At 45.9% G+C, this 55,240-nt stretch carries 66 protein-coding genes (2 of these 66 only partly in view); 38 read left to right on the top strand and 28 right to left on the bottom strand.

Features of this window, described 5'->3' with window-relative positions; all coding sequences use genetic code 11:
• A protein-coding gene (locus BN6628_RS26490; protein ID WP_068621530.1) for a hypothetical protein crosses the window boundary here: on the bottom strand, nt 1-218 show its start. The gene continues 448 nt to the left of window position 1, outside the view; only the first 218 of its 666 coding nucleotides appear in the window; it begins with the start codon at nt 216-218; its stop codon lies beyond the left edge, outside the window.
• A gap of 286 nt (nt 219-504) precedes the next feature.
• Nucleotides 505-918, bottom strand: a complete 414-nt coding sequence (locus BN6628_RS24660; protein ID WP_068621528.1) for a MerR family transcriptional regulator — start codon at nt 916-918, stop codon at nt 505-507.
• A 186-nt stretch (nt 919-1,104) separates the two neighbouring features.
• Here BN6628_RS24660 and BN6628_RS24655 point away from each other — a divergent pair, with 186 nt between their 5' ends.
• Complete coding sequence (locus BN6628_RS24655) at nt 1,105-2,049, top strand: MBL fold metallo-hydrolase (RefSeq protein ID WP_068621527.1); 945 nt, start codon at nt 1,105-1,107, stop codon at nt 2,047-2,049.
• Between the two features lie 92 nt (nt 2,050-2,141).
• Here the strand turns inward: BN6628_RS24655 and BN6628_RS24650 are convergent, their stop codons facing one another.
• Nucleotides 2,142-2,606 (bottom strand): VOC family protein, encoded by a 465-nt coding sequence (locus BN6628_RS24650; RefSeq protein WP_068621525.1) that lies wholly within the window; start codon nt 2,604-2,606, stop codon nt 2,142-2,144.
• A gap of 169 nt (nt 2,607-2,775) precedes the next feature.
• Between BN6628_RS24650 and BN6628_RS24645 the strand changes: the two genes are divergently transcribed.
• From BN6628_RS24645 to BN6628_RS24625, 4 genes are all read left to right on the top strand, one after another.
• Nucleotides 2,776-3,210 (top strand): Lrp/AsnC family transcriptional regulator, encoded by a 435-nt coding sequence (locus tag BN6628_RS24645; RefSeq protein ID WP_082927162.1) that lies wholly within the window; start codon nt 2,776-2,778, stop codon nt 3,208-3,210.
• Between the two features lie 451 nt (nt 3,211-3,661).
• Nucleotides 3,662-4,336, top strand: coding sequence for a Crp/Fnr family transcriptional regulator (locus tag BN6628_RS24635; protein WP_068621521.1), 675 nt, complete (start codon nt 3,662-3,664; stop codon nt 4,334-4,336).
• A gap of 73 nt (nt 4,337-4,409) precedes the next feature.
• Nucleotides 4,410-4,619 (top strand): YgaP family membrane protein, encoded by a 210-nt coding sequence (locus BN6628_RS24630; protein ID WP_068621519.1) that lies wholly within the window; start codon nt 4,410-4,412, stop codon nt 4,617-4,619.
• Nucleotides 4,616-5,005, top strand: coding sequence for a carboxymuconolactone decarboxylase family protein (locus BN6628_RS24625; RefSeq protein ID WP_010499740.1), 390 nt, complete (start codon nt 4,616-4,618; stop codon nt 5,003-5,005). Before BN6628_RS24630 ends, BN6628_RS24625 begins: the two co-directional genes overlap by 4 nt.
• Nucleotides 5,006-5,285: 280 nt before the next feature.
• Here the strand turns inward: BN6628_RS24625 and BN6628_RS27010 are convergent, their stop codons facing one another.
• Nucleotides 5,286-5,435 carry a recombinase family protein gene (locus BN6628_RS27010; protein WP_392397653.1) on the bottom strand — a complete coding sequence of 50 codons (150 nt, stop codon included), beginning with the start codon at nt 5,433-5,435 and terminating at the stop codon, nt 5,286-5,288.
• Nucleotides 5,436-5,625: 190 nt separating this feature from the next.
• On the opposite strand from BN6628_RS27010, the gene BN6628_RS24620 reads away from it, so the two are divergent.
• From BN6628_RS24620 to BN6628_RS24605, 4 genes are all read left to right on the top strand, one after another.
• Complete coding sequence (locus BN6628_RS24620; RefSeq protein WP_068621518.1) at nt 5,626-6,867, top strand: sensor histidine kinase; 1,242 nt, start codon at nt 5,626-5,628, stop codon at nt 6,865-6,867.
• Nucleotides 6,839-7,429, top strand: a complete 591-nt coding sequence (locus tag BN6628_RS24615) for a response regulator transcription factor (RefSeq protein WP_068621516.1) — start codon at nt 6,839-6,841, stop codon at nt 7,427-7,429. The genes BN6628_RS24620 and BN6628_RS24615 overlap by 29 nt, the downstream gene beginning before the upstream one ends.
• Before the next feature lie 103 nt (nt 7,430-7,532).
• Entirely contained in the window at nt 7,533-11,378 is a 3,846-nt protein-coding gene (locus tag BN6628_RS24610) for an InlB B-repeat-containing protein (RefSeq protein ID WP_068621514.1), read from the top strand.
• Nucleotides 11,379-11,381: 3 nt separating this feature from the next.
• A complete protein-coding gene (locus BN6628_RS24605) occupies nt 11,382-11,855 on the top strand; it encodes an SRPBCC family protein (RefSeq protein ID WP_068621513.1) in 474 nt (157 codons plus the stop codon).
• Nucleotides 11,856-12,058: 203 nt separating this feature from the next.
• On the opposite strand, the gene BN6628_RS24600 is transcribed toward BN6628_RS24605, so the two are convergent.
• Nucleotides 12,059-12,361 carry a hypothetical protein gene (locus BN6628_RS24600; protein ID WP_068621511.1) on the bottom strand — a complete coding sequence of 101 codons (303 nt, stop codon included), beginning with the start codon at nt 12,359-12,361 and terminating at the stop codon, nt 12,059-12,061.
• Nucleotides 12,362-12,631: 270 nt separating this feature from the next.
• Here BN6628_RS24600 and pyrH point away from each other — a divergent pair, with 270 nt between their 5' ends.
• Nucleotides 12,632-13,369: a UMP kinase gene (pyrH, locus tag BN6628_RS24595; RefSeq protein ID WP_068621509.1), complete on the top strand. Its 738-nt coding sequence runs from the start codon at nt 12,632-12,634 to the stop codon at nt 13,367-13,369.
• A gap of 197 nt (nt 13,370-13,566) precedes the next feature.
• Here pyrH and BN6628_RS24590 read toward each other — a convergent pair whose 3' ends face one another.
• Together BN6628_RS24590 and BN6628_RS24585 are read right to left on the bottom strand one after the other, a co-directional pair.
• Nucleotides 13,567-14,439 carry an SDR family oxidoreductase gene (locus BN6628_RS24590; RefSeq protein WP_068621507.1) on the bottom strand — a complete coding sequence of 291 codons (873 nt, stop codon included), beginning with the start codon at nt 14,437-14,439 and terminating at the stop codon, nt 13,567-13,569.
• A 96-nt stretch (nt 14,440-14,535) separates the two neighbouring features.
• A complete protein-coding gene (locus tag BN6628_RS24585; RefSeq protein WP_235847699.1) occupies nt 14,536-15,399 on the bottom strand; it encodes a helix-turn-helix transcriptional regulator in 864 nt (287 codons plus the stop codon).
• Nucleotides 15,400-15,746: 347 nt separating this feature from the next.
• Between BN6628_RS24585 and BN6628_RS24580 the strand changes: the two genes are divergently transcribed.
• A complete protein-coding gene (locus tag BN6628_RS24580; protein WP_068621503.1) occupies nt 15,747-16,901 on the top strand; it encodes a phosphodiester glycosidase family protein in 1,155 nt (384 codons plus the stop codon).
• A gap of 305 nt (nt 16,902-17,206) precedes the next feature.
• Here the strand turns inward: BN6628_RS24580 and BN6628_RS24575 are convergent, their stop codons facing one another.
• From BN6628_RS24575 to BN6628_RS24565, 3 genes are all read right to left on the bottom strand, one after another.
• Entirely contained in the window at nt 17,207-17,749 is a 543-nt protein-coding gene (locus BN6628_RS24575) for a hypothetical protein (protein WP_068621502.1), read from the bottom strand.
• Nucleotides 17,750-17,850: 101 nt separating this feature from the next.
• Nucleotides 17,851-18,273: a DUF4259 domain-containing protein gene (locus BN6628_RS24570; RefSeq protein ID WP_068621500.1), complete on the bottom strand. Its 423-nt coding sequence runs from the start codon at nt 18,271-18,273 to the stop codon at nt 17,851-17,853.
• 114 nt (nt 18,274-18,387) lie between these two features.
• Nucleotides 18,388-19,071 carry a DUF4386 domain-containing protein gene (locus BN6628_RS24565; RefSeq protein WP_068621498.1) on the bottom strand — a complete coding sequence of 228 codons (684 nt, stop codon included), beginning with the start codon at nt 19,069-19,071 and terminating at the stop codon, nt 18,388-18,390.
• A 330-nt stretch (nt 19,072-19,401) separates the two neighbouring features.
• Here BN6628_RS24565 and BN6628_RS24560 point away from each other — a divergent pair, with 330 nt between their 5' ends.
• The 3 genes from BN6628_RS24560 to BN6628_RS24550 all read left to right on the top strand — a co-directional run bounded on the left by BN6628_RS24560 (nt 19,402) and on the right by BN6628_RS24550 (nt 21,689).
• Nucleotides 19,402-19,752 (top strand): hypothetical protein, encoded by a 351-nt coding sequence (locus tag BN6628_RS24560; RefSeq protein WP_068621497.1) that lies wholly within the window; start codon nt 19,402-19,404, stop codon nt 19,750-19,752.
• 75 nt (nt 19,753-19,827) lie between these two features.
• A complete protein-coding gene (locus BN6628_RS24555) occupies nt 19,828-20,403 on the top strand; it encodes a TetR/AcrR family transcriptional regulator (protein ID WP_068621495.1) in 576 nt (191 codons plus the stop codon).
• 68 nt (nt 20,404-20,471) lie between these two features.
• Complete coding sequence (locus tag BN6628_RS24550) at nt 20,472-21,689, top strand: MFS transporter (protein ID WP_068621493.1); 1,218 nt, start codon at nt 20,472-20,474, stop codon at nt 21,687-21,689.
• A 70-nt stretch (nt 21,690-21,759) separates the two neighbouring features.
• On the opposite strand, the gene BN6628_RS24545 is transcribed toward BN6628_RS24550, so the two are convergent.
• Nucleotides 21,760-22,653, bottom strand: coding sequence for a LysR family transcriptional regulator (locus BN6628_RS24545; RefSeq protein ID WP_068621492.1), 894 nt, complete (start codon nt 22,651-22,653; stop codon nt 21,760-21,762).
• Nucleotides 22,654-22,797: 144 nt separating this feature from the next.
• On the opposite strand from BN6628_RS24545, the gene BN6628_RS24540 reads away from it, so the two are divergent.
• The gene (locus BN6628_RS24540) at nt 22,798-23,817 is read left to right on the top strand and encodes an alpha/beta fold hydrolase (protein WP_068621490.1); all 1,020 of its coding nucleotides are present in this window, start codon (nt 22,798-22,800) and stop codon (nt 23,815-23,817) included.
• Between the two features lie 80 nt (nt 23,818-23,897).
• Here the strand turns inward: BN6628_RS24540 and BN6628_RS24535 are convergent, their stop codons facing one another.
• Complete coding sequence (locus tag BN6628_RS24535; RefSeq protein WP_068621488.1) at nt 23,898-24,557, bottom strand: SDR family NAD(P)-dependent oxidoreductase; 660 nt, start codon at nt 24,555-24,557, stop codon at nt 23,898-23,900.
• Between the two features lie 154 nt (nt 24,558-24,711).
• On the opposite strand from BN6628_RS24535, the gene BN6628_RS24530 reads away from it, so the two are divergent.
• Together BN6628_RS24530 and BN6628_RS24525 are read left to right on the top strand one after the other, a co-directional pair.
• Nucleotides 24,712-25,611, top strand: coding sequence for an AraC family transcriptional regulator (locus BN6628_RS24530; RefSeq protein WP_068621486.1), 900 nt, complete (start codon nt 24,712-24,714; stop codon nt 25,609-25,611).
• A gap of 141 nt (nt 25,612-25,752) precedes the next feature.
• Entirely contained in the window at nt 25,753-26,319 is a 567-nt protein-coding gene (locus BN6628_RS24525) for a hypothetical protein (RefSeq protein WP_068621484.1), read from the top strand.
• Between the two features lie 87 nt (nt 26,320-26,406).
• On the opposite strand, the gene BN6628_RS25820 is transcribed toward BN6628_RS24525, so the two are convergent.
• Nucleotides 26,407-26,574, bottom strand: a complete 168-nt coding sequence (locus BN6628_RS25820; RefSeq protein WP_454188895.1) for an FAD-dependent thymidylate synthase — start codon at nt 26,572-26,574, stop codon at nt 26,407-26,409.
• Between the two features lie 253 nt (nt 26,575-26,827).
• On the opposite strand from BN6628_RS25820, the gene BN6628_RS24520 reads away from it, so the two are divergent.
• Together BN6628_RS24520 and BN6628_RS24515 are read left to right on the top strand one after the other, a co-directional pair.
• Nucleotides 26,828-27,031, top strand: coding sequence for a helix-turn-helix transcriptional regulator (locus BN6628_RS24520; protein WP_068621482.1), 204 nt, complete (start codon nt 26,828-26,830; stop codon nt 27,029-27,031).
• On the top strand, nt 27,028-27,444 hold the full coding sequence (locus BN6628_RS24515) for a DUF2178 domain-containing protein (RefSeq protein WP_068621480.1): 417 nt from the start codon (nt 27,028-27,030) through the stop codon (nt 27,442-27,444). The genes BN6628_RS24520 and BN6628_RS24515 overlap by 4 nt, the downstream gene beginning before the upstream one ends.
• 378 nt (nt 27,445-27,822) lie before the next feature.
• On the opposite strand, the gene BN6628_RS24510 is transcribed toward BN6628_RS24515, so the two are convergent.
• From BN6628_RS24510 to BN6628_RS24490, 5 genes are read right to left on the bottom strand one after another with little or no spacing between them, the layout of a single operon-like run.
• A complete protein-coding gene (locus BN6628_RS24510; protein WP_068621478.1) occupies nt 27,823-28,119 on the bottom strand; it encodes a spore coat protein in 297 nt (98 codons plus the stop codon).
• Between the two features lie 14 nt (nt 28,120-28,133).
• The gene (locus BN6628_RS24505; protein WP_068621476.1) at nt 28,134-28,334 is read right to left on the bottom strand and encodes a hypothetical protein; all 201 of its coding nucleotides are present in this window, start codon (nt 28,332-28,334) and stop codon (nt 28,134-28,136) included.
• Nucleotides 28,335-28,358: 24 nt separating this feature from the next.
• Entirely contained in the window at nt 28,359-29,495 is a 1,137-nt protein-coding gene (locus BN6628_RS24500) for a zinc-dependent alcohol dehydrogenase (protein ID WP_068621474.1), read from the bottom strand.
• Nucleotides 29,492-29,878, bottom strand: coding sequence for a spore coat protein (locus BN6628_RS24495; RefSeq protein WP_068621471.1), 387 nt, complete (start codon nt 29,876-29,878; stop codon nt 29,492-29,494). Before BN6628_RS24495 ends, BN6628_RS24500 begins: the two co-directional genes overlap by 4 nt.
• A gap of 12 nt (nt 29,879-29,890) precedes the next feature.
• Nucleotides 29,891-30,133, bottom strand: a complete 243-nt coding sequence (locus tag BN6628_RS24490; protein ID WP_068621469.1) for a spore gernimation protein GerQ — start codon at nt 30,131-30,133, stop codon at nt 29,891-29,893.
• Nucleotides 30,134-30,245: 112 nt separating this feature from the next.
• On the opposite strand from BN6628_RS24490, the gene BN6628_RS24485 reads away from it, so the two are divergent.
• Nucleotides 30,246-30,458 carry a hypothetical protein gene (locus BN6628_RS24485; RefSeq protein ID WP_148449317.1) on the top strand — a complete coding sequence of 71 codons (213 nt, stop codon included), beginning with the start codon at nt 30,246-30,248 and terminating at the stop codon, nt 30,456-30,458.
• A 277-nt stretch (nt 30,459-30,735) separates the two neighbouring features.
• On the opposite strand, the gene BN6628_RS24480 is transcribed toward BN6628_RS24485, so the two are convergent.
• Nucleotides 30,736-31,386: a nitroreductase family protein gene (locus tag BN6628_RS24480; RefSeq protein ID WP_068621465.1), complete on the bottom strand. Its 651-nt coding sequence runs from the start codon at nt 31,384-31,386 to the stop codon at nt 30,736-30,738.
• Between the two features lie 115 nt (nt 31,387-31,501).
• Between BN6628_RS24480 and BN6628_RS24475 the strand changes: the two genes are divergently transcribed.
• Entirely contained in the window at nt 31,502-31,867 is a 366-nt protein-coding gene (locus tag BN6628_RS24475) for a helix-turn-helix domain-containing protein (protein WP_068622642.1), read from the top strand.
• Between the two features lie 26 nt (nt 31,868-31,893).
• Nucleotides 31,894-32,793, top strand: coding sequence for a DUF4261 domain-containing protein (locus BN6628_RS24470; RefSeq protein ID WP_235847698.1), 900 nt, complete (start codon nt 31,894-31,896; stop codon nt 32,791-32,793).
• Between the two features lie 226 nt (nt 32,794-33,019).
• Here BN6628_RS24470 and BN6628_RS24465 read toward each other — a convergent pair whose 3' ends face one another.
• Together BN6628_RS24465 and BN6628_RS24460 are read right to left on the bottom strand one after the other, a co-directional pair.
• Nucleotides 33,020-33,631, bottom strand: a complete 612-nt coding sequence (locus tag BN6628_RS24465; RefSeq protein ID WP_068622638.1) for a YczE/YyaS/YitT family protein — start codon at nt 33,629-33,631, stop codon at nt 33,020-33,022.
• Nucleotides 33,627-34,076, bottom strand: coding sequence for a GNAT family N-acetyltransferase (locus BN6628_RS24460; protein WP_068622636.1), 450 nt, complete (start codon nt 34,074-34,076; stop codon nt 33,627-33,629). Before BN6628_RS24460 ends, BN6628_RS24465 begins: the two co-directional genes overlap by 5 nt.
• Nucleotides 34,077-34,263: 187 nt before the next feature.
• Between BN6628_RS24460 and BN6628_RS24455 the strand changes: the two genes are divergently transcribed.
• Together BN6628_RS24455 and BN6628_RS24450 are read left to right on the top strand one after the other, a co-directional pair.
• A complete protein-coding gene (locus BN6628_RS24455; protein ID WP_068621463.1) occupies nt 34,264-34,716 on the top strand; it encodes a MarR family winged helix-turn-helix transcriptional regulator in 453 nt (150 codons plus the stop codon).
• Between the two features lie 143 nt (nt 34,717-34,859).
• On the top strand, nt 34,860-35,594 hold the full coding sequence (locus BN6628_RS24450; RefSeq protein ID WP_068621461.1) for a DUF4241 domain-containing protein: 735 nt from the start codon (nt 34,860-34,862) through the stop codon (nt 35,592-35,594).
• Between the two features lie 156 nt (nt 35,595-35,750).
• Here BN6628_RS24450 and BN6628_RS24445 read toward each other — a convergent pair whose 3' ends face one another.
• From BN6628_RS24445 to BN6628_RS24435, 3 genes are all read right to left on the bottom strand, one after another.
• Nucleotides 35,751-36,647 (bottom strand): CPBP family intramembrane glutamic endopeptidase, encoded by an 897-nt coding sequence (locus BN6628_RS24445; protein ID WP_082927049.1) that lies wholly within the window; start codon nt 36,645-36,647, stop codon nt 35,751-35,753.
• A 150-nt stretch (nt 36,648-36,797) separates the two neighbouring features.
• Nucleotides 36,798-37,442, bottom strand: coding sequence for a response regulator (locus tag BN6628_RS24440; protein ID WP_068621458.1), 645 nt, complete (start codon nt 37,440-37,442; stop codon nt 36,798-36,800).
• Nucleotides 37,429-38,604: a sensor histidine kinase gene (locus BN6628_RS24435; protein ID WP_068622632.1), complete on the bottom strand. Its 1,176-nt coding sequence runs from the start codon at nt 38,602-38,604 to the stop codon at nt 37,429-37,431. Before BN6628_RS24435 ends, BN6628_RS24440 begins: the two co-directional genes overlap by 14 nt.
• 131 nt (nt 38,605-38,735) lie before the next feature.
• On the opposite strand from BN6628_RS24435, the gene BN6628_RS24430 reads away from it, so the two are divergent.
• The 4 genes from BN6628_RS24430 (at nt 38,736) to BN6628_RS26255 (ending at nt 41,075) form a co-directional block, all read left to right on the top strand.
• Nucleotides 38,736-39,203, top strand: a complete 468-nt coding sequence (locus BN6628_RS24430; protein ID WP_068621456.1) for a DinB family protein — start codon at nt 38,736-38,738, stop codon at nt 39,201-39,203.
• A 28-nt stretch (nt 39,204-39,231) separates the two neighbouring features.
• On the top strand, nt 39,232-40,419 hold the full coding sequence (locus BN6628_RS24425; RefSeq protein ID WP_068621453.1) for a winged helix-turn-helix domain-containing protein: 1,188 nt from the start codon (nt 39,232-39,234) through the stop codon (nt 40,417-40,419).
• 87 nt (nt 40,420-40,506) lie between these two features.
• Nucleotides 40,507-40,938: an immunity 26/phosphotriesterase HocA family protein gene (locus BN6628_RS24420; protein WP_068621451.1), complete on the top strand. Its 432-nt coding sequence runs from the start codon at nt 40,507-40,509 to the stop codon at nt 40,936-40,938.
• Nucleotides 40,935-41,075, top strand: a complete 141-nt coding sequence (locus tag BN6628_RS26255) for a hypothetical protein (protein ID WP_157692514.1) — start codon at nt 40,935-40,937, stop codon at nt 41,073-41,075. Before BN6628_RS24420 ends, BN6628_RS26255 begins: the two co-directional genes overlap by 4 nt.
• Nucleotides 41,076-41,277: 202 nt before the next feature.
• Here the strand turns inward: BN6628_RS26255 and BN6628_RS24415 are convergent, their stop codons facing one another.
• Nucleotides 41,278-42,129, bottom strand: coding sequence for an aldo/keto reductase (locus BN6628_RS24415; protein WP_068621449.1), 852 nt, complete (start codon nt 42,127-42,129; stop codon nt 41,278-41,280).
• A 177-nt stretch (nt 42,130-42,306) separates the two neighbouring features.
• Between BN6628_RS24415 and BN6628_RS24410 the strand changes: the two genes are divergently transcribed.
• Nucleotides 42,307-42,762 carry a MerR family transcriptional regulator gene (locus BN6628_RS24410; RefSeq protein WP_068621446.1) on the top strand — a complete coding sequence of 152 codons (456 nt, stop codon included), beginning with the start codon at nt 42,307-42,309 and terminating at the stop codon, nt 42,760-42,762.
• A 96-nt stretch (nt 42,763-42,858) separates the two neighbouring features.
• Nucleotides 42,859-43,476, top strand: coding sequence for a TetR/AcrR family transcriptional regulator (locus BN6628_RS24405; RefSeq protein WP_082927048.1), 618 nt, complete (start codon nt 42,859-42,861; stop codon nt 43,474-43,476).
• A gap of 64 nt (nt 43,477-43,540) precedes the next feature.
• Here BN6628_RS24405 and BN6628_RS24400 read toward each other — a convergent pair whose 3' ends face one another.
• Nucleotides 43,541-44,431: an NmrA family NAD(P)-binding protein gene (locus BN6628_RS24400; RefSeq protein ID WP_068621440.1), complete on the bottom strand. Its 891-nt coding sequence runs from the start codon at nt 44,429-44,431 to the stop codon at nt 43,541-43,543.
• A gap of 45 nt (nt 44,432-44,476) precedes the next feature.
• Nucleotides 44,477-44,869 carry a nuclear transport factor 2 family protein gene (locus tag BN6628_RS24395; RefSeq protein WP_068621437.1) on the bottom strand — a complete coding sequence of 131 codons (393 nt, stop codon included), beginning with the start codon at nt 44,867-44,869 and terminating at the stop codon, nt 44,477-44,479.
• Nucleotides 44,870-45,252: 383 nt separating this feature from the next.
• Between BN6628_RS24395 and BN6628_RS24390 the strand changes: the two genes are divergently transcribed.
• From BN6628_RS24390 to BN6628_RS24355, 8 genes are all read left to right on the top strand, one after another.
• A complete protein-coding gene (locus tag BN6628_RS24390; RefSeq protein ID WP_068621434.1) occupies nt 45,253-45,909 on the top strand; it encodes a response regulator transcription factor in 657 nt (218 codons plus the stop codon).
• Nucleotides 45,910-45,913: 4 nt separating this feature from the next.
• Complete coding sequence (locus BN6628_RS24385) at nt 45,914-47,353, top strand: sensor histidine kinase (protein ID WP_068621432.1); 1,440 nt, start codon at nt 45,914-45,916, stop codon at nt 47,351-47,353.
• Nucleotides 47,350-48,108 carry a hypothetical protein gene (locus BN6628_RS24380; protein WP_068621431.1) on the top strand — a complete coding sequence of 253 codons (759 nt, stop codon included), beginning with the start codon at nt 47,350-47,352 and terminating at the stop codon, nt 48,106-48,108. Before BN6628_RS24385 ends, BN6628_RS24380 begins: the two co-directional genes overlap by 4 nt.
• 225 nt (nt 48,109-48,333) lie before the next feature.
• A complete protein-coding gene (locus tag BN6628_RS24375; RefSeq protein WP_082927047.1) occupies nt 48,334-49,704 on the top strand; it encodes an ABC transporter substrate-binding protein in 1,371 nt (456 codons plus the stop codon).
• 129 nt (nt 49,705-49,833) lie between these two features.
• Nucleotides 49,834-50,727: a carbohydrate ABC transporter permease gene (locus BN6628_RS24370; RefSeq protein WP_068621429.1), complete on the top strand. Its 894-nt coding sequence runs from the start codon at nt 49,834-49,836 to the stop codon at nt 50,725-50,727.
• 54 nt (nt 50,728-50,781) lie between these two features.
• Nucleotides 50,782-51,615, top strand: a complete 834-nt coding sequence (locus BN6628_RS24365) for a carbohydrate ABC transporter permease (protein WP_392397672.1) — start codon at nt 50,782-50,784, stop codon at nt 51,613-51,615.
• Between the two features lie 20 nt (nt 51,616-51,635).
• Nucleotides 51,636-52,775, top strand: coding sequence for an efflux RND transporter periplasmic adaptor subunit (locus BN6628_RS24360; RefSeq protein WP_068621426.1), 1,140 nt, complete (start codon nt 51,636-51,638; stop codon nt 52,773-52,775).
• A gap of 244 nt (nt 52,776-53,019) precedes the next feature.
• The gene (locus tag BN6628_RS24355) at nt 53,020-55,071 is read left to right on the top strand and encodes a serine hydrolase domain-containing protein (protein WP_068621424.1); all 2,052 of its coding nucleotides are present in this window, start codon (nt 53,020-53,022) and stop codon (nt 55,069-55,071) included.
• A 156-nt stretch (nt 55,072-55,227) separates the two neighbouring features.
• Here the strand turns inward: BN6628_RS24355 and BN6628_RS24350 are convergent, their stop codons facing one another.
• A protein-coding gene (locus BN6628_RS24350; RefSeq protein WP_068621422.1) for a serine hydrolase domain-containing protein crosses the window boundary here: on the bottom strand, nt 55,228-55,240 show its final stretch. The gene runs 2,024 nt beyond the window's last position; 13 of the gene's 2,037 nt are visible here — the last part of the coding sequence; its start codon lies beyond the right edge, outside the window; its stop codon occupies nt 55,228-55,230.

Genomic DNA, 55,240 nt, shown 5'->3' with positions numbered 1-55,240 from the left:
TGCGTATTTATGATTTGGCAATTGGTATTAAACTCCAAGTAAATGCCGGCTATATTGGAAGAGTGACTTAAAAAGCGTATCTCAGCTGTAAAGGGACCGAGTGGTTTAATCATCTTTCTTCTGGATTTATTGTATTTGAAACCGCATGGCGCGCAGGCGGCGGCAATCCTGGAACAACATTCCCGAAAAATATCCTTGCCAGTTGGATAATCTGTCATATCGCTTCATCTCCATATTTCTTATTTAGTTTAATCTAAAAAGGTATAACTGCACGACCATGTTCATTTGTCTCCAAGCCTTACAAGATTTTGATAAAAATACACATAAGGTAAGGTATAATCTTAAGGTCATATGTATTTAAATTACCGTATTCCAAAAAAGCTGGAGACAAATCATTTGAAATGCTCCATGTGTACGGCATTGATTTTATTTTCACCACAAATGATTTGTTGTCTGATTTTCTACAATAGGCCCCTACAGTGTTCACGTCGGATCAAGACGTTATTATCTAGTATCTACTGTGACATCTTTCGTAAGTTCTCGGTATAGGGCAAGTTTCTCTTCGGTGAGAGAAATAGTATCATCAATTTCTTGCCGTCTAGACTCCAATTCCATCAGATGCATCTCAAGGATTTCTATCCGTCTTTCTAAGGTAGGGGTATAATTAGAAAGATCCTCTCCTTGTTGAATTTTATCCACCACACAGCCCTCATAAGTAAATTCTGTAATCTGCTCAAGCGATAAGCCCAATTTTTTTAGTTTATTTAGACATTGAATGTATAGAACCTCGCTTTCTTTGTAAACACGTGCCCCTCCATTTCTACGCTGGGGTTCATGAAGCACCCCAATTTTCTCATAATAACGTATAGTATAAGGAGTTAATCCCGTTTTTTCTGACACTTGACTGATTGTAAGCATCCGATTTCTGCCCCTCTTTTTTATATTCTCATATTGAAAACTATTATACAGCTTGCAGTTAACTCAAAGTCAATGTTTACAAGCGTCCCTAATTGCTCCTTATAAAACCCCTTGACTTCTAGTTGGCTCTAACTTGTAAGTTAAAGTTACTAACGGAAATACAGGAAACACTAAAGGGGTATTAAAATGGACAACGAATATTTCACAATACAACAAGCGTCGGAAGGGATCTGGGGTGCTATTTCGGTTCCGGGCAGCGGTTCTCTAGGGAATGCAGCTATTATTGATCTGGGAGATAAAACAGTTGTAGTGGATACAACCAACCTGCCGCAATCCGGTGCTTTGTTACGTCATACTGCTGAACAATTAACAAACAAACCGGTTAAATATGTCGTGAATACACATTTTCATGGAGATCATGTCAACGGCAATCAGGAATTTATGAGTAGCGAATTTATATCTACCGTTTGGACAAGAGAGTTGCTATCTGATATGGGCGAAGTGAATATTGGTCATATGCAACAAAACATTCAAAAGTTAATAACCAGCCTAGATCATTTACGTTCACAACAAAGAGACAATCATATGCTAACCGAAATCGATTATGATCTTTCCGTACAGCGGACCCTGTATGATGCCATCCCTTTTCTCAGCAGAGTGATACCCACAATAACTTTTGAAGATAAGCTCGTTATTCAAGGATCAAAGCGAACAATAGAAGTTTTATCTTACGGAGGCGGTCATTCTTTAAGTGATGCTGTAGTATACGTTCCGGAAGAGCAAACTTTGATCGCCGGTGATTTAATAACGACGAAGACGATTCCAGTGATGCTATATGGCAATCCATACGCTTGGATACGCATTCTTAAACGCATTCAAAAAGACCTTAAGATCAATACGATCGTTCCGGGACATGGCGATGTGTCTAACTCGGATCGAATCATGGATGTCTTAAACTTTTTGGAGAAAATGATTGCTTATGTAACTAAAGCTGTAACAAGCGGGAAATCAGAGTCTTACTGGTTGGAACAAGGGGTATTACAAGGCTATGAGGATTGGCATTTGCCACAGTATTTCAGATGGAATTTACGCTGGCTCTTTAACAGTATGCTTGTTCAAAATAACAGATAAGACAACAAGTCAGAATATATCCTTATGTCCATTTCGCTCTATAAATAAAACGGTGAACCGTACCACAAGTAACGAAGTTTTCGTTATAAAGCTTAATTTGCAGGGGTCTTGGTAGACATATCAAAATCAACCTCTTCAATAAATTCGATAACTTCTCCGTTGGGGCTGTGAATGACAGCATTCTTGACTACAAGTGGGGGTTCGCCAAGTGAAAGGTAATCCGGTTCTATAAAAGCCTTTGCTCCATGAGCAAGGGCTTTTTGATACATTTCATCCACATTATTCACGTAGAAGGCTAAATGTAATAACGCTCCGTAAGTTATATCTTCTTCAGACGATGCTTTCTTCCCTTGAGCAGGGATGACAGCGTCGTTATCAAAGATCTCAATGCAGGTTCTTTGGTCAGGTGAAACTAGCATGGAGGCTTCTTTGATTTGAAAGGATGGCAGAGACCAATGATGACCAACCTTGAACCCTAGAACTTCAATATAAAATGTAATGGTAGCTTTATAGTTTTTGGCTTGGATCGCCACATGTGAAAGGCCGTTTATGCTCATTCTTGATTTCTCCTTGTGTATATTTTGAATGTTGTTTATAGTATACAGCTACTAACTTGTTGGATTACATATGTTATATGAGGATATAATGATAGGATGGTTATTAAATATAAGATATTTTAACGGATATGGCTTAATTTTTAAAATTCAATTCAAGGGACTGATGGGTATGGATCATCTAATCGATGATATGGATAAAAAGATCTTGCAGCTGCTTCAACACAATGCACGAATATCTATCTCTCAAATCAGTAAAGAAGTCAGTATGTCCCAACCTTCAGTCAAAGAGAGGATTTTGAAGCTTGAAGACAAGAAGATAATTTCCGGGTATTCCACAGAATTAAATTTAAGGAATCTGAATCGGGGCATGACTACGTTTATACTAGTCAAAACAGAACATTGCCAGATGATCGTTGATTTTTGTGAAATGGCTAGGGAAGTAACGGATTTATATCGAATAAGCGGAGAATACAATTATCTTATCAAGGTACAAACGGCATCGATTGAGGAACTTGCCGAATTTCAAGATTCCCTTTTAAAGCTGGGTCCCTCAAAGTCTCATATCAGTTTGAAAAATATATTGGAACACAGAGTTTTACTCTAAATCTTCCAAATTTATTCTGGAATGATAGCTTATCAAGTTGAGGGAGTTTACAGAAGTTCCGTATTTCCATGCAACTTTTGGTTTCGGCTGAGAAACTTTAACGGAGGGGAGATCATATCACGTTATTGGGGGTATATCGCGCAACGGTTAAGGATCATCATTGAGATTTTTATCATCCATGAGGATCCAAACCCGTCTTGTCCGGTTGGAAGTAAAATGCCGCACTTATTGAAAGAGGTTTACACGAAGGTCCAAACCCTTATGGAAAATGAATTCTCGGGCATTTCGATTGGGCTTCTTGTCAAGGGTGGAATAATTGAAGCGTAAGCCAGAACTGAACGACCCTTTTGACAGTGTACGCCCAGCATCGGCATATTCTCTAGGGTAGAGTTCTGAACGAGGGTAGCGGCCACCTGCTGTTAGTCACCTTGAAAATACGGAGGTATCTGTTATGCATCCTACCATTAAAAGTAAAGCATCCATAATGTTCCCCTGCTTGGCCTCTATTCCTGACTCGTATTGGATGCAGTGCGAAATTAGAACCGTCTCGCCAAGTATGTCCCCTTCCATCCGCGAGGGTCATATGTTTCAGCATGCAGTTTTTGTTCTGTGCGGCACGGTTCGCATCTTTAAGGTTAATGAACAGGGCAGAGAAATTACCCTTTATCGCGTGCAGGATGGCCAAAACTGTGTCCTCATGATGGCTAGTATTTTAGGGGATACCCCTTATGAAGCATCAATGGAGATCGAGGTGGAAACGGAGCTTTTACTCGTACCGATCCCGCTTTTCAAGAAGTGGATTGAAATCTGCCAACCGCTGAAGCAATTTATTTTTGGCCAAATGGTTGAGCGAATTACGTCCGTCATGACCCTGCTCGACAATGTTGCATTCCGGCCGATAACGTATCGAATTGCTCAGTTCCTGCTAGGATGCACCGAGGAGAATCACGCGACACTCCGCATTACGCACGAACAAGTTGCGATTGAGCTCGGTACCGCCAGGGAAGTCGTCAGCCGCGCTCTGAAAGTATTAACGGATAACCGTCTAATTTCCCAGGGTAGAGGATACATAGAAGTCTTGGACCGGGACGGGCTGTCCCAAGTTCTTCAGGACGGGGTCTTGTGACTTAGTCACGGAACACGCTGCAGAATGCTGCTAAGATGGGTTCAAATCCAAACTTCTATTGAGGTGATATGAGATGAGAAATCTTGGTGGTTTAGATCGATCCTTGCGGGTCTTGCTCGGTATCGGTATGCTTGTTGTTTTCTTTCAAGTTGATTCCAGCTGGCGGTATGTCGGTTTGCTGGGCGTGTTCCTCTTACTGACAGCTGCTTTAGGGACTTGCATTGTCTACAGGTGGCTGGGCATCAGCACTTACCGCGGCAGCAAGGGGGCGCAGCACAAATGAACTACTATGATAGCAATAACTTGAAAAAGATTCCTGACCTTATTCGTCTTGCGCCGGAAGCCACCCAATCGTACTTAAACTTTGAGCATCAAGTGTATGAGGAGCTTAAGGCAATACCCTTACGGACGAAAGAACTTATTGCGTTGGCCGTCGCTCATATAACGGGCTGTCCTTACTGCATTGACACGCACGTCAAAAAGTTTCAGTCCCTTGGCGGAACACGTGAGGAGATATTCGAAGCGGTTCTTGTCGCAACTTGCACACGTGCGGGTGCCGTGCTGAGTCATGCGACCCATTCCTTGGTTGCCTATGAAGAAGGCATGTCTCAGGAGCAGCAAACGTCAACAGAGGTGCAGCCGAAGCACACACCGAAGTGCTTCTGCTAAGGAAGAGGGCATCCCCACAAGGATGTCCTCTTTTTTTGCCGGTAACTGTGTTACGGTGAACCGTATCACAAGTAGGGCGAAATTTTCATAGGAAATTTTAATTCAATTTTACGATCCAATTAATATCCGTACCTTCAGTATTTTTTGCCCATCAGCCTGCGGATCAAAACTTCGTCATACAGATAATTTCTGTGGGTTAAATATCGCCATATCTTTCTCCCCTAATTTAGGGCCAGAGCAATTCTGGACCTCTTCTCAAAAATAAATATGATTTAACGGCTTAAGCATCCCAGCGTGAATTTGCCCATCGGTGTGTTCGTTGGAAGTCCTCCGTGAGGCTGCGTAGAGCGATACCCTGTTTGTCGAACACCTCGGCGTTATGAAGCAGGTCGCTGGGCTTCCGGGAGAGCCGATTCAGCCGCAGGCACACGACTTACTGGAAGCCTCCGTTCTTAGCGTTTCCAGCAGTTCGCAATGCGTCGGCGATCCTCAGTGGACTTGGCCGCTGAACCTTATCAATTGCTCCTTCGTAATCGAGACGGTCCCCCAATAGACAAAAGAGCCAGAAATTATTTACAATGGTCCTAATAGAATGGTAGGAAGGACATGGGTCTGTTATCATGAATATCCTTGAAGACTTATTGTTGCAAGTAGCGTTCGTCGTTACGTTGATTTTTGCCTTCCAGCTCATTTATTTGATCGGCTTCGGGAGATTTAAGTATTTCAGGCTGATGCAGGCTGTTTTATTCGGAGTAGCGCTTGTGTTGTGTATGAGCTTTCCCGTCCAAATTACCGACCAATTAACCATCGACATCCGTATCGTTCCGCTGCTTCTGGGGACGTTCTACGGCGGGTTCGAGACGACGATGTTTCTATCCTTGCTTATTCTGATTTATCGCTCCTACCTTGGGATAGATGACGGTTTCTATGCGACGACGCTGGCGGTATTCATGTGCATCCCCATATTCATATTCTTCCAGTCCCGATTCCTGCAAGGCAATAAGAGCCGGAGGCTGTGGATAGCGACAGGTCTTACGGTTAGCTATTGCGTTTGCAGCTTTCTGTCTATGGCTATCTTCATCGGCTTATCCGAAACATTCTTAGGCGCTATGCTTCTGTATACCTTGGTTATGATAGCCGTAGTGCTGATCTTCGTTGCAATGAATGAGGTCATTAAGGAGACGCTAGTGAAAAATCAGCAGCGAGTGGCCGAAGCCAAAGATGCAGAGATCGCTTTTTTACGTTCGCAGATTCAGCCGCATTTTCTATACAATGCCTTGAATTCGATAGCCGCCCTCTGCGTGGAGGACGCTAGGCAGGCGGAGAAGCTTACGCTAGACTTAGCTCAATATTTCAGAATCGGGCTCAACTTCAAGCAAATGGACACTTTCACGACATTGGAGAGCGAATTAGAATTGACCAAGGCTTACCTTAATATCGAAAAGGTACGCTTCGGCGACAGATTAGCCATCGAGTACAACATCGATGCCAATCCGAATCACCTCATTCCTCCGCTTGTCTTGCAGCCGTTGGTCGAGAATGCGATCAAGCACGGTCTGATGTCTAACGAAAGAGGCGGTACCGTCACAATCTCGATTCTGGAGCACGACGATAAGCTTCAGTTCGCTGTCGAGGATAACGGGTGCGGAATGAGCGTGGCGAAGCGGCAAAAAGTCCTTGATTCGGGAGCGGGGCCTAGTGGGATAGGGCTCAGGAATATATCGCGGCGAATCAAGCTGCTGTACGATGCAAGCTTGCAAGTCAACAGCACGATCGGGATCGGAACGAAAGTGTCTTTCGAGCTTCCCTATCTGCCAGACAGGAGGAAGATGGATGATCAGGTCCATAATCGTAGACGATGAATCTTTGTCGGTGCGACGGCTGAAGTATATGCTTGCCGAATTCAAGGAACTCGAGATATGCGGCGCATTCCTAACCCCACGCGAGGCGTATGAGTATGCGCGGACCAACCCCTTTCAGGTGGCGTTCCTCGATATCTCCATGCCGGATGTTGACGGGATGTCTTTGTCCCGTTTATTGCTAGAGCGCGATCCCTTCCTATCCGTCATATTCGTTACGGGCTATGACGATTATGCGGTACAAGCCTTTGAAGTGAATGCATTAGATTACTTAATGAAGCCAGTAACGGAACAACGGCTTGCCCGAACGTGGGAGAAGATCAAGGAAAAGTATCGCGATTATGCTTCCGGGGTGGAGCCGGATGCAACCGGTCTGCTGACCGGACAGGAGACACGAATCGTTCAATACATGGCCGAAGGATTATCCAATAAGCAAATTGCGGAGATTTTGCACATCACTCCGGAGACGGTTAAGTCTCACTTGAAGAACGTCTTCCGGAAGTTGGACGTCAATAACCGCGTAAGAGCGCTGCAGCGCGCCAAGGAATTGAAGATCATTCCATAGTCGATAAGCTCTCAACAATCCCCCCAATCGGGGGATTTTTTAGTATATCCGGATATTTTACAATAATGAACAATGAATCACTCACTATTGGAGGAGAAGAATTATGCGCCGGATATTATCCTTGTTGGTGTTGTGCGCTCTGCTTGGCGGCAGCTTGCCTATGCCGGCTGCACATGCGGAGGCCACCCAGGACAGCGATTTTACTTATTTATTGCTATCAGACAACACGTTCATGATTACAGATTACTCGGGAACGAGCACGGACGTCATGATTCCGAGCGAGTTCGACGGCAAGCCGGTCACTGCCATCGGGTCGAGTGCATTTGATCCATTTAATAATCCTGGTCAACCTAAACTAACAAGCGTAACGCTTCCGCCTAGCGTTACGATGATTGCTAGTTTTGCATTCGCCCGCAATGAATTAACCGCAATCGAGATTCCAAGCGTCACGCACATCGGAAGAGGGGCTTTTCAATACAACCGGCTGCAAAGCATTGCGTTCGGAAAAGTTACCTTTCTTGATGAGTATGCGTTCGCGGACAATCAACTCGAAAGCGTGACGATTCCGGACAGCCTGGCTACTATCGGAAGGTATGCTTTCCAGAATAATCGCTTGTCAAGTGTGTCCCTTCCGGAAGGGCTAGAGATCATTGATTCTTACGCGTTCAACGGCAATCAATTAAAGACGCTTCAGATTCCGAAGTCGGTAACCGCCATTTACCCCGGGGCGTTCATGAACAATTCATTGGGAGATGTCGCGATTCCGCCGGAAGTCACTCTGGGTGGAGGGGAATCGAGTCCTGTATTTGATTCGAAAGCAACCCTTTATTTCCCGAAGACCAGTGTAAAGGTTTTTGACCACGCTGCGAAATACAGAATTCAGATTATACCCTGCAATTATATGATTACCTATGACGGAAATGGCAGCACAGGGGGGACCCCTCCATCGAATACTCCATATGTTTGCTATAATCGGGTATTTAAGGTGCCGATACCGGATCCGAATCAGGATCCAAGCGCGTTAACGAAGACGGGATACACCTTTAAAGGATGGAACACAAAGCCAGATGGAAGCGGGACGAATTATTCGGACGGAAACTATCCGATTATTTATGGCATTCGGGACGTAGGCTTTACCTTATATGCCAACTGGGAGGCGAATTCCTATCAAGTGTCTTTCGATACGAGAGGGGGAACGCAAATCCCGGCCCAATCCGTTGCCTACGGAGGACAAGTTCCCAAGCCTGAGGAGCCTGTGAGGGGAGAATATACCCTTGTCGGATGGTATACGGATCCGGAATATACCGACATGTGGGATTATGACAATGACAAGGTCTCCGAAGATATGACGTTGTATGCAAAATGGAAGTGGAATGGAGCTGCAACAATCGCGTCCGTAGCGTTCGAGAAGGGTGGCGATCATGTAACTGGTGGCGATAGCCTTACGGTCACCGGCGTAGTGAGGGACGATGCCGGCTTACCTGTTGAGAATGCCGTCGTGAATTTGCGTAGCGCCCTGGGTAAATGGAAGCTTACCGATAACAGCGACGTGTCAGCGACAACGGATGCAAGCGGCCGGTTTGCATTGGAATGGATGGCTCCTTTGGTAGCGAACCCAGAATCAGTAACGATTTATGCAAGCGTAGACGGTACAATCGGAATAGCGGACAGCCGGACGTTTCAGGTCGTTCCGCCAGATGAGTCCAATGCCGAGTTAAGCGATTTATCGCTAGGGTCCATCGCTCTCGTTCCGGAATTCTCGGGCGACACGTACAGCTATACCGCGGCAGACGTCAGCAATGTCGTAACAAGTATCGACGTAACGGCAACGACCGCCAGCCGTAAGTCCACTCTGGTGATCAATTATTTGTTTGCCGACACCAGTGTTACCGGCAGCTTACCTGCAGTCAGCGGTTCACCCGTCAGCGTACCGCTGCATACCGGAATGAATATAATTAGAATCGATGTAACTGCGGGGGATGGGATCAATGCTCGAACGTTCTTGATATTCGTGCGCAGAGCTGCGCAATTTTCCGTTTCGTATGAGACGAACGGGGGAACGGCGATTCCTGCAGTGACCGCCAATGCGGGGGCTCATCTCGACGAGCCGACGCCGGCACCGAACAAAGACGGGTACCGATTTGCCGGGTGGTACAAGGACCCGGGCTATGCGACTCAATGGAATTTCGAACAGAACACCGTTACCGGAGACATGACCTTGTATGCCAAGTGGGAGCGCAAGCAGCGTGGGATCAATCTAGTCGCGAGTAGCACTGCGGCGTTAAGCGGACATGAAATCTTGGTTACCGGTACGGTATATGATGAAGGCGCTGCGCCTCAAGCCAATATCTCCATTCACCTGAGCTCGAACTTAGGCAAGTGGAGCCAAACGGAGAGCGACAAGGCAACGGTGACGACCGATAAGAATGGAACTTTCCATGTCTATTGGAAGGCACCTTATGTCTTCGAGCCTACATCGGTCGAGCTGTCGGCAACCCTCGATGGATCGAGTGCGGAGCCTGCAAAAGTATCGATTCAGGTAAGTCCGCTGCCTGGCCCGAATCCGAGTTCGGATGCCGACTTAGCCGGTTTGACGTTAAGCGTAGGCGATTTGACGCCTCGGTTCCAAGCCGGGATTACCCGCTATACCGCCGATGTCGGATATGCGACAAGCAGCATCGCGATCGTACCTAAAGTATCCGATCAGGCGGCAACTGTTACCGTCAATGGAAATGTAGTGGAGTCAGGTCATCCTGTACAGGTCAATCTGAATGTTGGCCCCAACCCCGTAGCGATAATGGCAACGGCGGAGGATGGTACAACCAAAACTTATCATGTTACGATCACGAGGGCCTCGGCACCGGGCAACACGATCCCGGTTGCCAGCATCAAGGTGACAAGCGCCACATCCTCTGTTTATGAAGGCGGCACGCTGCAAATGACCGTCAGCGTGAGTCCGGACAATGCCACCAACAAGCAGGTGTCTTGGTCAATAAAAAGGGGTACCGGCAAAGCCGTCATTGATGAGTCGGGATTGTTGAAAGCAGAGCATGCCGGCCTCGTAACGGTTCAGGCTACGGCCCAGGATGGTTCCGGGAGCGTCGGAAGCCAGGAGATCACGATCTACGAGCGTCAACTAGGCGGTGGTGATACCCCAACAATGCCGTCAAATCCAACAACGCCGTCACATCCGACGGTACCGTTGGACCCTAAGGCACCGTCGGACCCTAAGGCACCGACAGTCCCAACAACGCAGCCGTCCGAGAAGCCTCCAATACTCAACTCCGTTCCCGGCCGACCGCCAATCAACGTGAATGACGCGGGAGCGATTCATACGATACTGGACGCACTTACCGTCAAATTGGGCGATCCCCGAAGTGTGAACGTTCCTGTCTTTGCGGATGTGGAAGATCACTGGGCGGCTCATAGCATCCGCTTGTTCGCAAGACTCGGGATCGTTCAAGGATACGGCGACGGGACGTTCAAGCCAGATGCAAGCATCACGCGAGGAGAATTCGCTTCGATGCTGGCGAAGCTGTTCCCGCTTGCCAAAGGCACCGCGGTAACGCCTAGTTTCACCGATCTTGAGGATAGTTGGGCAAGGGACGCAGTCCTTACGTTGGCTAGCAACGGCATCATTAGAGGCTATGAGGACGGTACTTTCCGGGCCGATCAAAATATTACGCGTGCCGAGATGATTGCGATTCTCGCAAGAATCGTTAATCTGACGGCGGTGAAGCAAGTGAGGACGGTGAATTTTCAGGATATCGATCGTTCGTGGGCTAAGGATCAGATTCAGCAAGCCGCGAATGCCGGCATTATCAGTGGAAGAAGCAAGAATATTTTTGACCCGGATAAGAGCGCTACCCGAGCCGAAGCTTTGACCGTCCTCTTGCGAGTGATCTCCTTAAGTTCCGAAATCGAACAGTTGTTAGAGAGGATGAACTAAGCCATGGCTGCGAACGAATACTACATGCCGACCCATTGGCGGGTGAAGGGAAACATCTGGGTGATCTATGAGATCTGCTCCGACTTCTTGGACTATCAACGTTGGTGGCCCGAAGTATACTTGAAGATTCAAAAGGCAGGCATGGACAAGGAGACGGGCAACGAGGTCTATAACATTCTCTCGAGGGGTAAGCTGCCGTACAAGCTCCGCTGGAGATCATGCAAGACGGCCGAACAAGCACCGCATTCCATCTCCTTGAAGTCTTCAGGAGATTTGGTCGGTCATGGAACGTGGCAGTTCGAGCAGGACGGGGAATATGTGAATGTACAGTTCGATTGGTATGTGAATGCCGAGAAGCCCTTGCTCAAACTGTTCTCGCCGATATTTAAACCGTTCTTCACCTCGAACCACTACTGGGCGATGGCGAGAGGGAGAGAGAGCCTTGAGAAGGAACTGATGCGAAGGCGCGAGTCTTAGGGTAGGGGGCGCAGCTTGCGTTCGAGTCGACAGGCTTGAAACAGGTGACAAGTCAGACAACGACACTTCCTTGACCCGTGGTAACTGCACCCATATGGAGGCTGCGACGACCAGACACTGTCGTAGCGTCTCGTCAAATTCTAGTTCAATGCCTCGAAGCTTTTGGCCTTGCTGAACGTCTATCTGCTTCACAATGGTTTGAATTAGGGTCTTTTGTGTTTCGACCGGAGAGATCTGTAGAAGCCCGTTGAAGTCGCTGAGCGCTTTGCGTACAAGTTGAAGCGGGATGGGTTCCGTCCTATTTTGTCAAGCTGGCGTTCAGCTTCGGACTTTCGGTTTGCAAGTACGTTGTACTTCGACTTCAACTCGTTGATGCGCTCGACCAGCATGTCGTTGTCGCCCCTTAGTTGGTTGAAGTAATCTTGGACAGGACCGAGGAGCGGCAGTTGAATTGCTTTGGCGTGGCGAAACACTTCTAAATCCTGATACGTAACGATGATACGCATAACAAATACCTCCTCAAGACACAGAAATAGCCCCGTAGATCAGGAGCTCATGGAAATAATATATGGTTGAAATTCTGTCACTTTCGGTGTTGCATTTTACCCTCACACAGTATAGAATGAGTTGATGAAAAATTACTGGAAGGGGTGGGAATATGAGGAGGAAACGGAAGGCTTATGATAAGTCGATTGTTACAATTTCATATTCTCGTTCCATTAAGACACTAAAGCATTCGTTGCTTTAGTGTTTTTTATTTGCGCGGAGGTGCTAATTTGACAAGGTACAAAAGAGTTCTTATTAAACTAAGTGGTGGAGCAGTGGCCGGAAACACGGAATTTGGTTTTGAGCCCGAAAGGTTAGACCATATTGCTAATGAAATTATGTCAGTTGTGAATCTAGGTGTTGAGGTATCATTAGTTATAGGTGGAGGGAATATTTTTCGCGGTAATATGGCGGAAAGCTGGGGAATAGAAAGAGCAGAAGCTGACAACATCGGGACGCTTGCTACTGTTATTAATAGCTTGATGCTTCGAGGAGTTCTTAAAGCCAAAACAGACAAAGAAGTTCGTGTGATGACAGCAATACCTATTACATCAGTTGCAGAACCATACATCAGACTAAGAGCAGTTCACCATCTGGAAAAGGGCTACATAGTAATTTTTGCAGGAGGAAACGGGCAACCCTACGTTACAACGGATTACCCTTCCGTTCAAAGGGCAATCGAAGTTAATTGTGAAGCATTGTTAGTAGCAAAACAAGGCGTAGACGGTGTTCTTAATGCAGACCCTAAGTTCGACAAAGAGGCAAGGAAGTTCAGGTCACTTCACTACAACGATGTTTTAAAATATAACTTGAAGGTAATGGATCAATCAGCTTTCATCTTAGCTAGAGACTACAATCTGCCAATGCATGTATTTAATTTTGACAAGCCGGGCTCAATGAAAGAAATTTGTGAGGGGAAAGTTAATGGAACAATAATTAGTGGTGAGTCAATTTTGGAATTGGAATGAGTTGAAGATTATGAGGGAGCATAACAGCGCTCCCTCTTTTTCGTCATACTTGCCGTTACAGATAGCGCGGTGAACCGTATCATAAATAAGGGCAAGTTTTAAATATGCTCCCCTTTAAGTAGACAGGATTAATAAATAAACCGGCTACTTCAGAGGAGCATATCAGTTGCCGTGGATGTCGAATTCTATGGTATCCTTTAAAATTGTTTTACCACATCATCTGAATCAGTGGAGAAAGCCAGCTCTTTCTGTGCCTCCAGAGCGGCCAGTCTGTCCAGCAGGGCTGCCCGGATTTGCTCATAGGCGTCACTGCCCAACGCCATACGTATCGGACCCTCGCCCTGGTCGACACGACGGATAATCTGCTGCGCCATTTTATCCGGGTCGCCGACAACCATTTGATTGAACATGCTCATATCTATACCAGGCAGTTCTCCCTTCATCAGGCTAACGAATTGGCCCGCCTCCGTATCCCGGTATTCGTCCATCCGTTCACCGAATACGGCGTTGCTTGTAAGGAAATTCGTTCGGATTCCGCCGGGCTCCACCATAGTGATCTTAATATTGAACGGAGCCACTTCCTTAGCTAGCGCTTCAAAGGCTCCTTCGACCGCCCATTTCGAAGAGCAATACAGTCCCATACCCGGAATAGAATAATGACCCGCCATACTCGAAATCTGTACTATGTGACCGCCACCCTGCTTACGGAAAAAGGGCAGGACTGCACGCGCTGCACGTAGGGAGCCAAGCACATTGGTCATAAACTGATGCTCAATTTGCGTGTCGCTTGCTTCTTCTACTGCCCCATACAAGCCATAGGCTGCATTATTGACAAACACATCGATCGTGCCCAGTTCTAAAAATGCACGTTCCACCACTTCAGCAATTTGCTGAGAGTTGGTCAGATCTAAATTAGCCTGCCAAAGCCCAGAGCCATACTGTGCCTGCAGATCGTCCAGCACCCCCGGCTTGCGTACCGTTGCGGCTACACGGTCCCCTCTATCAAGCAACTGGCGAGTTATACGTGAAGCCAAGCCTCCTGATGCTCCTGTAATGAACCAAGTTTGCATGCTAAACACCCTCCATTCGTTGTCATGCACTGAATTATACAAACAACTAGAGGGCGCTAGCCACAGCACGCCTATTCTATTAATGGGAGTAACAGTCTAAGGCAGTTGCCTGTCTTGCTCAAGTAAACGTAATAATCTCTCCTCCGTACCTGAACCGGGCACCGGAACAAAGAAACACCAGTGCAGTCCCGGGTCATTATCGATTACAGCCGCCGAATGGAGCTCGAACTCCATCTCCTGTGCGTCAGGAACACGGAATAAAGCGGTGGCTACGCGTTTTTGTTTGATTTCATATAGCTCCCAGAAATGTACGAACTCCACGCTTTCCCGTGTCAAGCGTTCAAACCGTTCCATATATAACGGGTTGTTCTTGTAAAGATCGAAGCCTGCCCGCAGAACGGCTACAGAGTAACGGGCAGCGCCTTCCCAATTCACCAGTCTGTTGCGGTAATCAGGCTTTAAAAACATAATGTCCATCATATTCCGTTCGTTGTCCGGCAGACTGCCGAAATCGGCTACGATCAGTTCTGCCGCCCGATTCCAGACGATAACGTCCGTACCTTCGTCCGTGATAAAAGAAGGATAATGCAGCTGATCGACGATTTGCTGCAAAACTCTCGTATTCGGCCCTTCGTTATTTGGCACTGTGACGACGCTCGCCACATCTACATTGGCCAGATCGAACAGATGCTTCTGCTCATCATCGTCAAGCTGAAGCGCTTTGCCGATACTTAGCAGCACTTCCGGCGAAGGATTAACCTCCTTGCCTTGCTCCAGCCAGGTATAGTAAGTCACGCTTATATTGGCAAGATAAGAGACTTCTTCTCTTCGAAGTACCGGAGTGCGTCTTCGTCCGGGCAGCGGCTGGATCCCTGCCTCTGAAGGCTGCAAGCGTTCTCTGCGCGATTTTAAGAACTCACCCAATGCGGATGAGGAACGATTTGTTTTCAAGCAGCTCACCTCAATTACTTATAAAGAATACGTATCGTAATTCACCAAATGGACTCAAGGCACTTCGTATACGATCATTATAATCTCTGTTAAGGTTTCGTTGCCACAAAAGAGAACCATAACGAGCACCGATGTTACTCCCGTTAATAGGTTCTTTTTGAGGATCTACAGCTTGTAAACGAATTTAGCGGTAAGTGTGCTTTATCCCAAACGTTATTCGCCTGTTGTTTAAGCCGATGGAAACTCTTCGTTATGGTGAGCATAAATAGATATTCTCCAAATGTCGATATAAGTAATATTACCCATTTTATTGATTGTGGGGTATATCGAAAGCATGAGGAGCTGAAGAAACAGAGATGAGAAAGAACTATTGGCTAGTGTTGTTGGGAGTGACGCTGTTACTGGCTGGAGGACTGTGGCTGCAAGTTGCAGAAGCAGGGGGAGCACGAAATTATGGCTATATGGATACAAAGTCCAACCGGACGTATGTACCTATTCGCTATTTGAGTGAGCAATTGAAGTATAGTGTAACTTGGAATAAGCAAGCTCAACAGATTACTGTAAGCCAGGGGCAGAATAAGATTGTTCTCACAGTAGGAAAGAAGAGCGCAATTTGGAATAATAACACGATTCAGGCAGATGCAGCACCATTCGTGCGCGAAGGAGTTACTTATATACCGATTCGCATCATGAAAGATACGATGAACCTGCCTTTGGAATGGGATACATCTGGCTCCACGCTGCTCTTTCAAATCGGTGAACAAATTTCGAAATTGCCTGTTATACCGCTAGAACGCGTGGTGTCGTCACAGCCAATCACGAAGAAACAGCAAACGTTCAGTGTTGGTCAAAAACAGATTAAAGCCATGATCCTTCAAATCGATCTGTTGAGCAAGGATATTCATTTAGGCGTTGCTGTAGCTAACAACAAGATTGGGTCAGTAGATTCTTTAAAGCATATGGCAGCGGTTAATCATGCTGTGGCAGCAATGAATGGAACGTATTTCGATGCGTATTCCAATACAGGGATACAGTATCCTTTCGGGTATATCGTACAAAATGGAGCTGTTGTAAATAAGAATTCCGATGATAATCGATCCGTATTGGTGTTCACGAAAGATAATCAAGTGGAAATAGTGTCAGGGAACGACTTTCAGACACGTATAAAGGAAGAACAAGTATATGGGGCCCTGCAGGCGGGTCCGCGGCTGGTGACAAACGGAAAAGTTACGGTTGATCCAGCAACAGAAGGATTCAGGGATCCAAAGATTCTTATCAACAGCGGTGCTCGCAGTGCAGTGGGGGTAACCAAAGACCATAAACTCATATTAGTCACCGTACCGGGTGCGAAAGTGACGGAACTGGCAAAAGTGATGCTGCAGGCAGGTGCGTATCAAGCGATGGGATTAGATGGCGGGGCATCGAGCGGGTTGATCTATCAAGGTTCTTATCTAACATCTCCTGGTCGTAATTTGAGCAATGCACTACTCATTTATCAAAGCAAATCATAATTTATAAGCATAACAAAACAGCGCCATCGTCATGCCACTACTTCCGGTATTGCGATCGGCGCTGTTTTGCTCTCGGGTTCATAACCACTTTTGGGTTTGAGGCTTACGGCCCCATTGCCGTCTCATAATCTCAGGACTCAACTTATTCTTACGTTCAAGCTTCTGACGAAGACGTTGGCAATAATCAAAAGCGATAATGAGAAGAGTAAGAGAAACTTTTCCTTGCACAGAGAGCTTCGGCAGCTGAACCCGACATTTTCTAAGGTTGTCGATGATTGTAATTCTTAGCCCAACATGCCTGTCTCTTACTTGCTGATACCTTCCGGTTCGATCAGAAGCAGCAGCTCCCGAATAGCCGGAGCAAGCTTATCGTTACCGTTCATTATTGCAGTGTAGATAGGAATTGCGTCCTTAAGAAGCAAATAACTGAAATAATAATAGCTGAAAAATGCCTCTTTCTCATAACCCGGCGGCATCTCTTCCTCCCACAGCAGTTCATCTTCGTCCTCGTCCTCTGGCCATAAGTACTTTTCATCCAGGAGCTCGTTCATCGTTCCAACCGTATCTTGCGAATCCATATGATCCACGGTTAATGCAGAAGCTACAGCCAAGTACAACTGAACTTCCTTCGAAGAGACCTTATCCGGCTTCTGTTTGGCAAGTTCCTGCAGGAGAATAAGCAGAGCCCATGGCGTCGCCTGCCACAAGGTGCTTTGATGCTCGATCAGATTGGCGATTTCCTCATATTGTCCCGTCTCCATAAGCCGCGGAATATCCGTCCCTCTTCCATAGGCGGTAGTCAGCCGCTGCCATGGAACATGGTTTGTCGTTTGGGCCAAAAGGTTCATCTTTATCCCCCTCCTTAAAAGTCATACTATACCAAAAAAGCCGCATTCAGCGGCTTCTTATAGGATGCAATCAGATGCTTTAAGCAGCGGCATCCAGTGATTTATAACCGTTCCGACAAAATACGAACAACTTGTTCCAAATGTTCAATCCAGTCCGGATCTCCATCCCGCAGTTCATAAAGCTCGCGTTCTCCGCCTTTATTATCCAGTACCTGCTGAACCAATTGCCTCAGCTCCAGCAAATCTACGGTTTCCCAGACGATCTCCTTCAGACCGCTCAATTCCTCGTACTGCGTCTTGCCGTATTGGATATAGGCACATACAATTTCAGCGAGAGCAATGGCTGTATTATCGTAAAGGAAATCTTCCTCCTCGGGGTCCTCCGAGAGAAATCCCAGCTCTCTGTAATGAGTTAGAAGATCCTTAAGCTTGACGGATTTGCGGTCCTTTGCATATTCGACTAACGCATCAAGAACATCAAGCCCTTCGTCGCTTTCCAGTGATGCCTTTCCCCACGATCCCATTGTAATCCCGCCTTCCTTTTTGTATCTTATATTCGGCGTTAGACCAAACTCTACCTGCAATGAATAATAAGCTGTTTAGAAATTTCTACTCTCCCATGCATGGCATTGCAGAAATCAATAATCCGCCCGGTTGAATCCTTTAAGGAGTAGCCATATAGCCAAAATCAATTGCTGAGAGGCTATTGGAACGTTCAACGTCATGTAGGTTGCATCGAGACCGATGAAGCGAATCATAAATAATAAGCTCGCCAATATGGACAATATAGATCCAATAAGACCCGAAACGGACAACCAGCGTGGGATGAATTTTGCTTGGTAAAAGATGCAGTTAAACAAGAACATCGCCAAAACAGATGTCAGTGTCGTGGCCACATGATTCACCAAATCACGTCCTTCCCGTAACAATCCACCCAAGGTCTGAAAATACGAGCCATTCATAGTTCCAACTTTTGCAAATTCGTGGCTTAATGTCAATAGCAACAGAAGAATGATTACACCAATAATAACGAACACACCCGAAATGATGCCGAAAGCAGCAGATCCAAGAGCTAAACCTTTATTATGCTTACTTAAAATCGGATACAACGCAATAGGAATACCCACATATGCAGCAACCATTAACAACTGGGAAAACGCTCCTATCAGTACCTGATTTCCATTTGTAGAAGCCTGGACAAGGTAGTCTGCTCCATCTATAACTGGAACAACACTAAATATACCTGTAACCAATCCGGTTAATAATAACACCCCGGTAATTACTGCAGACCTTCTGCCTGAATTTGTATTCTTCCTCCTCATCCTTAAGCCTCCTCATCCTTATCTGCCCTTATTAGGCTTCAAGTACAGGCAATTGTGTAGTATTCATAAGCTTTTTATACATATTTAGATTGTTATTCTAACTTGAATAATTACATGTGTTGTCCTTCCACAGAGGATGCTAAAAATAAAGAAGAAGGCTGGTAATCATGTGCCGCGGCAGATCCTGTCGTATTTTTTCTGAAAGCGATGTTAAGCTGAACCGTGTCATAAGTAGATGGCGTGGGATTATTATACATTTTTTATGCTATAATGTACCGCATACAGCACTGCTCGTCATCACTAACCAGCACAAAAGGGGAGAAATAAAGCATGGGAGTTTCTGTTTATTACACTTGTGTGAGAGATCATAACCTTACCAACAGTGAGGAGCAGGAGATCACGGCCATCATTGATAAATACAATGCCGGTTTTGAAATGAAGGATATTGGAGAAACATTTTATGTTTATGACTATGATCAGGATGAACCAACGGTGATCTTTGCAGGTTCGACAAAGCTACCCTTTTCAGATGATTTTGAAGATACATTGAATGCGCTGTATTATTGGTTGGCCTGTTTGACGGATATTAGAAGAAGTATTTCTAGCGGCGATTGGCATGTGCACCTAGATGATACGGATGCCGTTTGGGATGAGGAAACGGGTTGGCAAATGCCAGAATAGTAGCATCTGCAGAAAATACTGGACTTATCGTTCCGAAAAAGGGTATGCTGTACCTACGAAAGCGGGGGGAGAACCATGGGACGCCACAAAGAGTTTGATAAAGAAGCGGTGCTTCATAAAGCGATGCTCGTTTTTTGGGAGAAGGGCTACGAGGCGGCAAGCATTCCCGATTTGCTGGAGGCTATGGATCTGAGCAGATCAAGTCTGTACGAAACGTTCGGGGACAAACAAACGCTTTATATCGAGGCGATCAACTGGTACAAGAAGTGGAAGCAAGCCAAACGGGACATCCTCATTAATGCGACATCTGCAAAATCGGGAATTCGGCAGTATTTCGAGCTACACATCGATTCCGCCTTGGACGACGAGTCCCCGAAGGGCTGTCTCATTACGAATGCAGCAGCCAGCATGGATTCGCCAGATGAGCAGCTGAATGCGTTGATCAGGGAACGGTTTGACGAGTTGGAGAAATCCTTCTGTGAGCTGCTGCGCAAAGGTCAGGAGACCGGAGAAATCATGCCTGAGAAGGATATCAAGACTTTATCCTATCTGCTCTCAAACCTGAATCATAGTATAAATATCGTTGCGAAGGTGCAGGGTGACCGCCGCAAGATGCAGCAGATGATGGACATGGTAATGGAAATGCTATAAAACATATTTTTTTTGCATATTTCGGAACGAATGTTCCAATAAATTCTGGTGAGCAAAGGGGACTTTCTATGCATTCAGCTTCCATTTCAACGGAAAAATCGGTTTCGGCATCGCTGATTTTTATCCTGGCAGCCGCTTGCGGTATCATAGCGGCAAATCTTTATTATGCTCAACCATTGATAGGCTCGATCGGTTCGGCTATCGGGCTCTCCTCCGGGGCTGCCGCACTCATCGTTACGTTGACTCAAGTTGGCTACGGGATCGGCTTGTTATTTATTGTACCGCTCGGAGATATCCTGGAAAATCGTAAGTTGATCCTCTCATCATTGCTCCTTACAGCGGCCGTTTTGACAGTTGCCGCTGTAAGCAAAAGCGCCATCCTGTTCCTCACCGCTTCACTCGTGATCGGAGTAGGTTCCGTAGCCGCACAAATCCTTGTGCCGTATGCGGCTCATCTTTCACCTGAAGCTGTGCGCGGCCGCAATGTCGGCAACGTCATGAGCGGGCTGCTTCTGGGGATTATGCTCGCGCGTCCCATTTCAAGCCTGGTGGCGGAGTATATGGGCTGGCGTGCCATATATTTTATCTCCGCAGCATTGATTGTCGTGCTGGCTCTTGTATTGGCAAAGGCACTACCCTCAAGGAAGCCTTCGACCGCTACAGCGTATCCGGCGCTGCTGCACTCCATGCTGCACCTGCTGAAGGCGACACCCGCATTGCGCCGGAGGGCCATTTATCATGCCTGTGTATTCGGAACGTTCAGTTTGTTTTGGACTACCGTTCCGTTGGTATTGACAAGTCCGCCGTTCCTTTTCACTCAGAAGGAGGTCGCTCTGTTCGCATTAGTCGGGGTAATGGGGGCAATTGTAGCGCCAGCGGCGGGCCGTATGGCAGACCGTGGATGGGTTCGCCCGGCTACGGGATGGGCATTGGCCATCGTCATCTTGTCCGTGCTGCTTCCCTTGTTGGTTCCATCAAGTTCTGCACTTGCAGTCCCCATCCTTGTAGTTGCGGCGATTTTACTTGACATGGGGGTTTCCGCCAACATGGTACTCGGGCAGCGGGTGATTTTCTCTTTAGGTGCGGAATTTCGCAGTAGGCTTAACGGTTTGTATATGGCCATCTTCTTTTTAGGGGGGGCTATCGGCTCAGCGGCAGGGGGATGGGCTTACGCAGCGGGGGGCTGGAAGGCGGCACTGCTCATCGGAATCGCTTTACCAGTCATCGCCATGGCGTATTATGCGACGGAGTTTTCAAGATTAAGGAAGGATAATCCCATAGATTGAGGAGCGAAGTTGAGTAATTCACACGTCCTAAGCTAACTACTCTTGTTCTCTGACAGCTGCGGTTCGAGGGTCAAGTAGCCGGCAGTAGAACTTCTCTTGCAGCTTCTATGAAAGATACCATAATGGGTGAAAGCCACTTATCTTTGTGCCATGACATCTGTGTATACACATGAAGGTCTGGAATTTGCCATGGAAGAGCAACAAGTTCGCCCCGTTCAACTTCGGCTTCCACTACGATTTCGGGAAGAAAGGCAATGCCGATTCCTGAAATTGCGCATTGTTTAATGGCTTCAGCACTTTGAAATTCTAAATACGTAATACTATCAATGCCCTCTTTCTCAAATGACCGGTCAAACATGGTTCGATAGGGGCAGCCCTTTTCATTCGTGAGGAACACTTCCCCGTGAAAATCATCCAGCTGCAGCACCGCTCGTTTTGCTAGCGGGTGGTCTGGAGCGGCGAAAAGGCGGAAGGTTTCTTCCAGTAGAGGCTCCACTGTAAGTCCGCTCGAGCGAATGGGTTCGTTCAACATAAAGACGACATCGGCAGTTCCCTCAAAGAGTGCTTGCTTGAGCTCCTGATTGGGAACGGAGCGGAAGATCAGACGAACTCCCGGATGCTGGGAGCGAAATCGTTGAAAGACGGCCGGAAGCCGGTAGACGCAAATAACCTCGTTAGCACTGATCGTTAGGGTGCCGCTTAGCACTTCATTGTCGTGGACGGCGCTGCGAGCTTCGTCTAATTTATCCAGAACACTTTGGATCTGAGTTAAAAAGCGCTTACCCGCATGTGTGAGAACAAGCTGCTTCCCCAAGCGGTCAAAGAGACGAACACCAAGCTCATCCTCCAACGCCTTGATTTGCATCGTGACGTTGGAGGGGACGTAGTTCAACGCTTCCGCAGCCCGACTGAAATTTAAAGTTGATGCAACCGTACGGAACGTAATCAGTTGGCGCAATTCCATATACGATCCCCCTTTAACTTTCAATATTATTGAATGTTACATTGAAATTCATTCACTTTTATTGAGAGTATCATAGAAGTATACTAACAACAAGAAATGCATTTTTGAATGTATGGTTCTATTTTGAAGGGAGCTAACAAGACGATGGATTATGAGATTTTTGATTTAGGTGACGTAACCTTGCAATCGGGAGTGACGTTACCGGACGCTTTTCTTGCTTATAAGACCTATGGAACATTGAATGACAAGAAAGATAATGTCATCGTCTATCCAACGGCTTTTGGCGACCAGCATGTGCAGAATGAATGGTTGATTGGGAGCGGCATGGCACTGGATCCGCAAAAATATTTCATCATCGTTCCAAATCTGATGGGCAACGGATTATCTTCGTCTCCCAGCAACACGCCTTCGCCATTCGACCGGGCGAATTTTCCGCAGGTAACTATCTATGACAACGTTGAATTCCAGCATCGGCTGGTAACTGAGAAATTTGGCATTCAAAAGATCGCTCTCGTCGTTGGATGGTCCATGGGAGGCATTCAAGCATACCAATGGGGGGCAAGTTATCCCGACATGGTGGAACGAATTGCGCCTTTCGCCAGTGTGGCCAAGACTTGGCCTCAAACGTATGTGGTCCTGGAAGGCATGAAAGCCGCGCTTATGGCTGCAGTCCGCTTCGATTCAAGCAGACTAAACCAGTTGACTTCTACAGACATGCGTGCCGTTGGCCGGGTTTATGCGGGATGGGGCGTATCGCAGGCGTTTTACAGAGAGGAGCTTTATCGTGAGATGGGATTTGACTCCTTGACGGATTTTATAGTCGGCGTCTGGGAAAATAGCTTTATGCAGATGGACCCGCACAATGTCCTAGCCATGTTATGGACAGGACAAAATGCAGATATTAGTGCAAACCCCTCATATAACGGAGATTTCGATAGGGCGCTGGGGAGCATTAAGGCGCTTGCCTGCGTCATGCCAGGAAGTACCGATCTCTTCTGCCCGGCAGACGATAACGAATACGAGGCCAAGCTTATACCTAATGCTACTTTTAATCCTATAAAGTCGATCTGGGGCCATTTTGCCGGTCGCGGAATCAACAGGGCCGATAATCAATTTATCGATGACAATCTAAAACGCTTGTTGGCGCTCAGTACCAACGGATAGATCATCCATACCATTGGAGTGTAATATTTCTTTTTATCGAGCGTCATCTTACCTGGGGCTATTTCTCTTAGGATTCGAAGCTAGCTGTACACAATTTCGTGCTCTTCGCGGTTAACATGCAGCTCCCAATATTTCTCTGCAATTCGTTCAGGTGAAAAATGTGTCCCCGGTGCTACCGCTCCTGCAATGGTAACCGTTCCGACAAATACACCTTGAGGTTTTAGTTCATCAGCCAGAGTAAAAGCTAGATTGCGCAGCGCCGCTTTGCCAATGGATACAGAAGCGTGGTCTGCCATAGGATACAGCGCAAACCCGCCACCTGTGAAGAGAATCGTTCCTGATTGTTGTTTTACTTGTTCTGGGACAACTTGTAGTGCACAATGTAATGCACCGGCTACATCCACTTGGTAATGAGACACAAGAGATTCTGCGGTTAGGGAAGTTGGTTTTCCGCTCTTTAGAACAGCAGCGTTGTACACCAGCACATCTGTAGTACCGTAGTTTCTCTTAATTTGATCAAACGCTTCGGTTAATGACAGAGGATTCGCTGCATCCGCTACGATGGCGTAAGCTTCTATTCCTTCTGATTTCAACTCCTGAACATATTGATTTAGCGCTTCCTGATTTCGGGAGACCAGGACAACACGAAAATGATTATCTCCAAATTTTTTAGCAACATGATTTCCGACACCTGGACCTGCACCAACCAAAACTCCATGAAGACCAATCGTACATCCCATTAGTCTCCATTTCCATTATTAGTATGTCATAGTGTTTTCGAAACCCTTAGCCTATTCATATCGGGTTTTTGCCTAATCCTATCAGGACCATACAATCTGAACAAAATATCGATTAGAATAGATTTGTTAAGATTACGGAAAGGAGGAGTAAGTGATGTCTGAGAAAAGTTATGCACATCAGCAGAAACTTACCGAGTTTATTGAGCATTATTCGGATGGAGACGGCGTACATGCTACCTCCATTCCATCCTTATTCCTTATCTATGCATCCGATATGGCAGAGCCAATCTATGTTGTTGACGAACCTTCCTTTTGCATTATTGTGCAGGGGGAGAAGGAGATATGGTTGGGGGAGGAACACTTTCGGTTTGGTGTCGGGAAGTATCTGGTAACGTCCGTTGACTCCCCTGTAGTAGGTCACATCAAAGCTTCAATAGACGCTCCTTATTTAGCACTTAAACTTGGGTTTGCACCGAGCGAAGTTTTAGAGTTCTTAGATGATCAAGAGGTTCGAGCAGCACATAGGAAAAGTACGAGGAGGGCGATGTTTACAGGTGAAGTGGAACCGCCTTTGTTGGACGCAGTAGTAAGGTTTGCGGCTTTATTAGACAATCCAAAGCACATTCCGAAGCTTGCCCCTTTATTCAAGAAGGAGATCCTTTATTGGATTCTACAAGGACCGTATAAAGATACTTTGGCTCAAATGGCACTAAAAGGAAGTAAGGCCTTTCGTATTAAAAAGGTGATTGAGTACATTATCGAGAACGTTAAGCATTCATTCCGAATAGAGGAACTTGCGGAAATGGCTAACATGAGTGTTGCAGCTTTCCATCGGCATTTCAAATTAGTGACCGCCATGAGCCCCATTCAGTTTCAAAAACAATTGAGATTGCAGGAAGCGAGGCGTTTGTTATTAGCTGACTCGTCAGATATAGCCAATATCGCTTTTAGAATAGGTTACGAAAGTCAATCGCAATTCAGTCGGGAATATTCCCGTATGTTTGGTTTTCCACCTAAAGTGGATATAAGCCGAATGAAAGAGAACTCAGGTTAAATTTGAGGAACAATGAATAATACCAATGATAAAAGCAATGTAGGTAAGATCATATCACTAAAGCTTGCTAATTAATTTCAATGGATGTGAGTAACCATACTGTTTTCATGGATTGTAATTAATTCCCAAAAGGAGCTTAAAATGATCTACAAATTTACAGAAGTGCTGAATGATCTGATAGACTATTTCATTCTCGGGGATATTTTGCTGCTGGAGAGCTGGAAACAGTCCAATCATCTTTCAGACAACTTAGCCTTAGAGTTTACAACAAACGAAAGCGGCGATCATGCTGTGCTTGATGGTATCGTACTTCCAATGGCAGGGATTGAGAACTATCCCTATACAATTATATTTAATCTTTCTGGCGATACACCGGAATTGTTAAAATCAGATAGCCGTTTACAATTTAGACGTGGTGACTATTCGCTTAAAGTTGAGAACAACATACTGATGCTGTTTACTTGGCGAATCCTAGAACAATTCACTAACGAAAGAGTCAACGCTTTACTTAATCATTATCGGCAATACAACAAGCCGATGATTGAAATTGAAAACGGCTGGTACAGCATAGAAATATTGGGTGGAGAAACGTTGCAGGATTCATATTATGAACCTACATTTGAGTTTGTTTTGCAAAAGACAGAGAGGAAGGGACCCGCGGATTTTGACATCAATTTAGATTTTAAGATCGAAAGCTCTACCTACTAAGGCGATAGAAGATGCCTCCTTATGCGGAGCGGCTTTAAAGCATGTTTTTACTTTTTAGCCCCCTCTGTAGGACAGAGAGGGGCACAACTACTTGAGCAATTCTTCCAGCGAAACAGGGAATAATGGTTTTACCAACTCATAAACTGCCTTAGCATATTGTTGAATTTCATATTGTGAGTCATGAGCAAGCCTTTGATTGAGGAAGTGACAAACAGACTGAAGTGAAGCTGTCCAATAATACGCAGTGTATTCTATATGTAATGATGTTAGATGGTTATACTCACCGTCAAAATACGGTTTTGCAGAGCCTAAGATGGTTTAAATCTCAAGACTGGAGACAAATTATAATCCAAAGCTGGAAAACTAGATTATTCAGATTTCGCTTTCCGCTAGATCACGAAGGTGGTGAGCGGCGAACAAGTATGGAAAGCTTGCTTGACATGAGCGTTTATACATGATAATTTCGATGTAAAGTTAACTTTCCATTTCGAGCAATCGAGGTGAATTTGTGAAAAACAGGCTGGAGGAAATACGCAAACGGCACGGAATCAAGCAGGAAGAACTGGCGGAGGCGCTCAAGGTATCGCGGCAGACAATCGGCTCGCTGGAGAACGGGCGGTACAACCCGTCCATCATCCTGGCCTTCAAAATTGCCCGTTACTTCGGGATGAGCATTGAGGAAATTTTCATTTACGAGGAGGAATCATCGTGAAAAGAAAGACACCAGTTTATATTGCCGCGCTCATCGGGGGCATTTGCTGCATCGCGGCCAGCTTGCTGCTCCGGAGTGAGGCGGCGAAGGCCGTCTCCGGGCTGCTGATCGGGGTTGGGGCGGGATTGGTCGGCATGAGCGTGGCTCAGATCTACATGAATCGGTTTGAATCCAAACACCCCGAGTTCGCGGAGCGGGCGGAAATCGAACTCAAGGACGAGCGGAACACGCTGATCCGCTATCGGGCCAAAGCAAAAGCCGGCGACATCACTCATTGGCTCATTATGGGCATCGCTTACTTAACGATGATCATTTCGGCCCCCTTATGGGTCACGCTGGTGGTCGTCGCCGTTTTCCTGACTTATACAGCAATTGGTCTATATTACATGAATAAATATCAGAAGGAAATGTGATGGTGGATAAAAGAAAAGCGATGAAGAGTAACGTCCTTAAGTGAAAGAGATGTTTACGATACCGGAGAAAAACAAATTTTTCATCAATCGGGGACACCCTGATCTATTATGCAGGCTGCTTTCGCATTTTCGCCGATATCTCCGTTAAGCTGAACCGTATCACAAGTAGGGCGAGCCATTCGATTTCACTACTAAGTTTGGCTCTGCCAAACTAAAATTTCCGTATATATTAGCGTGTAGGTAAGCTTAACCTGGCGATGCGCCATAGGAAGATTTCGTCCGATTTGGTGGTACGGAGAAACGTATCCCAAATCAGTTAAAATCAAAAACGCGCCTAAACCATGATAGTTTGCGCGTTTTGTCGGAACGAATATGGTATCAGGACGGCATGTTCTCTGCGGTCTGAATATTTTTCAGGTCGAGCTGAATTTGCTCTGAAATATGGTAGGGATGATATAGGCCCCGCTGCATCATGTAGTTTGTTATCTTCTCATGAGTGTCTATAGCTTCGTCGAGCTGTTTCATCATAATTTGCTTAATTTCGGGGGTGGCACATTCGGTCACAGCCATGGCGTAGTTTCTGACTCCGCTCTTGGCGTTCATCAAAAAATCCATTGCAATCACGTCGTCAGTCAATGTATGAAGCCCTGTCATGTGTTCTAATATTGTGTTCATGTTCTATCTCCTTCCTATTGGGTGGCTTTGGACAGCACTCCACTGAGCTCCTGAAGCTGCTGCTGTGATAATTGGGCGTCTTGCTGCAGAATTAGCATGAGCTCCGGATCGGTTACGAGAGCTTGCATGGTTTGGGATTTGGTCTTGCAAACGGTCTTGAACGCAGCCATTTCATGAACCTCCAGCATCTCATGCAAAGCGTAATTAGAATCCATTTGATTTTCCCCCCATTTATATTTTTAAGGCTTTAAGACAACTTTGATGCAATCGTCGGTTTTCGTATCGAACACTTCATAACCACGCTTGGCCTCGCTGAGCGGAATGACGTGCGTAACAATGTCGCCAGGGTCTACTTTGCCTGAAGTAACCAGCTCGTACATATACGGCATGTAATGAATGACCGGAGCTTGTCCGGAACGAATATTCACGTTGCGCTGCATGATGTCGCCGAGCGGGAATCCGTTATAACGTCCGCCGTATACCCCGGTGACCTGAATGGTGCCGCCTTTGCGGACTGCCTGAGAGGCAATGATAAATGCGCTCATGGTGCCGCCTTGAAGTTTCAAACCGCTGGCTAGAAATTCGAGATCGCTCATCTTGCCGTCCATTCCTACCGCATCAATCACAACATCGGCGCCGCCTTTGGTCATTTCCTTGAGATGGTTGCCGATATTCTTATCCTGTTCGAAGTTTACGATTTCCACATGGTTCGTCCGCTTCGCATGCTGTAAGCGGTAATCGACATAGTCAACGGCGATGACCCGCTTGGCTCCCTTCAGCCAGCAAAATTTCTGGGCCAGAAGTCCAACCGGACCGCAGCCGAGCACAATGACCGTATCTCCATTCTTTACGCCAGCGTTATCTACGCTCCAGAATGCTGTTGTCATGGCATCGGCAATCAAGCTTAGCTTTTCATCCGGTTGTTCGCAGTTTTCGGGGATCTTGAAGTGGGTAAAATTTGCGAATGGGACTCGTAAATACTCGGCTTGCCCGCCAGGGTATCCCCCGGTTGTTCCGGAGTAGCCGAAATATGCTCCCATATCCCCGTGTTCGTTTGACTTGTCACATTGGCTTTCCAGCTGATTTTTACAGAAAAAGCATTCTCCGCATGCGATGGTAAAGGGGATGATTACTCGGTCGCCTTTCTTTACCTTTGTCACGCCGGGACCTACTTCTTCTACGATCCCCATCGGTTCATGCCCGATGACATAATTTTCCTGAAGGTTAGGGATCATCCCGTGAATCAGGTGAAGGTCTGAACCGCAAATGGCGGTACTGGTGACCTTTATGATCATGTCGTCCGGTTTCTCAATCTTTGGATCGGGTACTTCTTTGACCACGACATTTTTAATCCCTTGATACGTTACCGCCTTCATGCTTCATGTCCTCCAATATGTTCATCTGGAGTTCGATCAAACATCCCTTTACGCGACGTATCATCCGGGAACAAATTCATCTGCCCGATCATCACCGTATTTTTCGCCGAAAGCTGGTCGAGTTGGTACTGTTCGTTCAGCTGGTAAGGATGAAACCATTTTTTGCGCATCATGAGCTCTGAGATTTCTTGATGCATTGCAATCCCCTGCTTAAGATGATTGCGCAGCAGCGCTCTTACATCTGGAGAAGCCGTTTCCGTCAGGGCGATGGACAAATTTCGTACCCCCTCCTTGGCACGAAGAAGGAAGTCCATTGCAAAAGTCATATCTGCCATTTCCGGCATGTTTAATGAATTAATCGGGTCTAAATAATCGGTATTCATTTGCGTTCCCCTTTAATGTGTTATTGGTGTCGGGTCATTCGGAACAGGTGCTTGGAAAGGAGCTCTTGCATAAAGTGCTTGAAGCTCGGTTATCTGTTGTGTGGATTGAATAACGTCTTTCTGCATTAACGCTTTTAGCTCTTGGTCAAAGACCAAGCCTTGCATAAGTTTTGACTTGGCGAGGCAGAGCGTTTTGAAGTTTAATGCTTCATGCAGTTCCATCGATTCGTGCGGTGCTAGCATAGGCGTATTCATTGAGAAATTATTCCCTCCTTTTTCATCAACGTTAGACTCTCCGGCTTCATCGGAACTTATACTAAAAATGATTGTGTGGGTCCGGATATTCCCTCCCATGCAGTCACTTAGCTTGAGCGATAATACGCTGGAGCAGCATGCATCTAACGCGGTTTCTGAGGTGCAAACGGCTTTAAATCAGGCGGTAAGCTCGATAAGTAAATCTAACGCGGCAACAAATTCACAAGCTTTGGAAACGGCCCGGCAGCAGTTGACCCGAGCAGAGGAGTTTTTAGATCAAGCGCAAACTTCAGCTAACGCATTAAGCTTGCCGGACCAGCAGTAAAACGATAGCTTTGGTAGTGTAAGAGATTCTCCTTCTTCGAATTTACGCCGATACTCTCTGCATGGGCGAATGATCTGCGTTGACCTCGGAGGAATGTAGTTACTACAGACACGGAGAGTCACCGTCAACAATGAAATGAATCATGATAAGCGAAAGGGAGACCCTTAACGGGCCTCCCTCTTTCTTGTGCTTCTTATTTTATTACGAGCTGGTCTTTTAAATGCTGGCGTTCTTTTTGCCCTACATCTACTCTCAAAATCTGTCCTCAAAAATTCGATCAAGCCCATCTAGTAATCGTATCTACTGGTAAACGGTAGGATGGGTAGCCTTCTTTACTCGCTTTACCAATCGACAGCAGTATGACCGGCTGGAAGCGTTCTTTGTCCATGCCAAAGACCTCTGCGATTCGTTCCTTGTCATAACCCGCCATTGGATTGGTGTCATATCCGTGGGCACGAGCTACAAGCATCAGCTGCATCGAAACAAGACCAGAGTCCAGCATGTTGATGTCGCGCAAGGCAGATGGAGTCAGGCTTGCATAATACGACCTGGCCTGCTGCACTTGCATGTCCTTGATGTCCTGCGGCATGTAGCCAAGTTCTACCGATTTATTGAAAATCTCGTCCATATATTCAACATTGTTAGCATCATAAAATACTGCAATAACAGCGGAAGATGTCAAAACTTGTGTCTGGTTGAAGGAGGTTAGCGGCGCAAGTTTTTCTTTTCCTTCGTCACTGTCAATAACAAGGAAACGCCAAGGCTGCATGTTAATGGCAGAGGGGGCACGGGAAGCTTCTGCCAAAATTTCGCTCATTTCCTCCCGGCTGATTTTTACTTCGGGATCGTAGACTTTAACGGAACGACGTTCCAAAACAATTTTGTTAAAGTCGTTTGTTTTGTGGTAGTTGCCTGTATGGATGCTCATGAAGGTTTCGCTCCTTTATCGATTGAGTTTGGCAATGATGTTATTCATCACGGCTAACAAGATGGTAAACTATAAAGTATACTTTATAGCAAGCACTACAAACGGGGTGATGGTTATGAAGATAAGTGAAGTAGCAAGAAGTGTTGATCTTCCGATTTCAACGATCCGTTATTATGAGCAAATTGGCATTATCACGGATGAATACGTAATCAGGGATCACAATAATTACCGCGTATATACTTCAGACATCATTCATCATTTGAACGTTGTTAAACATTGCTTGGCGGTTGGCTTTACGATCCGGGATATCCAGTCCATGATCTCGAAGAACGGAATACCGAAGGATGAGCATGTAAACCTGCTCCAAGATAAAATTGCGGAGATTGAAGCCGCTCAACTAAAATTAGAAGAATCCAAGCAACAGCTGTATGACATTCTCACGTCAGATATTATATGTGAAAAAGGGTTTGGGAAATATTAAGGTGCTTAGTAGAGAGGAACGGCATTATGAACGAAAGTGGTGAGGGAGAAATGGAGAGCGAACGCGTGCTTAAGCAAAATTTAGATGAAAAAAGTGAGTTTCAGCGGTTATTCCAAATGTATCTGCTGTTTGAGGAGAAGGCGGAACGGCCGAATACGGAAGCGATCCGAAACGTGTTGGAAACCCAATGTGGAAAAACGGATACTGTATCAGCAGATAACGTTTTGTCGTTGTTTGCTGTAGAGGCTTATAAAGTAACCTACCAGGAGGGGGAGCTGCCGGCTCAGGTGATGATGGCAGACGTTACTGATTTTCAACCGGAGACGATTACCGACTTGGAGCGAACCCAGTTCTGGACGATGCCGGATGCGGAGGACGTTCTGCAAAAATGCCGCTATAAGCTGCTGATCAGCGACTTCATGGCGGCGGGGCTGGACTATAAATCGCGCAGCGCCTTGCTGGCGGATTGGCTGGAGGCTGCCGTAAGCCTGTTCCCGACCTGCAAAGCGATCTGGATTCCATCGAGCGGGAAATTGCTGCATCCGTCCGAAATTGCGGATAATCCGTACGAAGGAGCCGCGAGGTTCTTGCAGTTCGGCATGAATATCCGCTATTTTTCCATTCATGGGACCGAAGACTGCCTGGTCGATTCGCTCGGTCTTTTTGCGCTTGGGCTTCCGGATGTCCAGTACCACTTTCATACATTAGATCCGAACGACGTGTCACGGCATGCATTCGCTGTCGCAGCCTACTTGTTTGAAGAGGATGTGCCGGTGAGCGACGGTGAGACGGTCGCCGGCTTGCTGAACGGGGAGATGGCGCCAGACGTGCAATGGCCTTGCAGGTTCGAGATGGCGCTGATCCAGCCTTCCAGAGAAGTGATGGACGTCTGTCCAGGCGAATATGCGGCAGGAGGGCGAGAATAAACTGGCCGAGGTGATGACCTTGAGATATAACGAGTACATTCGCCTGAAAACAGGTAGATACTAATCCGTAGGGGAAGAGCGGAATTAAATACTTCATTGCTTCGTGATATGTAGCCCTGAGCCGAAGCTGTCTGGTATTTTTACAGATGGTACTGTGGGTCTTTCGGACGATGCAAGGCAGCTGTCCTTGATAAGGGGGAAGTTCAAGACGGGGCTCAGCGTAAATCTACGTTGTAGTCTCCATCTTTTTTAATTTGCCTAATTGCTTCTGTGTAAAAGGCAGTAACTTATTAAGCAGTATGCCCCCAAGGCAAACGGTCACTATGGTGCCGATTCCTATCGGCCCCTTTACGGCGAAGGCGACTGTTAAAAAGAAGAGATAAATGAGTGTGCGAGTAATAAACAAATTCAACCCTGATCGTGTATGCAAAATTAAGGTTAGCCTGTCGATGGGAATAGGGGCAAAATTTGGCGTTAAATAAATAGAAGTCCCCAGAGCTACAAAGAATAATCCAATTGTGTAACATACTATTTTACTCAAGAGCAGCTTAGGTTCGATGGCATGATCGAATAAAAAAAGCCAGAAATCGATGCCGATACCCGTTATAAAGGCGGTCACTAATCCTAATAGTTCGGGCCGCTGTTTTGAAAAGTACGAATTGCACCCAATTATGATCATGGCGATTATAACTTCCCAGCTTCCAACGGTCAGCCCGATGCTATTGGACAAGCCAACCAACATCGCATCAAATGGAGATACTCCTAGATCGGATTGTATCGTAAGCGAAACTCCGAAAGTTAAAATGAAAATTCCAACGCCAAAAATGAAAATTTTAATCATTGGTAGATAGATCTTTAATCATCAAAAAGTGAGGTATTCTATCCTCCATAAATTCAGCCGATGCTGCCCTGTAGCCTAATTTCTCGTAAAAGCCCTTTGCCTGTGATTGCCCATGTAATTTGACCTGCAGAAGCCCTTTATTACTTGAGATTTCTTCTAAGGAATTAATGATTTTTCTGCCAACTCCAAATTTCCGATAACGTTCTAAAATACAAATGCGCTCGATCTTTCCCTTCCCATCTAGGATGCGTACTCTTCCTGCGCCAACTGGTTTCCCATCATAATAGGCCAGTACATGTTCGCACGTTCCATTCAACCTATCAAACTCATCAAACTCATCCTTTAAGGGGACACCCTGCTCTTCGACAAATACTTTCTTTCTTATAGAAAAAGCATGTTCAAGTTCGATGGAATTGGAAACCTTAGCGATCGTAATCTCCATGCTCACCCTCAATCCCTTCTGTGAAGTAACGAAAGTATACACTAATAATATTGCAAATGCAACATTATGCAGGGCGATGTTTTTTGCAGGGCAACCTTTCTAACTCCTCGGGCTAGCGTTGAGTTTTGAGGATAGATCCAACATAATAGCGTTATATGGTTAATGTGCAGGGAAAGTTGGTGGTAGAATGCGAGAAATCCTTCGAGAAGTTGGCATGATAGCGAGAGCATTAGACTCAATAAGCAATGTGGAATTTAAGGAAATTGAGCTCACAAAAGGCCAATATCTTTATTTGGTTCGAATCTACGAAAATCAAGGGATTATTCAGGAAAAGTTAGCTGAAATGTTGAAAGTAGACCGTACGACAACAGCACGAGCGATACAAAAGCTTGAATCGCAAGGTTTTATTGAAAAAAGGGACGACACAATTAACAAACGAATCAAAAGATTATTCACCACAACAAAAGGTGATGAGGCGTACTCCTTCCTCAAAAGAGAAGCGGATCACACCGATAAGGTCGCATTAGCGGGTCTTAGTGAAGAGGAGAAGGAAACGCTGCTTCACTATCTTCAACGAGTGAGGAAAAATGTCGAAATCGACTGGGATTTTGTGAAGAAAGGCAACAGGCGTGAATATTAGCATCGTTCTAAGCTATCGAGAGATGATAGTTGAACCAAGTTCGCTCAGGCCTCGATTTCTTCGGTGGCCCTCGAGTAGGACTATGTAGGCATGCTCATGTAGTGCGCTAATTATATAAATCTACTTTCAGGAGATGAATGCCTATGGCACCAACAAGTGAATGGCTGTCCCAGTGGGAGCAGCAGCGTGACAAATTGAAATGCCCTGTAGATTTGAATGACTATTTTGTTTTGCCTGAAATTGCAGGCAAGCAGCTGGCGGTTATAGATATCGGTCCCACCTCTATTCCTACCGGCCAAATTCTTGTCCGCGATCCGCTATGTTATTTGGAGCATATGGAGGAGCAGCCTTATTTCCAAACGGCGCCCGTTGGAACCTACTCAACTGAGGTCTGTGTGGTGAAGCCGGACGAGGATGGGGACTGTGCCCGTTATGCTGCTGTTCGTCTGCGGTTTTCCGATGCTCCTGCCGTCCGGTTCGAGGAAGCTCTGATTGGACATGAAGATATATTGGGGATGGAGGATGATGAGTTTTTTGGCTTCAATGTAGATGCCGGTCTGGCATGTATTTGCGATAAGCAGGCACACCTAGCTTTTTGTGACTTTGTTAGCCGGTGGCATCAAGAACATCCGGAAGGCAATCTTTATGATGATTATTTTGCAGTCCTATTTGCCAAGAGTTTCCGCGAAAATCCGCAATATCAGCGCGATGCCGGCGATTGGCTGAACTGGACGATTCCAGATACCGATTGCCATATCCCCATGTTTCAATCCGGTTTTGGTGATGGCGCTTATCCGGTTTATTGGGGATACGACCAAGCGGGAGAGATTTGCCAAATCGTTGTTCAGTTCATTGACATTCAATTGGCATACTCGTAAGTCAGTTCAACGGGAGAACGACCGTTATGACAAAAGCCCTTTCCGCTTTATTGTCAGGGGAAGGGCTTCGCTTAAGAAGGGCCTCTCGGACTCCTCATTAAAGGCAAGCTATACGCTGGAGGCATGCTTCCTGTTGGTCATCCAATGGCCTGCCGTTTACTTTGATACAGGAAGGCCTCCAACTTCAACCCTACGATTCCTTGCAGCACCAATTAGCATAGGAATGGAGATCAGAAGACTGACTATAACCGGAACAATAGAGCTCTCAAGTCCAAAGTCGCCCCCGGTGAGAAGCGCGGCACCGTTCACCTTTACAGTAAAGAGACCGGCAGCAGAGTGCCCAGAAACAGGAAGGCCAAGCAAACCTTCAATGGTATTCCAAGCAAAATGCAGCCCTATGGTAAACCACAAGCTTCGCCGCCACAAGAAGGCGGCTCCGAGCAGAACACCTGCTTCCAGGACTATGGCGAACGCGCTCCATAAGGTTGCCCCTGGATTTCCAAGATGGGCAGCTCCAAAGAATAGAGAAGTCACAGCAAGCGCGAGCGCTCTTCCCCCCAATTGATCTATGGCTTGAAACATAAGTCCACGAAAGATAAGTTCTTCGACAATGGCTGCTCCCAAGGAGGTTTCAATGGAGGATATTAGAACAGAACTTGTATCCGCAGAACCTGCCCACTGAAAGGAGTACCCTCCCAGAGCCATAATAATAACGGCAGACCCTGTGATAAAGAGGCTCCCCGTTAGTACACCCAGAACCGTGTCCTTCCCTGCGCGCTGTCTAGATATCTCTGGAGTGGACCGCCGGGCCAGGTATGTGAGCGAGAGCTTATAAACCAAGATGGCCAGCGATCCCATTACTAGTGTGAAAACAAGGGAAACGGCGGTCCCCTCTACTCGCTCTGTCAGCTGCCGGAATAACGTATCTACAAGAGTAATCCCAATAGCTCCCGCAATCATCCAGACGATTGGAAAGCGCCAAAATGAATTCCAAGCGCTTAACTTCCTGTTATTGTGCAGCAGCCCTTTATTTCTAGGTTTTGTTTTCTTCATGTCTTATCGCCTCTCCTGTGGTTTGATGTTATGAGTATAGGCTGAAAAAGTCATAAAGAGACAGTGCGCTTTAGTCATAGTTTAGTCTATGGCTATATTCAAAAAAGCCGGCACCTCTAATAAGTTGCCAGCCTCTTGGGGATCGGCTTTTTAATGATTTGTAATTCCCGAATCCCGTGCCTTTCGGGCAGCCTCCCGTCTTCCTTTCACATTAAGCTTCGAATAAATCGTTGAGATATAATTTTTGACCGTCCCTTCACTAAGATGCAGCACCTCGGCAATTTCTTGATTACGCAGGCCAGCAGCCAGCTTATGCAGCACTTCTATTTCACGGGCGGTGAGCCCAAATTCATTATTTTTCGCAGGGGTGGCCGTGTTCATGTTCTTGATCATTTTGCTCGCCATTTCCTGCGAAATTAAAGTCCCGCCCGCCTGAACCACCCGTATGCCTGCAGCCAGGTCTCTGGGATGAATGGCTTTGAGCAGATAACCTTCTGCTCCATAGCTTAACGCCGATAGCACATACTCTACTTCCTTATAGGAGGTCAGCATGATGATTTTGATTGCAGGCATTCGCTCTTTAATCAGGGCCGTTGCGGCGACGCCGTCCATGACCGGCATGTTCACATCCATCAACACAATATCCGGCATAAACTGCTCACAGCCCTTTACGGCTTCTTCCCCATTCTTGGCTAAACCAACAATTTCCAAATCCTCTTCCATGGACAGCACGATATGTAAGCTTTCGAGAATTAATTCTTGATCATCGGCAAGCAGCACTTTAATCTTCGCCATGCGGCATCACTCCTTTCAGCGGGATTTCGCATCGGACTTCGGTTAGCGCTGGAGTTCCCTCCACAGATGATAGGTGTAGGCTCCCTCCCAACCGCTCAACCCTCTGCTTCATGGTGGTCAAGCCGAAGCCATAGTTTAGCTTGTCGATCGGTTTGCCGTTATTTCGAACCGACAATTGCAGATTGCTCTCAGAAAACTCAAGCTCCAGATGAAGCTGAGATGCATTTCCGTGCTTTAGCGCATTTGTGAAGGATTCCTGGATGACCCGCAGGATCGCCTGCCGTACTTCAAAATGTATGGGCCGTTCTGCCTCCGGCAGACTCAAGGTCAGGGCTGTACCCGTGTGCTCCCTGAAACGGGCTGCAAGGGATTCAATCTGTCGGACCAGGCTTGATTCCTCTTCTTCCCCCATCTCATGTACGATGTTTCTCATTTCGTCCAGATTTTTCTCAGCCAATGCTCTTAAGCGAATTAACCGATCTTTAGCCTCGGCAGGCTTGCTATCCATAAGCGCAATAGAGGCATCCAGGCCCAGGATGAGTGAGATAAAGGAATGCCCTAGCGTATCATGAAGCTCCTTGGACATGCGGTTGCGCTCTTCAAGCAAAGTCATTTTCTCGATCTCGGCCGTGTAGTGGGTTAACAGCCTATTTTGCTGCTCCACTTCCGCAGCCAGTTTATTTTTCTGGTCATACGCATTGGCGACAGAACTTGCCCACATCCCGATGAAGCAGAACAGCAGATTGTCTGTTCCGATGCTTAGAGCTTGCTCCCAAGATAATCTTAAGTAAGACTGGAAGCAAAAGGGGATGAAAACAAGCAAGGGAATGATCCAAAGGGTTTGCTTAGTCAATAAGTACCCCATGGTAAGACTCGGAAGCAAATAGTCCGCTTTTGAAGTCAAATCCGGATGAATGACAGAATTCACATAATAAGAACCGCCAAGCAATAACTCTAGTATGCAGAACCAGATTTTGTTCATCCGGCGCCCAGGAAACCAGAACAGCAAAGGGACGACAAGGGCTAGGCTCAGCCAGATCACGTTTAATAACGTTCGGTTCGAAAACTCGCTTGCTGCCAGAACCCGGGATAACAGCAAAATATAATGGTATAAACGAAGAGCGAATATACCCCAATCCATGAAAGATAAGATTTTTTTCATAGCATCATCATACAGGAAATTTGCAAAACTTGGGTGAAAAATATAAGAGAACAAATGTTTGTATTTTCCTTTTCTTTTGAGTAAATGCTTTGTATGATAAAAGAGACATGAATGAAAGAGGAGGAGCTTCGGTGTATCGACAAGTGGATGATTTTTTAAAGGACTGGGAAGTGGCTGCGAGAAGGACATTGCAGGTATTACAAGCCGTAACAGATGACAAGTTAGAACAAAGTATTGTGGAAGGGCATAGTACACTGGGCTGGTTAGGCTGGCATTTAGTAGAAACAGCAGGTTACTTTAGTCATTTGGCAGGTTTAACGGTACCCATGATGGGTCAAGATGAACCAGTTCCAGCGACAGCAGGAGAAATCGTAGCGGCATACGAAACAGCAGCAGAGGCGGTCAAGGAAGAGGCAGCCAAGCTATCCGATGAGGACTTGCTAACAGAAACAGGCATTGCGAGTCTTGCAACAAAAGGTGCGATACTACGTTTCTTAATTGACCACCAAACGCATCACCGCGGCCAAATGATGGTGCTGTTACGTCAAGCAGGCTTACCCGTACCGCCTGTGATGGGTCCAACCAAAGAAATGCAATAATGAATAGATGTCTAGAGGCAGGTGGAACATGATCCAATTAACAAACCGCCAGGCACGGCAATTTCTGTTGTTGAAGCATGGACTTCTTGGCGAATATAAATTTAGTGGGAAGCAGGGCGTATTGGACTTCGCTCGGCAGGTCGGCTGCATTCAATACGATCCCATCGATGTCTGCGGGAAGAACGCCGAACTGGTGCTGCAGTCGCGGATTAAAGGATTTACCAAGGGAATGCTCGCCGAGCTGCTGTATGAGGATAGAAGCCTTGTCGATTATCCCGACAAGAACCTGGCTATTATATCTGCCCAGGACTGGCCATATTTTGAGCGATACAGGCAAGCCGCAAGACAGCATGCCAAGCGCTATCCTGAAATGGAGGCGTTGACAGCGCAGGTGCGGACTCATATCCAAAATCATGGTGCACTAAGTTCGGATGATTTAAAATTGGATGGGGATTTCTCTTGGCGATCGGCCATCCATTGGAGCGGTGGAAACAATTCATCCCGGTCCGTGCTGGAACAGATGTATTCGACGGGTGAGTTGATTATCCATCATAAAAAGGGAACGCGCAAATACTACGATATAGCCAAGAAGTACATACAGCCAAACCTGCTGAATGCACCAGAGCCGCTGGAGGATGAGCTAGAGCATCATAAGTGGCGGGTACTGCGCCGGATCGGCGCGGTTGGTCTCTTATGGAATCGTGCGTCAGATGCCTGGCTGAATATATGGGGGTTGAAAGCAGCACAGCGCAACGAGGCTTTCCGCCAGTTGTTGGACGAAGCTCGCATTGTTGCTGTTGACGTGGAACAAATCAAGGATACGCTGTACTGCCGCGCGGAGGACTTGCCGCTTATTGAGGCCATCCTGCAAAATCCGGAGCCGAAATTTCGCTGCGAGCTGATTGCCCCGCTGGACAATTTGATATGGGACAGAAAACTGATCAACGAATTGTTTGGCTTCGATTACACCTGGGAGATTTACACGCCCGCAATCAAACGGAAATTTGGCTATTATGTGCTGCCTCTATTGTATGGAGAGAGCTTTATTGGACGAGCCGAAATCATCGCGGAGCGAAAGACTGGGACGCTCGTTGTTAAGAACATCTGGTATGAGAACGCTGTGAAGCAAACAGCGCAATTGCGAACAGCCTTGAACAGCTGTCTCCAAAGATTTGCGTTATTCAACGGGTGTGAGACGATTTCACATTCTATTTAACATCACCTAGTGCGAAGCTATATTGAGCGTCAATTGGGGTAAGCAGGTTCGAATAAATGATCTATCAACCTTGGGGGGCAAGTACGTATGAGAAAAAGATATCGTGAAGGCGATATATTTATCATTCCCATGCAGGATGGACGATTTGCTGTATGCCAGGTGGTGTGCGCGCTGAAAGGCCGTTTCAAAAGGGCGTTTTCGTTCGGTGTAATGCGCCTGGAGATGGATGATATAAATGTGGAGGATGGAGACTTTATTAGATATCGGTTCGGAAGCCGGCAAAGAAGCGTGATTTTTACCTCTCCAGAAAATCTTCGAAACGGAACGTGGAGAATCGTAGGCAATATCCCCTTGACTCCCGATAAGGAAGAGCTAAAAGTATTCCAGTGCGCCGGACATTTGTACCGTGGGGATGAGTACATTCGGAATCTTAGTCAGGATGAGTATGGCAAGTTCAATACGCTCAGCGTGGCCGGTTATGAGTTGGTGCAGATGCATCTGTCGGAGATGAAGCAATGACAGTTGATACATATGGAGTGATGACCTTGAGATACAACAAGTACATTCGCCTGAAAACAGGCAGATATCCATCTGTAGGAAAGTTTGGCGACCATATCTATGCGTACCGCCCTGTCATTTGCAGCGGCTACCTATGAAGAACGGAATTGAATACTTCATTGCTTCGTGATATGTAGTCGTATATTTTCAGATCCAACCAGGTTTAATCAGCTTGTCTCATGAGAGTTCTCAGAACGCTATCAATTCAAGTAAAGAAAGGACAGGGGCCAGTGCATGCCAGCCTGTCCTTTCTTAATAGATGGGGATGAGTGGGTAATGAGTTCGTCTATCGACTGAGGTTTACAGGTCGATTATCCAGCTGCCCATCCTCTTGGCGACTTCCGGATCACGGTAAGATAAGAAGAGACTCTCCCGCGTATCAAGGGTTGAAATTTGTTCCATATCGTCAGCGTGGAGATCAAAATCGAAAATGTCGATGTTTTCGACGATCCGTTCTTTGCGCACCGATTTTGGAATAACAACGACTCCACGCTGGACCAGCCAGCGAAGCACGACTTGGGCAATGGACTTGTTGTGTTTCTCTGCAATCAGGGCCAGCACTTCGTTGCCGAACAGGTTGCCCCGTCCTTCAGCGAACGGCGCCCACGATTGATGCTGAACTCCCTGCTCTTTCATAAAAGCGGCGCTCTCCGTCTGCTGGTAGAACGGGTGAGTTTCGATCTGGTTGACGGCGGGCACGATTTCGTTATGCATGATGAGGTCCATCAGACGATCAGGCAGGAAGTTGCTGACCCCGATTGCCTTGATTGTGCCTTCGCGGTACAGCTCTTCCATCGCACGCCAAGCGCCGTAGTAATCGCCGAACGGCTGGTGAATAAGGTACAGATCGAGATAGTCGAGCTGCAGCTTCTTCAGCGATTTGGCAAATGCCAGCTTGGCACTCTCGTAGCCTGCGTCTTGAACCCAGAGCTTGGTTGTGATGAACAGTTCCTCACGCGGTATGCCGCTGCGCTTAATCGCGCGTCCGACGGCTTCCTCGTTCAGATAACCTGAGGCGGTGTCGATTAGGCGGTAACCGGCCATCAACGCTTCATATACGGCGTTCTCGCATTCTTCCGCATCGGGAACCTGGTAGACACCGAAGCCGATGATCGGCATGGTTATTCCGTTGTTCAATGTTACGGTTTGCATATTAATTCCTCCTGTGGCTCAAATGTATATAGGCAAACGGCCATGAATCCCGGGTATCGGCACAACGAAGCTGGGATTTTCGTTTATGGCCAATTTGCATTACAATCAGCTTAGAACCTTCGTGTTACACGAAGTCAAGTGGTCTTCAGAATTTTGTTTTTCCAAGGAGGATTTCAAATGCATACGGTCAAAGAAGCTGCCCAGATCACGGGACTCACCGAGCACGCCGTGCGTTTTTACACGGATAAAGGCCTGGTACCGAGTGTACAGCGCAATGGGAACAATATCCGGATGTTTGATGAAGAATCGATCAACTGGCTGCATGGCGTCAAATGTCTTAAGCAGTCCGGAATGCCGATTGAAGCCATTAAAATATACGTCGATTTATGTCTTGAAGGGGATTCAACCATTCCGCAGCGCTACGCCCTCATGATGGAGCATAAAGAAGCGGCGCTTGTTAAGCTCGAAGAAGCCAAACGGCATATTGCCCATTTGGAGGAAAAAACCGCCCTGTATCAGGCTATTTTGGAGCACCGCTCCCCAGACACAACCAATCCCGCCCACTGGGACAAAATTCAGCACATGCATAGTGACGTATTCTACTCGTCCTCGGTTCGTAAGTCACATGCATGATGTTGAAATACCTAATGGTATTCCTATTGCGTAAAAATAAGGTTCTCAAAGCTATAGTATAATTGCTTATATGAAGAACTGAAGAAAGGGGTGTTAATGATGGCAAGAACGAAGGCCTTTGATACGAATGAAATTCTGTATAAAGCTATGAATGTCTTCGGGAACCGTGGTTATGAGGGCACCTCACTGCCGGATTTGATCACTGGGCTGGGCATCGCCCGCCAAAGCATATATGATACGTACGGAACGAAGTGGGAGCTGTTTTTTGCAGCGGTCAAGCATTACATGGAACAGAAGAATCAGGAGTTAAGAGAGCATTGCGAGGGTCCGGGAACAGTCGTTGCCAAGGTGGAACAGGCATTCACCACAATCATTAAAGTCCTTATAGACCCGGAGCTGCGTCTGCAGTGCTTCATTATTAGCAGCGCTATTGAGCAGGCGCCTCACCATGAAGAGTTGGCGGCTTATCTGCAGGCAAATACTGAAGTGTCGGAGCAGATCTTTTACACGATGCTGGAACGCGCGGTGGAAGAAGGGGAAATAGGCCTGGAGGTGAATATCCGGGACCTGGCCCGGTTCCTAGTGCATGAGCGGATCGCCTTGATCACGTCAGCCAAGCTGGGGATGGATGAGCCAAGGCTGTTTGGCATTCTGCAGATGGTCCTGTTGGTTTTTCGGACGCTGCAAGGCAGCAAAGCGGTAGATTTCAACTAAATGTAAACTCCAAAAGGCTCTCCTAGGGTCATCTTAGACGGTGATGACAGGAGAGCCTTTTAGCTTAGCGTACCTCTTGATTAATTACGTCGAAACTATATTTATGCTCCAAAATGAATTGCTCCAGGGAACGGGGCTCCCGCCCGGTTACACGAAGTACCGTGTCTGTTACTTGATCCTCCATTCCTTCGAGACGAATACGGACATCCATTCCGGCCAGGTATTCGGCATAGCTCTCCGGCAAACCGGCTGCCTTATGCCTCTCTGTAAGCTGCTCCGGTGTAACACGAATATGCTTGGCGTTCAGGCCGGTAACGCTGCGGATCACTCCGGCCACATCGTCATAAGTGAGGGATTCTGGCCCAGTAATGATAAGCTCCCTGTTGTGGGGCTCCTTGTCGGTAAGGGCATGAAAGCCAACAGCTGCAATATCATCTGCGTCGACGAAGCCTATCTTGCCGTCTCCGGCTGCAGTATAGAGGTGGCCGCTATGGCGCAAGGAATGCCCATGCCCGTGTCTGCCATCCGTGAAATTCTGCATGAAATAGGATGGGCGTAATACGGCCCATTCCGGGGCATGCTCACGCAGGTAACGGTGAACGGGTCCGAAGATGGGGCCACTCTCCGGAATCGAGGCACTGGATAGCAGGACGAAGCGCCTAACTGAAGCGTCAAGTGCTCTGCGGATAAAAGGAATCATGACTTCTTCAGGATGCATGCTCGCAGGGGCAACCAGATATACGGCATGGACGTCCTGCAGGAGGTCATCATGGTTGGAGTCATCGAACCAGTCGAATGGGACATGTTCACCGATTTGTACATCCCCGGGCTTGGGTTCACTACGCCCGGCTCTTTTAATCAGATAGCCCTGGCCGTGCAGCAGATCTGCAATGCGGGAGGAGGTTTTACCTTGTCCTCCGGTCAGTAGAATATGTCTTGATGTTTCGTTATGCATACGGTTACTCCTTTAATTCTCATTTATGTTTGTTCTGTATCAAGTTCATGCGAGTGGATTCCAATAGTCCTGATAGTGGACAATCTTGCCATCTTGAACTTCGACTACGGATATATAGCTTTGTTCATACGGTCTGCCTGTGGCCACGTTCTTGCCACTTGCTTCGAACTGAGCAAAGAATACAGGGGTATCGGCTGCTACATGAATGACTGGTGTGGTGAATGACGTTATTTCTAGCACCTTCCCCAACTTCTCCAGATACTGCTGCAGCGCCGCCTTCCCGTCAAGACGTTTAGGGTTGGGTTCCTGGGCATAAGGAAACTCGAAGACGATATCGTCAGCAAACAAATCGAGAAATGCAGCATAATCCTTATGAATGTAATGGTCTGCGAAAAGTTGAATGAGCTGCTTAGCTTGCTCGTAAGACAAGGTACTCATTTCAGTTGCCTCGCTTTCTTCCGAGAATGGGTGTCTTATCCAAGTGGTGGAAGGACTAAACTCACTATATCACTTTCCGGACTGAACAGTCAAATATATCCGGACTAATTGGTCAAAAATTTTTTTAATCTCTTTACTTTGATAAAAACATAATTGGCTCCTAAAAAGTGGGAGGATATTGTCAACCCGTGATAGAGCACCTATCGCCCTAGGAGCCATGAAATGATAAGATACGCAAAAATGCCTTTAACCCGCTGAACGTGGATTAAAGGCATTTTGACATATGTGCCGAGCTAATTATAAAGGGATAGATTATTTCCCACAAGGTGCTATTATAGATGGAGCATCTAACCATTTATACCCCGTGTTAGGAGATTCAGGCGATGAATAAAAAGATTTTGATAGTTGAAGATGATGTTCATATTTCCAAGATCATTAAAATGAATCTCAACGTTGTGAACTACGAGACGACCGAGGTCTATGACGGCTTGGCGGCGCTGGAGTTGATAGAGCGGGAGAAGTTCGACCTTATTCTACTGGATGTTATGATTCCCAAACTGGACGGTTTTGCGCTGATGGAACGAATCAGACCTTATCGTATCCCAGTTATTTTTTTGACGGCGAAAAACTCGGTTTATGATAAAGTGGACGGGTTGAGGCTGGGGGCTGATGATTACATGGTCAAGCCTTTCGAAGCGATTGAGCTGCTGGCTCGTATAGAGACGGTACTGAGGAGATATGGCAAAGAAGAACGGGTAATGGCATTTCAAACCCTCCTTGTCGATCTGAACAAACGGGAAGTAACCAAACAGGGGGAAGTTGTAGAGCTAACGCCAAAGGAATATGATTTGCTGGTCGTTCTACTGAAAAACAAGAACATCGCCTTATCAAGAGAGCAGTTCATCGATAAAGTATGGAGTGGCGACTATTATGGAGAAACAAGAACAGTCGATATGCATATTAAATCACTGCGTAAAAAACTAGAGCTGCAGGATCATATCAAGACCATTTATAAACTCGGCTATCGGCTGGAGGATTGAGGGGATGAAATTTTGGCAGAAGATTTATGTCTTCTCAATTCTGGTCTTCGTTATTATCTTTAACGCAGCTTCTATTATGGTTATCGAGCGCAGTCACAATAGAATGCTTGAACAGGAGATCAATAGCGCGATAAGCCAGAATATGAGCATTCATTCCAGTGTCAACGCAATTGTGCCGATCCTTCGTATCTACGACTCAATCGATTACGAGAAAACGGTATTAACGAGAATCGCCAATGGATTTGTTGGCACCAACACTGAGCAGCGTGCTTATTTGGATATCAGGGATGAGACGAATCGGGCGGTTTTCAGTAATGCCGATTTCCAGATGCCGGCACAGCGTAAGGAACTGGATAAGCTGGGCGCGGATGAAATCAATTATATTTTGCGGGATATTGATAAGCGAACGATCCTGTTCACCTCGAACATTGTGGATATTAATCATACAAGCTATCTATTTACCTATATGGTCGATGTCACCTCTTTGTATCAGGAGCGTGTGGATCAATATCAGTTCTTTGTACAAGTGGATGTGGCTGCCTGTTTCCTCTATATGCTGATCATGTTTTTTGTAAGCCGAGGACTGACGAGATCGATTGATCGGCTGGGTCGAACAGCTCAGGTCATTGCACAGGGGAATTTCTCTGAACGAGTCCAGTTGAAATCAAAGGACGAAATCGGCGTACTGGCCCACAATTTTAACAATATGGCCGCTGTTGTGGAGGACACAATCACTGAACTTGAGCGGAACAATCAAGAAAAACAGCGGTTTATCAATAATTTTACGCATGAATTAAAAACACCGCTGACCTCGATTATCGCCTATGCGAATTTTATGAGGACAACCAAATACGATGAGGAAACGTTCCTGGATGGTCTGAATGTGATTTATTCAGAAGGCAAACGATTAGAGATGTTGTCATTGAAGCTGATGAACTTGATTGTGCTGCAAGAGGATAACTTCGAGATGGAGCTGCATGATTTGGGAGCGGTTATAGCTGAAATTAAGCCTGCGCTGGATATGTTGGCCAAAGAAAAGCAGGTGACTATTGTCGCGGAGTGCGAGCCGGGCGAACTGAGATTGGAGAAGGATTTGATCAAAGTTCTGATCTTCAATCTGGTGGATAATGCGCTCAAAGCTTCGGAAGAGCAGATGACCATTACGCTGCGGGTCACATGGCACGGCGGGCATTGCATGCTTGAAGTGATGGATCAGGGCATCGGGATCGCAAAGGAACATCAGGATAAAATTTTTGAACCTTTTTACATGGTGGATAAATCCAGGACAAGAAGCGGTAAAGGGGCAGGTCTCGGCCTTGCAATATGTCAGAATATAGCGAGCGTCCACAATGCCATCATCCGGGTGACCAGTGTTGAAAGCCAAGGTACGAAGGTAGAAGTCGTATTCGCACCTACCCATCCGAAAGGAGGGATAAAGGAATGAACAAGCTTATTTTAGTTATCATCTGTGTGTTGTTGATGATTCTGGGGACGGGCTGCCAAGGTGTTTTCGATACGATACCGAAGGAGACAGTCATGGTAAAACAAATAACCAGAGTGAACGAGACCAATGAGGTCGAATATGAGGGCATTCTGTCCCAGGATGTAGTGAAGACACTCAGTCTAAATGCGGTAAATAAGTACTTTAATGAGAATTCGGCAATGGACGAGTTTCAATTCGAGTTGATGGTTATTGATCAGAACAAGTTTAAAGCTTTGCTAAGTGAGGCGGAATATGCTCCGAAAGTGAAACCAGAACTAAAGCTGAACGATCAAACTGAGTTTGATCTATATTCTGAAGGCTTGTATTACACGACTCTGACCAAGTTGACCGATCCTGATGAAGTCTATAATATCGTGCTGAATGCGAGGGACGGGGATGTCATAAAAATTGCAAGGGCAGAAACGTTACGGAATTCTTCCAGCACTAGAGAGGAAGATGATCTATTGGTGAAGTACGGAATAGACAAAATTACCTCTCTTGCAGCAAAGTTTATTCAGGATAAAGGGAGCTATCCGCTGTCTGATTTATCGCTGAACGAGAGCGTGGCCCGCTCGGGCGGTGTTGCGGAATTGTATTACATGAGCAAGGACGGCAATAAGTTAAAATACGCGGTTGCGGTCAATTTGAGACAAAATGAAGTTGTCGGGTTCAGTAAGGACGTCATGGCGCTGCTTAGTTACTATTCCAAGCTCTAAGCCGATCTACCCGCCTAACCCAGTGCTGCAAGAGCACACTTGGGGTTTAGTAGTGCGCAAACAAGGATCGTCAGGGAACAATTCATCCCTGGTGGTTCTTTTTTTTAATTATTTACAACTTCAATACAAGTCTATCTAACTCCTCATATATCTCCGCACTATACTGATGGGGTACACGCTGTGGGATGATCGCGGAGAGATAGATTATGGGAAGGAAGAAAAACAATGAGAAAAGCTATGTCAATTCTGTTCATGTTTATCATAGTCATAGTTTCTGCTTGCAGTGCCCCTACTGGTGGCCAGACGAGCAGCAACAATCCTAACAACGCAACTGCGCTAAGTGAAGAAGGAATGCCGCTTGACGAAACGAAGGGCGGCAAGAAAACCGTTGTTGTGTCTATGCTTGCAGCAGACGATTTCTACCTGCAAGCGAAGCAGAAATACGAAGCCCAGCATCCGAACACGACGATTCAGTTCAAGGAGTTTCCTGCCGAGGGGGCAACACTGAACCCTGCTGAAGTGGAAAGATATATCAAACAGATCTCTACGGAGGTTTTATCAGGTAAGGGAGCAGATTTATATGCTGTTTCGACGATTCCCCTACCCATTGATAAATATGTTAACAAAAAAGCTTTCGTTAATTTAGAGGAGCTAATCAAGAGGGATAAAACCTTTGATCCTAACCTGTACCAAATGAATATTATTGAAAATTCTCGAATGAATAACGGGATTTATACCCTTCCTTTACAGTTTTACATGGAAGCTCTGTTTGGGGATGCTGCAAATATCGGGAATGCTGGTGTCACCATCGATGATAAGAACTGGACGTGGAGTGAGTTTGCAGAAATAAGCAAGAAGTTGGCTGATAAGGGAGGGCATTCCGTCTCCCTGGCCAATTGGGCCCCGGAGCTGCTGTTAAATAACCTTGTATCCGACAATTATCCCAAATTGGTCAATGGGCAAACCGCATCTTTTGACTCCGCGTTTTTTACAGATTTGCTTAAGCAAGTAAAGTCATTGTATGACAACAATATTATAAAGTCGGAAAACGTTGATTCGAAAAAGACCAACTTCACGTATTCTATAATCACCTCCCCTTCGGATTATCTTCTCCGTCTCGGATTATATTATAGTAACGGAAAGATCTACCAAAAGCCGCATTCGGCTGACCAACAATCAGGTGTATCCTTTAGCGTGACCAGAGAGCTAGCGATGAATGCAAATTCTAAGGTCAAAGGGGAAGCATGGAATTTCATGAAGTTTTTAATGTCGGAAGAGATACAGTCCCTCACGAAGGAAAACGGTATTTCTATAAATAAGGCAGTTAATGATAAAGCTGTGCAAGATTTAGTGAAGCAAGGGAGCGTTAACAATCCTAAGGCTGGCAAAGCCTTGGAAGCATCCGAAGAGAATCTTCAACCCTTTAAGGAAATGGTATCTGAGGCGCGTTTAAGAGATTATGGATACAATGACGAACATAACAAGCTTTCAGCTATCATCACAGAGGAAGCGAAAGCATTCTTCACTGGACAGAAAACTGCAGAAGCCACCGCCAAGCTCATGCAGAACCGGATAATGAGCTATTTGAATGAATAAGGAGCAGCTATGAGATTCTATTGAACGAATCCGGAGCCTATTTCACTGGACAGAAATCACCCGAAGAAGTAGCAAAGCTGATTCAGAATAGAGTGGTGACTGTTCTAAATGAATAGGGAGTGGTATGACATGACAAACAAGCGTTATTGGCATAAGCTGATCAGGCTGCTGCGGAAGGATTGGGCAGTGGCAGCCTTCTTTCTGGCACTAAGCCTGATTGGCTTTGCCTTGTTTTATCTGATTCCGTTCGCCATGGGATTCCTTTATTCATTTCAGGATCGTACGGTTGACGGCTCATTTGTCGGCCTGGACAATTACATGGCACTGCAGGCGAGTGCTTCCTTTCGCAAAGCGGCATCAAATACCTTTCTGTTTACCAGTATAAGCGTGCCGATCATTATAGCTTTGTCTTTGCTGTTTGCACATTTGCTGAATCAAAAGCTGTTTGCTCGGAATTGGCTGCAGACTGCTTTTGTATTGCCGCTTGTAGTTCCTGTTGCATCAATTGTGATGATATGGCAAATCTTCTTCGATTGGAATGGCACGTTAAATGCATTGCTGCAGAGCCTTCATGTGGAGCGGATCGATTGGATGAAATCGGATTGGTCGATGGGTGTTTTAATAATCGTATATATATGGAAAAATATAGGATACAGCATTATTTTGTTTTTGGCTGGTCTACAAAATATTCCGAAGGACTACTATGAGACAGCGGATATCGAAGGGGCGGGCAAACTTCATAAATGGATTCATATTACGCTTGTTTATTTAACTCCAACGATGTTCTTTGTCATTCTGATATCCATTATTAATTCGTTCAAAGTGTTCCGTGAAACGTATCTGATCGCTGGCGGATATCCGCATGATCGTATTTATATGCTACAGCATTACATGAACAACATGTTTTTGTCGCTCGATGTTCAGAAACTGACAGCGGCTGCAGTCTTAATGGTAGGCTGTATTCTTGTTTTTGTGACGGGTATGCTTGCTATCGAACGTCGCTTTCGGAATTTCATGGAATAAGGTGAGGCGGTGAGAAGATTGACTGTATTCCGCAAGCTAGTGCTGACGCTGATTATGGGGGGGCTAGCCCTGGCGATGTTATTCCCCGTGGCAGTGACATTTACCAATTCCTTCATGACGGAAGCTGAGATTAACTATAACTATCATCTCATTGGCCAAATGGTCGATGTTACGGCAGGGGAGAAGGACCAATTTATCAATTTGAAGCTGATTCCCGACTGGGTGTCATTCAGTCAATATATGGAGGTACTGTTTGATAAGCCTGTATTCCTCCAAATGTTCTGGAATTCAGTGTTTATGGTCGTGCCGATTATTGTGGGGCAAGTACTGGTCGCGTCTTTGGCTGCGTATGCGTTTGCCAAGCTTCGATTTTGGGGGCGGGACAAACTGTTTGTCATCTATCTGATAACCATGCTTATGCCGTTTCAAGTTACTTTGGTGCCAAATTATATTATCGCAGATAAGCTGGGGCTTATGAACACAACTTCCTCCATCATATTACCTGGGATATTCAGCGCCTTTGGCGTCTTTATGCTTAGACAGTTCATGTTGCATATTCCGAATTCGTATATCGAAGCGGCGAAAATAGATGGGGCCGGACATTTGAGAGTTTTTTATCAAATTATAGTTCCGCTAATTCATCCGGGGATCGCAGCGCTTGTCGTATTGCTGTTTGTTGACTATTGGAATATGGTCGAGCAGCCACTCATATTTCTGGAGGATGCATTCAAACAGCCATTATCCCTGTATTTGTCGCAAATTAATGAAGGGGCAAGGGGCGTGGCTTTTGCTGCGTCCGTTCTGTATATGACACCGATGGTGCTGTTGTTTTTATATGCGGAATCCTATTTTGTCGAAGGTATTCAATTATCGGGAATTAAAGGATAGTTAATTACGGGGGGCTTTTAATGGAAATTCAACCTGCCGATCAAGCGTTAATCGGACGTAAACGGAAAATTCGCATCCTTTTCGGCTTGTTGATCGGAATGTTGATCGGATTTACCCTATTCAGCAATACGCTGATGTCATTAACCTCACCCAAAGTGGCGTTAATAACGGTGGGCCAGGGTGAACTTGTTCATACATTTCAAGCCAGCGGGACTGTGAAATGGCGTATGGAATCGGTCTTAACGGGTGCTGCGGAAGGGAAAGTCAAGCAGGTCAATGTCAAGGCAGGGGATCTTGTCAAGAAAGGACAGGCGCTGCTCGTATATGATACGAAGGATGTTGAAAATCAGATACTGGATGAGAAGGCCGCTCTTGATAGGTTAAACATTTCTATTAAAGAGCTGCAGGATAGTTATAAAGAGATTTATCATAATGGGGATGAGAAGAGCATTGAAAGCGCTAGAAACGCTTTAAAGACTAGCTCAATCGATAAGGATGTTTTACAGCGTAGAATTCAAAAACTGCAGGAGGATCTCTCGGCAAATAGCCTGCTAGCTGCACCTTTTGACGGTATCGTAACGAAAGTGGGTAAGGTGGAGGGGTTGGGTTCAACTGGAGGAGCACCTGATATCGTTATTGCCAACACGAGCCTTGGCTTTGATTTCGAGTTTCTTGCCCCTGCTGATGCGATTGGCCTACTAGCAAAAGGAGATAAGCTGGATGTTCAATTGAGTGGCAGCAATGCCAGACAAGTCGAGGGCCGTATTGAAGAAATTCAGGATGCAGAGCAGCTTACTCAAACAGGCGAAGGTGAAAAACATACGACGTATACTGCAATGAAGCGACTGATCGTTGCGATTCAGGACGATGCTTTGAAGGGAGGGGAGCGGGCTGATGTCGTGTTAACCAAAACAACGCAAAATGTAATTTTGGTAGACAATAAAGCCATTCGTAATGAGGGAGACAAAAGGTACGTGTTTGGCGTTGAGGAGAGAAAGGGGCCTCTTGGCAACGATTTTTACGTGCGTAAAGTATACCTTACAATCATAGATTCGAATGAAACTCAATCAGCTGTGACCCAGGGTTTATTCGATCAGGAACAAATCATACTCGAGAGCAGCGATCCATTGCAGGAGGGAGACAAGATTCGAGTCCATTAGTGCTGCCAAATATAAAGCGTATATAGCTATAAGGAATTTAAATAAAGTATATTTTAATATGAGCAAAGGGTTTAAGGAACTGGGGAATTATGGTTGTGCTTACATTTTAAACAAACCATCCTTAAACAATGTGTTTAGGGATTGTTTTTCTCGTTTCAGGGCGTTTTTTAATACAGCAGCCTTCTTCCGTGTATGATGAATTGAGTATGTACAATCTAGAAAAAAGTTACAGGAGGTATTAATAGTGAAGAGATTGTTTTCTGTAGTAATGACCACTATGCTTATTGCCATACCGGTCACCCCTGCTTTTGCTGAAACGAATCCGGCTACTGTAAAAGAAAGGGCACAGGTGCTGGCTTCGAAGCTCCTTTCCGTCTCTGGTGCAAGTGGTGTGCAGTATGCCATTATGGATAAGGGCTCCATTGTTTTATCAGATAACGCTGGTGTAAACGATAAAGCTTCCAAAACTCCGATCACCAAAGACACGATGTTTGGTATAGGCTCGATAAGTAAAATGCATGTGTCTGCTGCAGCGATGATGCTAGCTGATGCTAATAAAATTGATATTGATAAACCACTTACAACGTATATCAAAGACTTCAAAATGGCAGATGAAAGATATAAAAAAATTACACCTCGTATGTTAATGAACCATTCGTCAGGGCTTTATGGTACTCACCTTCCGAATAGTTCTTTATTCGATGACAATGATACAATAGTCCACGATGAATTATTGAACAAGTTACAATCGGAACATTTAAAGTCGAATCCAGGTGAAATCTCCGTTTATGTAAACGATGGGTTTGATCTGCTTGAAATCATGATTGAACGAGTGAGCGGTATGAGCTATACCGAATTCCTTGCGAAATATATAAGCAAGCCTCTGAATTTAAGCTCAACTAAAACACCACTTGATCAATTTGATAGAGAAAGGTTAGCCAAAGCTTACTTCCCTACGATGGATCAGGCTTTACCCATTGAGAATGCTAACACCCTTGGGTCAGGCGGGCTCTACTCAACTGCAGAAGACTTAACTAAGTTTGCAGATATGTTAATAGGTAATCGCACGGATGTTCTATCTAAACAATCAGCCACCATGCAAAGTCCTGAATATCAAAGAGGAATATGGGTTTCTGAAAAAGCTAACGCCTTTAACTTTGGTCTTGGTTGGGACACGGTTCGCTTGCCAGAGTTTGATGATTACGGAATAACGGCATTATCCAAAGGTGGAGACGTTGTTACTTATCACGGTTCCTTGATTACAATACCAGAACATAATATTTCTATGGCTGTGCTTTCTTCAGGAGGAGCTTCAGTATTCAATCTTCCATTTGCAACTAAAGTTTTATTAGATTACTTAAAAGACAAGGGGCATATTAAGGAAATTCTACCCGAGAAAACATTTAAACCTTCCTTGAAGGTGAACATGCCGTCTGAAATGCTTTCTTATGCTGGATTGTATGGTACAAGGGATTCAACCATAAATATAGAGATTAAGAACGGAGAGATTGATTTACCTGCACAAAACGGAGGGTTAATACCCGCACAAACATATGTGTATACGGGCGATGGACAATTCAAAAGCAAAGATGGCAGTGTAACTGTGAGTTTTGACAAACAAAAAAATGGAAAAACATATGTGAAGCTTAACGCCTATACGAATAACCAAGGATTAGGTCAGTCCATGATGGTGTTCTATGCCTATCAAAAACTGGATTCCAATCCACTCCAGCAAACAACTAAAAAGGTATGGGAAAATAGAAACGGAAAAAGTTATTATAGGGTGGATGAAAAAATAACTTCTGCATTTTATCTGGCCATGCCGATGTTAACCAAGAAAATATCCGTTGATATGGATCATGGATACGCAAATGGAACTAAAATTGTTAATGAGAATCAAGCAGTAAATGCAATCCAAATTCCGATTATGGCCGGAAGAGATGTATTTGATCTCAACTTTTATAAAGAAGGACAGACGGAGTATTTAAAGATTGATGGATTCTCTTTTATCGATGAAGATGCTATTCAACCCATTTATGAAGGGAAGGATTCTACCAGCAGCATACCATCCAATGGTCAGGTTAGATGGTATAAAATTGATGAAAAATCAGCCAATCGAGTCATGAACGTTAAGACTCCGGTAAGTGGAGGATTTGCCGTTTACGACAAGAATGGAATGTCTGTAAACGTTTCAAAGATAACTAACAATCATTCGGTAGTACTGCCTGAAGGTGGAATGATCGTTTTTGGCGGGAAAGCGGGCGATGTATTTAAAATTGAATTGAAGAATAAATAAATTTATAGTATAAAAGTCCGCTGGTTTAGCGGACTTTTTACTTTAAGTAACGAATTTATTAAGCTAGCGCGCAGCTTCTGCTGCAAATGCAGGGGAGGAGCCATCGCGATGCGTTCAATTCCTCAAGCACGGAATTAGGCTGTGAGCACGCCACACTTAGGATCCCGAG

It is taken from the genome of Paenibacillus tuaregi (assembly GCF_900086655.1).
GTDB classification, from domain to species: Bacteria; Bacillota; Bacilli; order Paenibacillales; family Paenibacillaceae; genus Fontibacillus; species Fontibacillus tuaregi.
The sequence above is the reverse complement of the archived record's forward strand: the minus strand, read 5'-3'. Positions and strand labels throughout refer to the sequence as shown.

Excerpts from the sequence above, each read along its gene's own strand:
- BN6628_RS24460 (WP_068622636.1), bottom strand. The coding sequence starts at position 34,076 with ATGGAGATTACGATCGCTAAGGTTTCCAATTCCATCGAACTTGAACAT.
- BN6628_RS24400 (WP_068621440.1), bottom strand. The coding sequence starts at position 44,431 with ATGCATAACGAAACATCAAGACATATTCTACTGACCGGAGGACAAGGT.
- BN6628_RS24395 (WP_068621437.1), bottom strand. The coding sequence starts at position 44,869 with ATGAGTACCTTGTCTTACGAGCAAGCTAAGCAGCTCATTCAACTTTTC.
- BN6628_RS24380 (WP_068621431.1), top strand. The coding sequence starts at position 47,350 with ATGAACAAGCTTATTTTAGTTATCATCTGTGTGTTGTTGATGATTCTG.
- BN6628_RS24360 (WP_068621426.1), top strand. The coding sequence starts at position 51,636 with ATGGAAATTCAACCTGCCGATCAAGCGTTAATCGGACGTAAACGGAAA.
- BN6628_RS24605 (WP_068621513.1), top strand. The coding sequence starts at position 11,382 with ATGGCTGCGAACGAATACTACATGCCGACCCATTGGCGGGTGAAGGGA.
- BN6628_RS24390 (WP_068621434.1), top strand. The coding sequence starts at position 45,253 with ATGAATAAAAAGATTTTGATAGTTGAAGATGATGTTCATATTTCCAAG.
- BN6628_RS24625 (WP_010499740.1), top strand. The coding sequence starts at position 4,616 with ATGAACTACTATGATAGCAATAACTTGAAAAAGATTCCTGACCTTATT.
- BN6628_RS24660 (WP_068621528.1), bottom strand. The coding sequence starts at position 918 with ATGCTTACAATCAGTCAAGTGTCAGAAAAAACGGGATTAACTCCTTAT.
- BN6628_RS24575 (WP_068621502.1), bottom strand. The coding sequence starts at position 17,749 with ATGAACCTTTTGGCCCAAACGACAAACCATGTTCCATGGCAGCGGCTG.
- BN6628_RS24525 (WP_068621484.1), top strand. The coding sequence starts at position 25,753 with ATGATCTACAAATTTACAGAAGTGCTGAATGATCTGATAGACTATTTC.
- BN6628_RS24455 (WP_068621463.1), top strand. The coding sequence starts at position 34,264 with ATGCGAGAAATCCTTCGAGAAGTTGGCATGATAGCGAGAGCATTAGAC.
- BN6628_RS24650 (WP_068621525.1), bottom strand. The coding sequence starts at position 2,606 with ATGAGCATAAACGGCCTTTCACATGTGGCGATCCAAGCCAAAAACTAT.
- BN6628_RS24540 (WP_068621490.1), top strand. The coding sequence starts at position 22,798 with ATGGATTATGAGATTTTTGATTTAGGTGACGTAACCTTGCAATCGGGA.
- BN6628_RS24580 (WP_068621503.1), top strand. The coding sequence starts at position 15,747 with ATGAGAAAGAACTATTGGCTAGTGTTGTTGGGAGTGACGCTGTTACTG.
- BN6628_RS24440 (WP_068621458.1), bottom strand. The coding sequence starts at position 37,442 with ATGGCGAAGATTAAAGTGCTGCTTGCCGATGATCAAGAATTAATTCTC.
- BN6628_RS24405 (WP_082927048.1), top strand. The coding sequence starts at position 42,859 with ATGATGGCAAGAACGAAGGCCTTTGATACGAATGAAATTCTGTATAAA.
- BN6628_RS24645 (WP_082927162.1), top strand. The coding sequence starts at position 2,776 with ATGGATCATCTAATCGATGATATGGATAAAAAGATCTTGCAGCTGCTT.
- BN6628_RS24495 (WP_068621471.1), bottom strand. The coding sequence starts at position 29,878 with ATGAATACCGATTATTTAGACCCGATTAATTCATTAAACATGCCGGAA.
- BN6628_RS24370 (WP_068621429.1), top strand. The coding sequence starts at position 49,834 with ATGACAAACAAGCGTTATTGGCATAAGCTGATCAGGCTGCTGCGGAAG.
- BN6628_RS24480 (WP_068621465.1), bottom strand. The coding sequence starts at position 31,386 with ATGAGCATCCATACAGGCAACTACCACAAAACAAACGACTTTAACAAA.
- BN6628_RS24555 (WP_068621495.1), top strand. The coding sequence starts at position 19,828 with ATGGGACGCCACAAAGAGTTTGATAAAGAAGCGGTGCTTCATAAAGCG.
- BN6628_RS24375 (WP_082927047.1), top strand. The coding sequence starts at position 48,334 with ATGAGAAAAGCTATGTCAATTCTGTTCATGTTTATCATAGTCATAGTT.
- BN6628_RS24535 (WP_068621488.1), bottom strand. The coding sequence starts at position 24,557 with ATGGGATGTACGATTGGTCTTCATGGAGTTTTGGTTGGTGCAGGTCCA.
- BN6628_RS24655 (WP_068621527.1), top strand. The coding sequence starts at position 1,105 with ATGGACAACGAATATTTCACAATACAACAAGCGTCGGAAGGGATCTGG.
- BN6628_RS24590 (WP_068621507.1), bottom strand. The coding sequence starts at position 14,439 with ATGCAAACTTGGTTCATTACAGGAGCATCAGGAGGCTTGGCTTCACGT.
- BN6628_RS24560 (WP_068621497.1), top strand. The coding sequence starts at position 19,402 with ATGGGAGTTTCTGTTTATTACACTTGTGTGAGAGATCATAACCTTACC.
- BN6628_RS24550 (WP_068621493.1), top strand. The coding sequence starts at position 20,472 with ATGCATTCAGCTTCCATTTCAACGGAAAAATCGGTTTCGGCATCGCTG.
- BN6628_RS24505 (WP_068621476.1), bottom strand. The coding sequence starts at position 28,334 with ATGGATTCTAATTACGCTTTGCATGAGATGCTGGAGGTTCATGAAATG.
- BN6628_RS24445 (WP_082927049.1), bottom strand. The coding sequence starts at position 36,647 with ATGAAGAAAACAAAACCTAGAAATAAAGGGCTGCTGCACAATAACAGG.
- BN6628_RS24630 (WP_068621519.1), top strand. The coding sequence starts at position 4,410 with ATGAGAAATCTTGGTGGTTTAGATCGATCCTTGCGGGTCTTGCTCGGT.
- BN6628_RS24615 (WP_068621516.1), top strand. The coding sequence starts at position 6,839 with ATGATCAGGTCCATAATCGTAGACGATGAATCTTTGTCGGTGCGACGG.
- BN6628_RS24490 (WP_068621469.1), bottom strand. The coding sequence starts at position 30,133 with ATGAATACGCCTATGCTAGCACCGCACGAATCGATGGAACTGCATGAA.
- BN6628_RS24500 (WP_068621474.1), bottom strand. The coding sequence starts at position 29,495 with ATGAAGGCGGTAACGTATCAAGGGATTAAAAATGTCGTGGTCAAAGAA.
- BN6628_RS24545 (WP_068621492.1), bottom strand. The coding sequence starts at position 22,653 with ATGGAATTGCGCCAACTGATTACGTTCCGTACGGTTGCATCAACTTTA.
- BN6628_RS24470 (WP_235847698.1), top strand. The coding sequence starts at position 31,894 with ATGAACGAAAGTGGTGAGGGAGAAATGGAGAGCGAACGCGTGCTTAAG.
- BN6628_RS24385 (WP_068621432.1), top strand. The coding sequence starts at position 45,914 with ATGAAATTTTGGCAGAAGATTTATGTCTTCTCAATTCTGGTCTTCGTT.
- BN6628_RS24410 (WP_068621446.1), top strand. The coding sequence starts at position 42,307 with ATGCATACGGTCAAAGAAGCTGCCCAGATCACGGGACTCACCGAGCAC.
- BN6628_RS24620 (WP_068621518.1), top strand. The coding sequence starts at position 5,626 with ATGAATATCCTTGAAGACTTATTGTTGCAAGTAGCGTTCGTCGTTACG.
- BN6628_RS24365 (WP_392397672.1), top strand. The coding sequence starts at position 50,782 with ATGGGGGGGCTAGCCCTGGCGATGTTATTCCCCGTGGCAGTGACATTT.
- BN6628_RS26255 (WP_157692514.1), top strand. The coding sequence starts at position 40,935 with ATGACAGTTGATACATATGGAGTGATGACCTTGAGATACAACAAGTAC.
- BN6628_RS24415 (WP_068621449.1), bottom strand. The coding sequence starts at position 42,129 with ATGCAAACCGTAACATTGAACAACGGAATAACCATGCCGATCATCGGC.
- BN6628_RS24635 (WP_068621521.1), top strand. The coding sequence starts at position 3,662 with ATGCATCCTACCATTAAAAGTAAAGCATCCATAATGTTCCCCTGCTTG.
- BN6628_RS24475 (WP_068622642.1), top strand. The coding sequence starts at position 31,502 with ATGAAGATAAGTGAAGTAGCAAGAAGTGTTGATCTTCCGATTTCAACG.
- BN6628_RS24570 (WP_068621500.1), bottom strand. The coding sequence starts at position 18,273 with ATGGGATCGTGGGGAAAGGCATCACTGGAAAGCGACGAAGGGCTTGAT.
- BN6628_RS24420 (WP_068621451.1), top strand. The coding sequence starts at position 40,507 with ATGAGAAAAAGATATCGTGAAGGCGATATATTTATCATTCCCATGCAG.
- BN6628_RS24565 (WP_068621498.1), bottom strand. The coding sequence starts at position 19,071 with ATGAGGAGGAAGAATACAAATTCAGGCAGAAGGTCTGCAGTAATTACC.
- BN6628_RS24425 (WP_068621453.1), top strand. The coding sequence starts at position 39,232 with ATGATCCAATTAACAAACCGCCAGGCACGGCAATTTCTGTTGTTGAAG.
- BN6628_RS24510 (WP_068621478.1), bottom strand. The coding sequence starts at position 28,119 with ATGAACACAATATTAGAACACATGACAGGGCTTCATACATTGACTGAC.
- BN6628_RS24450 (WP_068621461.1), top strand. The coding sequence starts at position 34,860 with ATGGCACCAACAAGTGAATGGCTGTCCCAGTGGGAGCAGCAGCGTGAC.
- BN6628_RS24435 (WP_068622632.1), bottom strand. The coding sequence starts at position 38,604 with ATGAAAAAAATCTTATCTTTCATGGATTGGGGTATATTCGCTCTTCGT.
- BN6628_RS24530 (WP_068621486.1), top strand. The coding sequence starts at position 24,712 with ATGTCTGAGAAAAGTTATGCACATCAGCAGAAACTTACCGAGTTTATT.
- BN6628_RS24600 (WP_068621511.1), bottom strand. The coding sequence starts at position 12,361 with ATGCGTATCATCGTTACGTATCAGGATTTAGAAGTGTTTCGCCACGCC.
- BN6628_RS24610 (WP_068621514.1), top strand. The coding sequence starts at position 7,533 with ATGCGCCGGATATTATCCTTGTTGGTGTTGTGCGCTCTGCTTGGCGGC.